Genomic DNA, 57,671 nt, shown 5'->3' on the forward strand with positions numbered 1-57,671 from the left:
TAGAGGCACAAACACGCGCAGTGAAAGTGGACGCGTTAAACTCGTGCTCTGCGTAGAGGATCAGGGAAACATTCATCACCTGCTCATGCAGGGCATTGGGTTTCTCACCGCGCAGCATATGCAGGAAGTGGCCGCCGATGCTGTCATCGTCGGTATCCGTTTCAATGCGCACGTTGTCGTGGGTGAAACGATACCAGTAGCAAATGATGGAGGGAAAAGCAGCCAGTAAGCGGTTGGCTTTTTCCAGCTGCTGCGCGAAGGACTCTTCCCCTTCCAGGTTGCCCAGCATGGAGCATCCAGTACGCATTACGTCCATCGGATGGGCATCGGCAGGAATACGCTCCAGCACTTCTTTCAGTGCTTGCGGCAAACCGCGCATACCTTTTAATAAGGCCTTGTATTCCGCCAACTGGTCGCTGGTGGGCAGCTCTCCGTAGAAAATCAGGTAGGCAACTTCTTCAAACTCGCAGTGTTGGGCCAGGTCTTTGATATCGTAACCGCGGTAAGTGAGGCCAGAGCCGGATTTACCTACCGTGGACAACGCAGTTTTACCCGCTACCTGGCCACGCAAGCCGGCGCCACTCAATGCTTTTTCTGCCATCTTCCTTATCTCCCCTTTGTAGGCACAGTTTCTGTGTTCGTCCGAAAACCGCCATGCAAGCAACCTAACCCGGCATCTCACACGGTTTATAAAGTGAATTACTTCTTGAACAGCTCATCGAGCTTCTGCTCGAATACGTGATAATTGAGGTAGTCGTAAAGCTCCTCGCGGGTCTGCATGGTATCCACTACCGCTTTCTGGTCACCATTTTGCAGAATGCTGGTATACACATTCTCCGCCGCACGGTTCATAGCTCGGAACGCCGACAGCGGATACAGTACGATATCTGCGCCGGCTTCGCCCAACTCTTTGGCGTTATAGAGCTCGGTTTTACCAAATTCGGTGATATTCGCCAGAATCGGCACGTTCAGCGCGTCTTTAAATGCGCGATAGTGCTCCAACTTGGTGACGGCTTCCGCAAAAATACCGTCTGCGCCGGCTTCGATACAGGCCTGAGCGCGCTCTACAGCGGCATCCAAACCTTCTTGAGCGAAGGCATCAGTGCGGGCCATGATAAAGAAGTCATCATCGGTGCGTGCATCCACGGCAGCTTTGATGCGATCCACCATCTCCTGCTTGGAAACAATCTCTTTATTTGGGCGGTGACCACAGCGTTTCTGTGCCACCTGATCTTCGATATGCACCGCTGCGGCACCGGCGCGAATCATTTCTTTGACAGTACGGGCGATGTTAAAAGCGCCACCCCAGCCGGTATCGATATCCACCAGCAACGGCAGCTCACTGGCTGCAGTAATACGACGCACATCCTCTAGCACATTGTCTAGGCTGGTCATACCCAGATCCGGCAGGCCGTAGGAGGCATTGGCAACACCAGCACCGGAAAGGTAAATCGCCTTGTGGCCAATACGCTCGGCCATAATGGCGGAATAGGCGTTTATGGTGCCAACCACTTGAAGCGGTTGGTTCTCGGCAAGGGCGCTGCGGAAACGCGCGCCGGCGGAAGGCTTTTGGCTCATGCTCTACCTCAGTTTATTTTCAATATTCTGCCTGGAAGCACGGATATGTCGGCGCATCAACAGCTCCGCCAATTCACCATCCCCCGCTTCTATGGCTTCGATAATGTGGCTGTGTTCGCGAAAAGCGCGCTGTGCCCTGGGGCTGGCCATGCCCAGCTGGTAGCGATACATACGAACACGGTAATACAGACGGTTGCACAGGGTGTCGATCAGCAGATCATTCTTCGAGGCCTGCACAATACGGAAATGGAAGTCGAAGTCTCCCTCCGGCTGAAAATACGCCTTACCGGCTTGCAGCTCTTCCTGCTGTTCGTGGCGCGACAACATCTGGCGCAGTTCCAACAGGTCTTCCTCGCTGCGCTGCTCGGCGGCAAGGCGGCAGGCCATACCCTCCAAAGCTTCGCGCACTTCGTAGAGTTCCAGCAGACCACGCTCACTCAGCTCCACCACACGGGCACCTATGTTTACCCGGCGCTCCAGCAAACCCAGAGACTCCAAACGCATCAGGGCTTCACGCAAACTGCCGCGACTGGCATTGAAGCGGCGGGCCAATTCCGGCTCACTAATCTTGCTGCCTGCAGGTATGCGACCTTCCACAATTTCACCGCGCAAGGTCAAAAACAGGCGCTCAGCCAGGCTCTGATGTGGCTCCCGCAAGGGGCTATTGGCTCCAGTGACACCCATATGACTTTAACATTGTCGACAATTCTTTGGGATTGCAGACCATAAATGAGTGCGACCTGGGCGTCAACTCGAATCCACATGACTAATTGTTGACAATTAATGGCGCAAAATGACTTCTATCACGGTGGTAGTTTTGCCATCACTAAGTGGGCATAATAGCGCCCGCGCCAGATACGGCATGCCCTACCACCCTGGGCGCTCTATGCTTATCTGGGGTAGGGAAAAAATCCCGACGAACGAATTTTCCAAACCCCGGTACAGCACTCATTAACAAGGCTGCCAGCACCCAGGTTTCAGATAGAGTTATGCCGAAGAGTATTATCAGGCGATGGCTGCCAAGCCCCGAAGAAATCCGAGCCAAGAATGGGCTCAAGTTTCTGGGGACTCTTCTCCACGATCCCAACCTATTTCACCTGAACCGACACTCAGTTTCAGTCGCCTTTGCCGTTGGCGTGTTCACCAGCTTCCTGCCCTTGCCAGGGCAGATGATTATTGCCGCACTGCTCGCTCTATGGCTGCGCTGCAATCTTCCACTGTCGATTATTTTGGTGTGGATCAGCAATCCGGTGACCATGCCGGCAATCTTCTATAGCACCTACAAACTGGGCGCATGGATTCTGGGCACGCCCCCGGTAGACTTTGATATCGAGCTCTCGTGGGAGTGGTTGACGGAAGAAGTAGGGAAAATCTGGATGCCGCTGTTTTTTGGCTCAGTGCTGGCGGGGGTTTTCTTTGCCACTGTTGCCTATTTTTCTATGCGCGCCCTATGGCGCTGGCATGTAGTAAAACGCTGGAAGCTACGTATTGAGCGCCGCTCTGCGGTCAGCAGCTAGCCTCACTTCCAAAACACTTGTCGACCCAACCCAAAGCCGCAGCGCCTGCTGCTATGGCCAGCAGTGCTGGCAGGGCATAATCGGTGACAGCCCCCAATGCCAGGGCTACAAAAGTACCCAGCAAAAAAGATATGGATGCAGCCTTAACCCGACTTCCTGCGGCGGTTAAGGCCACCACCCAAACCACCACCAAGGAAGAGATCATGGCACCCAGGCAGATCAACCATAGAGGTAAAACCTGCCAACCTGCGGCATAGCACACAGATCCTTCGCGCATACCATCCGGGCAGAAGGTCATTACCCGCCAGTTTTCAAATTTCAGGCTCGCCACAAGAACGAGGACCCAGGCAGTAAGTGCCGCCGGTAGCGGCAGCAGCTTGCGCAAAACATGGAAAGCCTTGCTCGGCACCAATCAAAACCGCCTATTCGTTTCGCAGCGCAGCGGCAGGCTGCACACGACTGGCCTGGAACGCAGGATAGAGCGTGGCCAGCAGACTGAGCAGGAAGCCCGCACCAACTACTAAAGCCACATCTGCCCAAGATAGTTCTGATGGCAGATAATCCACCGGATACACATCGGACTTAAGGAACTGAATGCCTAATGTGGATTCAAGGCCCGCCACCAGGTCGGTGACCGCCAGTGAAGCCAGGACCCCCAATACACCGCCAACGAGTGCGCCAACTAGTCCCACTAACGCCCCCTGACTGACAAAGGTGAGGAGAATCTGCCGCGTGCTAGCGCCCATTGTGCGCAGAATGGCGATATCCGAGTGCTTGTCGATTACCACCATCACCAAAGTCGAGACCACATTAAAAGCGGCAATGGCAATGATCAGCAGCACCAGCAACCCCACCAGATTGCGGGACATCTGGATCGCTTGGTAGAGATTACCGTGGGTGCGACTCCAATCAGTTCCGTAATAGCCATCGCGAGGCAGGTCTTTCAACAGCCGCCGCATAATCCAGTTGGCTTCCAGCATTTCGGTCATACGTAACTGGATGCCTGCGCCACCCTTTTGGCCAGCCAGGCCCTGGGCCTGCTCCCAGGAAACCAGGGCCAACGATTGATCCAGAACTGTCCCAGAATGAAAGACCTCCGCCACCTTGAAACCGGCCACACGTGCGGCGCGACGGCTACCCGAGGCCGCATCGTTATTGGGCACTATCAAAGACAGGTAATCGCCCTGCTCCACCCCCAGTTTTTCTGCGATTCCGCGCCCGAGAATTACTCCCGGCTCGGAATCATCAAGCATGGCTGAGAAAGCATTAGGGCTGAGGAAATCATTAATATTCGATACATTGACGATGGTGTCCGGATTTACGCCCTGCACCAACAGTGGTGTAACCTCACTGCCACGACGAGCCAGTGCGTTCACCTGCCAAACTTCCGCCGCGGACTCCACCTCAGCATCCGCCGCCAATTGATCGCGCAGAGCAGGCCAATCCACCGCCACAGTGGCGTTATAGATAGTCGCGTGGGGCATGATGCCAAGAATACGCTCACGCAGCTCGCGATCGAAGCCATTCATTACCGACATCACCACGATCATCAAGGCAACGCCGAGAATCAGACCAATCATCGACAGGCCGGAAATAAATGACACCAGGCCTACGGAGTCATCGCTGCGGCGCTGGGCTCCGGCATAGCGCAGGCCGATAAAGGCTGGGAGTGGCTTAAACATGATCACCTTGGTGCCAATTACTAAGAAGCTCGCCATCCACTAGGTGCAAGCACCGATCCAGGGCCGCGGCAAGGTCCGGGTCATGGGTGACAATCACAAAGCTGATACCCATCTCCTGATTGAGTCGGTCCATCAATTTGTGAATCTCCCCTGCCGTGGTTCTATCCAGGTTGCCAGTGGGCTCATCCATCAGCACACAGGCAGGGCGAGTCACCAGCGCCCTCGCAATCGCTACACGCTGGCGTTCTCCCCCGGAGAGCTGCGAAGGCTTATGATCAACCCTCTCACCCAGGCCTACCGCTTCTAGCATGGATTTGGCCTCGGTTCGGGCATTGGCCACACTGTGCTTACCGATCAGCAGTGGCATTGCCACATTTTCCAGGGCACTGAATTCATTGAGCAGGTGGTGAAACTGGTAGACAAAACCGAGACTGCTATTACGCAACCAGCCGCGCTCATTGGCATTGAGTGTCGCCAGGTTCTGAGCGGCCACCCAAACCTCTCCACTACTCGGCGTATCCAACCCGCCGAGTAAGTTGAGCAAGGTCGATTTGCCGGAGCCCGAGGCCCCCACGATGGCAAGCTTCTCACCCCGCTCTACTTGCAACTCCACACCACGCAGAACCTCAAGATCTCTGCCGCCCTGGCGATAGCTCTTGCGCAGCTGGCGGCAGGCCAGGACAGCATCACCGGGAGCCGTTGCCGGCCTCGCCTTCTCAGTGTCTATTTCCACTCGACTATTCATCAATATTTGCCGCTTCCAAATTCTGAGAAACCACTTTAGATACTGATCGTATCTATATGATTTATATGACAATTATTCGTAACGCAAAGCTTCCGCTGGCTCGATTTGGGCCGCCCGCCATGCGGGCAGCAGTGTCGCTAATAAACTCATACAGATAGCGGCGGATAAGACTACCACTGCATCGCCAACACGAAACTCCGATGGCAAATAGCTCACGAAAAATACCCGCGGATCAAAAATCTTGGCGCCCAAAAGGTTTTCCACCCAGCTCACCATCTCGGTGAGATTGAGCGCGATTAGGATGCCCAGCAAGGCGCCAGTAAATGCGCCTATCAGCCCGATCGCGCTGCCCTGCACAACGAACACTGCCATTATTTGGCGTGAAGTGAGCCCCAGGGTTCTGAGCACGGCGATATCGGAGCGCTTGTCCGCCACCATCAGCACCAGGGCCGAGACAATATTAAAAGCCGCTACGGCTACGATGATCATCAACATTAAAGTGACCACCGTCTTCTCCATCTTCACCGCCTGAAACAGGCTTCCCTGGGAATGGCTCCAATCCTCACCACTAAAACCCTCTCCGAGGGCCGCAGCGTAGGGCTCAACCCTACCCAGGGCATTATCCATATCGTCAAAACGCAGCTGTAATCCCTGCACCCTGCCGGACATGCGCATTAATCGGGCTGCATCCTCTACATTCATCAATGCCACATTTTGGTCCACCTGAGCGCCTACCGAGAAAACTCCGGCGACGGTAAAGCGTTTGGTGCGTGGGAAGATACCAGCGGGAGTTACCGCCACCTCGGGCAGGGTCAGAGTGACGGACTCGCCGGGCAGCACATTGAGCTGCTGAGCGAGAATACGGCCGAGCACTATTTGGTAACTGCGGGGCTGCAACTCATCCAGGCTACCCATCACCATATGCTCGCCAACTTCAGAGACGTCGCGTAGGGCCTTGGGGTCTACACCTTGGAACTCGACCCCGTGGCTATCGCCGTAGGCGCTCAACAGGGCAAACCCTTTTACAAAGGGACTCACCGCCTCCACATGGGGCTGCTGTTCAAGCTTCTGAGCCACGCCCTGCCACTCTTGCAAGCCGCCTTCGCGCTCGATAAAGCCGTGGGGAACCACGCTCAATATTCGTGTTTTCAACTCACGATCGAAGCCGTTCATCACAGAAGTCACGACGATCAAGGCAAGAACGCCTAACGCCATGCCAATCAGGGAGAAGCCATTAATAAAGGAAATGAACTGCTGCCTGCGGCGGGCAGCCACATATCTCAGGCCAATAAAAAGGGGGACAGGTTTTAACATAGAGCCGATTTAAACGGAAAATAGTCAAGAAATCCAAGGATTTAGACAACTTCAGCGCTTGGGAAAAATTTTTAGCTTAGCCCGCAGGCGCTGCAGCTCTGCCTCGCTCCAATCCGGAGGCTCGGTCAGGGCAATCCAGGCGAGCGTGTATCCTGCTGCCGAATAGCGGTGTCCGAAATCCCGTGGTGTGACCCCTACATTAAAGTCCGCTAACAGCTGCAACATAGTGACAACAGGGAACCAGCGAAGGTCCGGAGACACATCGGGCCCTCTGGGGCACTCCAGCCAGTCAGGTCTGCGAAACGCCCAGCGAAAGTCAAAAAAGACAATCGGATCACTAGCATGCTGCAGGAAGGCGATACGGAATCTACCCCAGGGCTTCTGCCCCAAATAACCACCGTACTGATTTCCAAAGCGCACCACCTCTCCCCCTTTAAACTGGGGGAGCCAAGCGGGGGTGCCGGGATCACGATTATCGGTAATCATTCTCCAGGACCGCATACTAAACGGAGGGCCAGCCCAAAGAGCACCATTAATGGGGCTATCAATCACATCGTAGAACTGAAAGGAGTCTTCAGAGAGCTTGGCTCCTAAACTTAGCCCGTATAGATAAAGTCTGGGGCGAGTGTTTACCGGTAGCTCCTCCCAGTAATCGTAAATCACCTTGAACAGTATGCGAGCGGATGTTCTGATCGACTGAGCATCTGTAAACAATACGATGGGGCCCGGTAAATACGAGTACTGTACGGCCACTGTAGCTACATCTCCTCGGTACAGAAATTCAAGAGAATTCACTGCCCCTGGGTCGATCCAGCCATCCCCAACCGGGGTTGCAATCAGCAAAATTTCTCGCTCAAACGCCTTTACGCGCTTCAACTCTTCAAGTGCCAATAGTGCACGCTGCTGTGGCGTGTCTGCTGAGTGCACTCCCACATAAACTCGAATGGGGTCCATGCCCTCCCCTGCAACCTCCCGAATATCCTCCGCAGATGGCCCAAGAGACAAAAATCGGCGCCCCTCATGTCCCAACCTATCCCAGGCAAGTAGCGAGTTCGCTCCACCTGACTTGCTGGGATCTTGCGGAGGCGGCAAGTTCGCAACAACAATCAGATCCAGCTTTTCATAGATAAGTGAGACTGCATAGAGGCCCGACTGCAACAACACTCCATTCAACACACTCCAATAAAGCAACAACGCGACAAGCAGCCCAGTAAGGGCTGCCACCCTTGGAGGGATGGTCTTTTCTAAACGGGCAGATACGCGCAAAACCACCCTGAGAAAGCCTTTGCCTGCCCATCTAAAGAGCAGGAATACGCAGAGCGCAACAACACCAATCGTAATTGGGGCGACGCCAGAAATTGCCGGCATGCCCATCAATGAGCGCACTGAATTCTGCCACTCCGTCCCCTGCCTAAGAAAAACTAAAATAAGGCTGACACCCAAAATAATTATCAGCCCCCTCAGTATTTGTCGCTGCCGATGGTCTAGCGGGATATCGGGAACCCCCAAATACTTCCAAACATAGCGGACCAGCACAGACAGTGAATATCCAACGGTGAATGAAAAACCGGAAAGAATACCCTGCACATAGGCATTGCGAGGAATCAGAGAAGGAGTGAGGCTCAGAGCGAAGCATATCGCGCCCAACAGTAAACCTGAAATTGAGAAAGCGGTTAATTTTTGCATTCATGCCGCCGATAAGCTTGAGCCCCAGATCAAAATGGCTTGCGCCAACTTCTCACTGAACAGCCCCATGTAACCCAATAAACAGCCAGAAATGTTTTTGATCTTGAAAGAGTACCTTCTTACGGCAGACCGCACTCAACGCACTGGATAAGTTCTGAGCTTTTCCCGTAGGCGCTTTAACTCCTCGTCACTCCAGTCGGGCGGCTCCGTTAACGCCATCCAGGCGAGGACATACCCTTCAGGTGCATAGCGGTGCCCGAACCCCAGTGGCGCAACCCCCAAGTTTAGATCTGCCAGTAGTTGCAGCATGGTCACTATAGGAAACCAGTAGAGGTCTGGAGAGACATCCGGCCCTCGTGGGCGCTCCAACCAATCCGGCATTTGAAACATCCAACGCAGATCAAAAAAGACTATTGGATCACTGGCGTGCTGCAAAAAGGCGATTCGAAAGCTTCCCCAGGGTTCCTGCCCTAAATAACCGCCATATTGATTACCAAAACGAACAACCTCTCCCCCCTTAAACTGCGGTAACCAGGCTGGGGTTCCGGGGTCGCGACTATCCGTGATGATGCGCCAGATGCCTGTGCCAAATGGCGGCCCTGCCCAGAGTACGCCATCGATAGGATCATCAATAATGTCATAAAAATCAAAGGAGGCTTCTGATAACTGAGCACCGAGACTCAAGCCAAAGAGGTACAGCCTTGGGCGAGTTTCAACTGGCAGTTCCTCCCAGTATTCGTAGATCACCTTAAACAAAGCCCTGGCGGAATCCAGCCCATATTGATTATCTGTTAATAATGCAATCGGGCTTGGCAAAAAGGAGTATTGGGTAGCAACGGTAGCCACATCCCCTCGATAAAGAAATTCCAGGGAGTTTATAGCCCCAGGATCTAACCAGCCTTCGCCAGTGGGTGTCGCAATTAGCAATATCTCTCTATCGAATGCATTGAGGCGCTTTAGTTCAGCAAGTGCCAGGAAGGCTCTTTGCAATGGAGTTTCTGCAGCCCGCAAACCCACAAAGACCCTTATCGGCTCTTTGCCTAACCCGGCAACCTCACGGATATCCTCCACAGAGGGGCCAAGGGTTAAAAAGCGACGCCCCTGATGCCCGACACTTTTCCAAGTTAATAGAGAGTCCGCACCGCCAACCTTGTTGGGGTCCTCAGGTGCCTTCAGCCCTTCTGCAATTGCCTGATCATGTTTTTCCCAAATGACTGAGACAATATGCACCCCTACCTTCAGGAGCACCCCATTTAGAATGCCCCAGTAAAGTGCCACTGCCACCAGCAACCCAATGAGCAAAGCCACCCTTTCAGGAATATGCACGGATAGATACTTGGTAACAGCATGAATGACTCGGCGAAACCCTTTACCCATCACCCAGAATGTGAGAAAGACCAGCAGGGCCACGGACCCCACGGTAAAGGGCCCGATCCCGGTAACCGGCTGCATACCCATCAAGGCCCGCACCGAGTTCTGCCAGTGCGCCCCCTGCCAAAGAAAAATAATGATCAGGCATATGCAGGCAACCAGCGCTAAGCGTTTAAGCACTCTGCGCACCCCAGGACTGAGAGGAATGTCGGGAAGCTCAAAGTAATTCCACAGCCAGTGCATAAACAAGCCGATCACATAGCCAAAAGTGAAGGAGGTTCCGGCGAGAACACCTTGCATGAGGGCAGTGCGTGGAATCAGAGAGGGCGTAAGAGAGAGAGCAAAGAGAATAGCGCCAAGCAATAGCCCCAGAACTGAGAAGGTTTTTGAGAGTCGCATCCATGCCCGCCCACAGGACTAAGCCCAATGGTCAGCCTAGCACACACATACTCTCCTTCCCCGGACCTTTTTCCCCTACAAGGCGCCTTCTTCGGTATAAAAACGTGAAGAAGTCCAAGTGTTTTGGCATTTTTTCTGTTTTAATGGCCCGGCGTATTCGAACACCTAAATCGGAGAACAATAAATGTTCAGCAGAAATCGCAACGGAGTGGCCCAGATCGCTGGTACCGTGGCACTTCTTTTGGCATTTGGCGCCCAGGCAAAAACCCTGGAGATTCCTGTGGGCTCCCAGGGCGCAGAGCTGTCCTTTGGTGAAGCTCGCGGCATGAAGAAAAACGATATCAGCACACGCCTTGGTGAGCCCCTCAGTATTATGGGCCCCGTCGGCGAGCCCGCTATCACCCGCTGGGAATACAACGACTTCTATGTCTTCTTTGAGCGAGACACAGTACTGCACACGGTGAAGAAGCCGCGCGGCTAGGCCCGTGCGATTTTGGGGCAGGTATCGAATCCAGGCCCCACTCCCTCTTTCCGCAAGCCGCCAAGCGCTTTACCCACACAATCCTGATGCTTTTCAATGGCGCCACCCAAATAGGCCCGCTCTCCCGGCAAGCTTCCAAATTGCCAAGGGACTGGATTTCCCCTCAGCAACAGGTCAATATGCCCGCCGTAACTTCACCTTGGTGGCGTGGTCAGCTTTTAGGCAAGCCGGCAGAACACCACCTTCAGGACTAGCGAGAAACCGATAGAAAATGACAGTAAAAGTCGAATCCGTAGATAGCCTATTAAAATCCACCGGCCGTGAGGGCGAAGAAGTTCGCGTACAGGGCTGGATCAGAACCCGTCGCGACTCCAAAGCCGGTCTTTCTTTCCTGGCAGTACACGACGGCAGTTGCTTTGACCCTATTCAGGTCATTGCCGAGAATCATCTGCACAATTACCAGTCTGAAGTACAGCGCCTGACCACAGGCTGTGCAGTGGATATTGTTGGAACCGTCAAGCCTTCAGAAGGCAAGGGCCAATCGATCGAATTGTTAGCTTCTGAAGTTCAAGTGGTCGGCTGGGTAGAAGACCCGGACACCTACCCAATGTCCCCCAAACGCCACACCATGGAGCACCTGCGCGAACACGCACATCTACGCGTCCGTACTAATGTCAGCGGCGCGGTGGCTCGAGTTCGCAACTGTATCGCTCAGGCGATTCATCGCTTCTACCACGAGAACGGCTTTAACTACGTACACACGCCCATTCTCACCGCCTCTGACTGTGAAGGCGCCGGCGAAATGTTCCGGGTCAGCACTCTGGATATGGAAAACCTGCCACGCAATGAGCAAGGCGCTATCGATTACAGCAAGGACTTTTTTGGCGAGGAGAGCTTCCTCACCGTATCTGGCCAGCTGAATGTTGAGAGCTACTGTCTGGCCCTATCCAAGGTTTACACCTTTGGCCCCACCTTCCGTGCGGAGAACTCCAACACCACTCGCCACCTAGCTGAGTTCTGGATGGTAGAGCCGGAAGTGGCTTTTGCCGATCTGGCCGATGTTGCTGATCTATCTGAGCAAATGCTGAAGTACATCTTCAAAGCCGTACTGGAGGAACGTGCCGACGATATGGCCTTCTTCGCCCAGCGCATCGATAAAGAGGCCATCAGCCGCCTGGAGAACATCATCGAGAATGATTTCGCTCGCATCAACTACTCCGATGCCATCGAAATCCTGGAAAACTGTAAAGAGAAGTTCGAATTCCCCGTCTCTTGGGGCATAGACTTGGCCTCTGAGCACGAACGCTACCTGGCTGAGAAACACTTCAAGAAGCCAGTGATTGTTCTGAACTATCCGAAGGATATCAAAGCCTTCTATATGCGTATGAACGATGACGGTAAAACTGTAGCCGCCATGGATGTACTGGCACCGGGTATCGGTGAAATTATCGGCGGTGCCCAGCGTGAAGAACGCCTTGAGAAGCTCGACGAACGCATGGATGAAATGAACATCCCCAAAGATCACCTCGACTGGTATCGCGACCTGCGCCGCTACGGCACAGTGCCTCACGCAGGCTTTGGTCTGGGCTTCGATCGCATCGTGTCTTACGTAACTGGCATGGGTAACATCCGCGATGTTATCCCCTTCCCGCGCACACCAAAGAACATCTCGTTCTAATTAAAAAGCCCCGCTCTGCGGGGCTTTTTCTTTATCAACCTGGGTTTAGCAAGGTCCTATCAGGCAATCTGGCCCGTTGCCGCCGCAATAATATCATCGCTAGCTTTTTCACTAATCATATACACCGGCACCACGATAAAGAAGCCCGGAATACGTGGAAATACCGAAGCATCCACCACTCGTAAATTATTGGTGCCATGTACCCGGAATTTACTATCCACTACTGCCATTGGATCACTGGCTGGCCCCATTTTATTGGAACACGAAGCGTGGTGACCCCATGCCTGATTTTTAACAAACTGGCCGATTTGCTCATCGGTCTGCACATCTCCACCGGGCAATAACTCCCTGGCTACCTGCTGGCCAACGATAGGGGCCGACATAATATCCCGGGATATTTTTACACCCTCGACTACGGCCTGTAAGTCTTTTTCATAATCACCACTACCCTCATCAAAATAGTGAAAGTTAATCTCTGGGGTGTCCTGCGGATTGGCAGAGCGCAAAGTTACCCGCCCAGCCGTATTGTTAGCATGACCTTTAAGTACGATCCAGGAGAAGCGATCTTTGTAATCCCTTAGCGCCTGAGAATAACCGGGGTAATAACCGTGGAAATCAGAGGGCGCTCCAAAAATAAACAAATCAGGATCTGGTAGGTCGGGGTGGGAGCGCTTCACCAAAGACAGTACTGGACCATTGCCACTGTAGGGGCCTTTATTCAGCCAACCGTAGCGATATCGATTCAGACAGGGGTCACCCTGCTCGCCCCAGGTACAATCCTTGAGAAGGGCCAAATCCTCGGTCATCTCACTAACAATGCCGACTTCGTAGCGATCCTGCAGGTTTTCACCTACACCCGGCAAGTCAACTATCTGATCAATTCCGTGCTGAAAAAGCTCTTGGCTTGGACCCACTCCGGATAATTTCAGCAGCTGAGGACTATTGAATGCCCCTCCCGAAAGAATCACCTCCCTACTCGCCCTCACCTGCCGCATAGTACCAATGGAGCTGGCATCATCGTGATAAGGGTCAGCCTTATAGAGGTTCGCCCCCTCCATAAACTCCACCCCAATAGCCGTTTTACCTTCAAACATCACCCTTGTTGCCAGCGCATTGGTGCGAATATGTAACAGGTTTGGATAGCGACTCTGGGTATCCAAAAGGTGCTCCCGTACGCTCTTGCGACGACTTCTGCTATCTGCAGCCATCGGGGCAATAAAAGGCCCCTCCTCTCCTGAGGCCACATCCCAGTGATTGATATCTAAGCGTAGGTTTCCAGAAATAATCTGTTCAAGGGCCCCCTCCAGTCCGTATTTCGCCAATGCTGCCTTGACGATTTTTAATATTGCCGGGTCTTCCAACAGCAAAGCCGGATTACCTCTGTTAGTAGGAAGCCATCCATCAAAACCATGGCGAGAGGGGTTCGAAAAAATTGGACGGGAAACATATTGGCATCGCTCAAGCCGCTCAAAATATCGCCGCATATTGCTGCTGCCCCAAGAACTATCTCCTGTCGCTTGAGCAATACGGTCAAAGTCATTGTTGTGGGGATAGACAGTAATCAGCGCATGGTGTGTCGTACAGCCCCCTATAGTACTAGCCCGCGGATATAAAACACCTTTACCTGGAATATACTTATCATCCAGCTGTTGTTGATTAAAATCCGCGTAATGCTTAATAAAGAAATCCCAGCTCAGCTTGCGGTCTTCTGACGCAAAAGGGTGCCAAGCGGGAATATTATGTGTGTCATCACTAGGGTCATTGGCCCCCGCCTCAAGCACCAATACCGAAAAGCCCGCCTTTGCCAGGTTTGCCGCTAATGGACCCCCTCCCGCACCAGAACCAACAATTACGTAATCATAAACATCATAAAACTGATTTGAACTACCCGAAAATGCAGAGCCAAACCCAGAAGCAACAGCACCTGCTGCCAAGCCCATTTGAAGGGCGCGCTTGGTAAAAGTTCTTCGGTCAATGCCTGCTAGATGATTTTTTTTCTCCGGCGTTTTCTTCTTATCCATATTAGTTATTCGCTCTAATGTTTTAAAGGCTGCACGACGCACGCTAAGGGATGAAACAGATACAATCTAAAAAACCAATACTAATTATTTAACTCTAAAGCTTTTCAAGCCTATCTAGAACATATTTTTAAGCAACCAGTAAAATCTCGTTTTAAAACGAGCATCGCAAAATGTCAGCACAATGAGTTATAACAAACTAAGCCTTTTCACCACCCAGAACTCCAACCCCAACCCCAACCCCAACCCCAACCCCAAGAGAACCTTCTCCAACAACGTCTCTATCAAAGCCATTACCCTCATAAACTGGAATTTTTGATTAACTTACGAGTTGAACTCCCCCGGAGTTACAAAAGGCGACAAAATGTGAACTAGTGTGAACTTTACACTCGCCAATTATCGAATTTTATAAAATATAACAGTTAAACAATCGTACTTGTTGCGCCAAACACCAAGCCACAGTTATGATTCAAGTCAAGAAGCAAAAAAATTAAAAAAAACACTTCTGCTTTCAAAAAAGTAGAGAAGATAAAAAGCTTCTGAATTAGCAACTATCAACAGCTATTGACCAATGGCCAAATTGGTTTTAAAAGGGAGAAAGAGATGTCCCTCAGAGAAATCTATATTGACTCCAATTCCTTACCAAAATTTGGTTATTCCAGAGAGCAGGATGTCAATATGCTGACATCTAATCTGGATACTACCTTTCTAAATAATATCAGCATCGTTATTGCAAACGGAAAAGGAATAAGAATCTTCGACCAAGAGAGCATTAATCAATCAACGCTCATCGGATGGGTCTGTCGCTTCCCTGCCGGAACAACCCCTCCAAACGGCCTAAGAATTACTGAACAAGGCCCTGGGCAATATTACATTTCCCCTGAAAGAAATATGACAGCAACACGTTTTATCGAACTGCTGAAAGAAATGTCTCTGAAAGCAATAACTCTTTTCAAAAGAGCCGATAAAGCCATTTAGTGCTATTAAACACAAGCAAGCAAACCAATAACAATCGAAGGTCTTTACAGCCTACAGACTTACTAAATAATACTGTAGGCAAAAATTAAAAAAGGCTTTTCCCTGAAGATTTTATTTAATCCACTCTCTTTTAATTTACCTTAACTGTAAGTAATACTAAAGAAGTGGCCACTTAAACGTTCCTTTTGAAAATAACTACGGATTTAAATCAACATCAATTCGTTTTGCCTTAAAAAACCACCTTAAAAAGAACCCAATAGAAACAACCCCCTATATTGAAGGAGAATACGCTATGCCCAATCAAGTCCGGAGTCGCACTACTGCTACCAGTTGCAATGACATGCTCGCCGATCTGAGCACCGCTCTGGGAGTACCTCAAGCCAATATGCGTTGTATAGGTGTTATGATACAAGCAGGTAAAACCCTAACGTCATTTAGTAATTTTAAGAAGACCATAGGCGGTGGACATGTATCACCATTTGTTGTGGACGCCAACGGATTACAGAGCTGGGACGAAGTCTGCGACAGCAGCTGGCAAACCTGGGCACAAAACTCTGCCACTGGTGAAACCCATGGGACTGTAAATGATGTTATGTTCTACCCAAGCTCAGCAAATGACATCACTATCTATGTACACCCTGCTACAAATACCGAAGTAGCAACTGTTGTAAATAGAGCCCAACAGCTCTTGAACGCCACCAATCTTGTTTATAACCACAACCCAACTCTTACCTCCAGCTTTCCCACAAGTGGAGACTGCGTTACCAAGAGTGCCTGGGTAATGGGGGCCTTCTCCTATTCAAAACCTATGCAAGGTGCAGTAACTCCCTGGGGACAAGCGGTAATCTATGAAGCCTACACATCACCAGTTAACTTTATGAGTAAATGGGTTAAGATTAAAAACAAGGGCTGTAAGCTTGGTGTGATGAACTAATATCTGGCTATAAGATAAATTCTTTATCAAGGCACCTGCATCTATAACCCGGCGAAGAGTTAGGCAAGTTCTGTTCTCTTTTGCCGGGCCTCTAACTGACCACATCGAAGAGAAGTGTTCGATGCTATAGTTAGTCCAGACGCCCCCTAATAACCACTGCTTGAGGAATATCTAATGGTTTACCTCTTTATGCAGGCCTCAGTGAAAGATTTTGATAAATGGCAGGGAGTCCTTATAGACTTCATGCCAATTTTAAAGCGAATGGGCAGTACAAATACATCAGTGTATCAAGAAATAGGCAGCCCCAATAATGTGACCGTGATTCATGAATTCACCTCCAAGGAGAAAGCTGAAGCATTCGTGAACAGTAACGAGTTACATGACTCCCGAAAAGAGGCTGAAGTCATAGGTACACCTAAGATTTGGTATACCGAAATGCTATAAAAAGACTAGCTTCATATACACACCAAGGTACCCTCCACTACTTAGGTTTCACCTATTTACTATGAGCAGATGATCAAAGAACTTACCTAAATTCAATGTCGTGATGCATTAGTGCATCTTCCACTGATCCTGATAAAGCCACCTTAAACCTTTTGCCAAGCCAATTGGAAAGGTTGAATAGTGATCAGCCCCGCTTACCACCTCATCATTGAGAGACATACCCTGATAATTTCGTGAACGCAAACGCCCAACAAAGGCCTTGTGACCGCCCACCATGTCATGATTCATCCCCCCGTTTTCTTTAGTCTCCAGAGCACCAGTTGCAAGGTAAATATTTGCACTTAATGATTTATTCCTTTTTGAATACGCCTCCTCAATATCAAAAATCATTTCATTTTTATACCAAAGCGATGGACTAGTGAGAATATAACTGGAAAACAGATCCGGCTTATTCAACAATACCCAGGCTCCAAATGACCCGCCTAAAGAATGACCAGCCAAGATTCTTTTTACAGGATTTGCACGATAATTTTTCTCTACAAACGGGATAACCTCTCCCTCAATAAACCTAAGATATTCTGGAGCACCGCCGGTCTTGTAGCGCCTCCAACTTTTATCAACCACCGGGGTAAGATCCCGCACTCGACTAAACTGTCCCAGCTCCCCTTGCGCAAAAGAGATACCGATTACAATCGCCTTATTCATACTTTTCAGATGTGTCACACCTGCAGCGACTTTGAAAGTATAAGGGCCATCATTTAGATAAAGGGTGGGATAAGTTCGATCACTCTGAGAATCATCATAATACCCAGCAGGCGTTTTAATGTATAAATCATATGTTCGCCCTAATATTTTTGAATGAATTGTAAAAACCTCAGAACTATCTAGCTCAAAAGCTCCAGGCTTGGGAACAACAAGCTCTTCAGCCAGCACAGGAACGGAATATAGGAATAACACGACTACAATACATTTTAACTTATACACACCCTACTCCTCAGAGTTTACTTTTATACCCCAAAAACCTTTACCTACCCAAATAGCAATCAGATCATAAAAGCATTAATTACCACAGGTATATGAGAGACATGCGGCATAGAAGCGAAAATAAGAAATTACCTGGCAACAAGTAAGGAGTTTAGATTTTTATATCCAACCGAGACCATTATCTCACTCAAAGGTAAATCTCAGGCCTCTGCTTTCCTACTCTCATTATTAATAAACGATCACTACCGGAACCAAACATGCAGTACAGCTAAGCTCAAGCTCTGCCGCCCACATAAGATAGAAAAAATGCTCTATCATTTATACTGGGCCCCTAGCTCAAACAAATAAATAATTTTTCAGCTTTTAAGTGCCTTGTAGACCCTTAAGGTTTCATCTACCGCCTCAACAAATTCATAAAAACGCTCCAAACTTTTTCCTGTTAAACGATCAGAAGTAGGAAGATCTAATCTAAGTGGATCTATTGCTTTACCATTTTTATGAATTTCATAATGTAAATGCCGCCCCTTAACCCTACCTGTAGCCCCGAGATAACCTATCACCTGCCCTTGCTTCACTTTCATACCGGCCTTGATACCCTTGGCATAACCTTTAAGGTGCGCATAAATAGTTTGAATGCCCGATTTATGGGCAATGCGAATATAATTTCCAAAGCTACCAAAGTAAGAGGCCCTTTCTATAGTGCCATCTCCAGCAGCAAGTATTGGTGTACCTGATGGAGCACCAAAATCAAGGCCATTATGCATTCTTGTATACCCCAATACTGGATGTTTACGTCTGCCGTAATATGATGATAGACGTGCATTCTTTAGCGGAGTCTTCATGAGGAAGCTTCTTGAGCTTTTTCCACTAGGATCCAAGTAATCAACAACGCCTGACTCACGATCTTGATAGCGATAAAGGGAAACGGAATCACTTTCTAGAGAAATCTTAGCAACATGTATTGCATTGAAAACTTCATCACCCTCTATATCATCCCGCAAAGTACTATAAAAGATGGAAAAGCGATCACCTGAACGAATCTCACGCTGAAAATCTATCTCGTAACTTAAAATTTCATTCAGCTTAGTCAGTATCGCATTATTCAGACCAAGCTGTAGACCAGACTTATATAAGCTACCTGCAATCTCACCTTCCACATAATGTTTTTGCAAAGTAGTTGGGTTTTTCTTCTTGAAAACGATGAGTTTTTGACTAGATTTCTTAATCTCTAGACTCTCAGCAAATGCCAATTTCACCCCAATACTTTGAAACTGTGATTGCTCATCAAAAGTTAATTGAAAAACCTTCCCCACTGGTATTGCATTGACATCAAAGTGCTCAGATAAAAGCTGTATGACTCTATATGCATCTTTATTACCAACGGAGTTTTCAATAAGCAAGGATAACAAACCCTGATTTTTAGCAAGCGATACGGACTTTATTCGGTCATATTTATTGGTAACAAGGGGTACACCACCCATTTCAGACTCATCAATTTGAGTATTTTCCACCCTCAAATAGAACCTATCCGTTTTTGCCAAATAAAATATAGACAGAACATCTTCATTAAGCTTAAAGACACTCTCTTTCTGATCAAATGACTTTGCCTGAAGTACCTTTGGGTATAGCAGTACCATCATTAGAATATAAATCAATTTAAGAGTAATTCTGCCAAAAGAAAACGGTATTCTTTCAGAATCAGCATTTCCAACTAGACACTTTTTCATATCTCAACCAAGCCACAATGCAAGCAAATGTTCCGGATCAACTCTTTCACCTTGCTCAATCAACTCAAAATGAAGATGAGGACCTGTTACTTTCCCGGTAACACCAACTGTTCCAATCTTTTGTCCGGCTTTCACATTTTCACCAACCCTCACCTCCCGAGAATCTAAATGCGAGTAAAGTGTCTGTGTATTATCTCCATGATCAACAATAATTATCTTTCCGTAATTTCTATGTTTGTACTGATCAGTTGAAACAACAACAATTCCACTAGCAACAGAAACTATTGGCGAACCCAGCGGAGCTGCGAAATCCGTACCAAGGTGAGGTTTCCTTCTGAACTCCTCTAAACCTCCAAATTGACTGCTTATACGTGCACCTTCAACCGGGGCTATCCATGTTTCTTTTTTAGAGCTAGCGATTGAAAAGCTAGAATTTACAAAAACTCCAAAAAATATTAGAAATATGGTAAAAAATACAAGTGCTCCCCTAAAGATCCCTGAAACCAATCTATTAAGCTCAGAACTTTCACAAGCAGCCTCCCTGATATTCACCACTCTCTTTTTAAAAAAAGTTAACTGATTAGCCTCTTCAAATACTGAAAAGGCAGCAACACCCTTACAGCTGGTTTGCCCAGAGCACAGCTGTAATGTTCGCAGCATTGCCTGGGCATATACTCTTCCACTTCCTATTTCGGAGGATTTTAATACTTCTCGGTCGCAGGATAGCTCAATAGCCCATAACAATTGCTCTTTAGCCCACCTAACAAATGGAATGAACCATAAAAAACTCACCAAAACATGGGCAACCATAATAAGCAAGGGGTCTCGCCTTCTTATATGGGTTAATTCGTGCTCCATAATTAATTGCCTTTCCTTGGCATCCATCGATATTAGATAACCAGGCAAAACGAGCCTCAAGTTAAGCAAACCAAAAACGAAGGGTGAGCACTGAGCCTTTGTAACAATTAGTTTTACATTATTTTTAGACAGGTAATCAGACTGCTTACTGGTTAGCAGATTACTGGCAACTTGTCGCTTGAGGTCCACCTCATTAGCAATATCCAGCATTTTAACCAATCGACTATGCCTTCTAAACATCATTATCAGGCTTAGTAATACCCCGCCAAGATACAAAATCATCCAGGAGCCCGTTAGAATGTCGATATAATTCAAAGTTAGTGTTTTATTCTCCAGCTGAGCACTTTCAATTACTGTATAACTAAAAGCCGCCTCTGGAGGCGTAAGATCATATCTAAATTCAGGCACCAAGCCCGTTGAAAAGAAACCCAATAATTGCGCAAGAAAAAATGGCAGACTAATCACACATAAAACACACACCCAAAAGCTACGCCAGCTAGTAACACGCCTAGACTTAAAACTGGCCAGAGAGGTTATTGCTCTTACAGTGATATAAATGAAGCATGCCCAAATTACGGAAAATATGGATGTAACAAAAAGATTGGGCGTAAAGAATGACAACGAGGATAGTAATTCCTGCATATAATCTCACAGCCTCCCCGATTCAGTCTGCTTCAGGCCAAGCATTCAACATTTCCTGTAGCTCTTCCAGGTCTTGGTCATCCATTAATTTACTGTTAGCAAACATAGCTATAGGAAGCGGACCATCCAGCTCAAGAACCCGCGAGGCGAAGTCTGTGGCATATTGTGCAAGTGTTTCGACCTTTTCAAGAGCTGCCTTATAGACTTGAATGCCGTGTACTTCAGACTGAATCACAAAAGACTTATCCCGCATTCTATCCAACGTTTTCCTGGTGGATGAATAGGACCAGCAGAGTTCTGATTTCACCTCTTCATGCAATTCTCTTGCACTTAGTGGACTCTGCTTCCAGAGTGCCTTTAGCAAAGTAAGCTCTGAGGGGGAGGGTTTGGCTTCTCTCATTTATTTTCTTCTCGTGACGTTAATCGCATTTTCGCTACACCTAGGGCAAGTATGCGACAAGAGTCGCACGCCGTCAAATAGTAGATGGCTCTACCGGTCTTCATCCCCCGATGATTTTTTGCTCAGCAATAAATGGTGGGAACTAAACCAAAATTGATAACAACCAAGTACGAAGATTCGTAAGCCGTCATCTAGTAATTAAGTGGAATTAGGCTAGAAAGAGTGGATAGTCTGGGAGGCCTAGCTATAAATCAAACATTAGCAAAAACGCACAGGAATTTTTGGATAAACCTTAGTTAACCACTTTGCCAGGGAGTCCGGATTCAAATTCAATCAGAAAACCGCTGCAGAACCTGCAGAGAGTGTATAGGTACTTATATTCATATTCTGCTTTCCAGCCACTCCAACGACAGCTTCACTGACAATCCAATGCATCTTCTTATCAAGCTGAATAGGTCAGCATGACTCATACCGAGACTGCTCACTACACTTCAATATGGGTTCAAGCGGTAAAAATAATAAAACTGGTCGAACGCCTAGACCCACCAAGCACAAAGTTGATTAAGAAAGCCGCATGAAAGATCATACGACTTTCTTCAAGTCTAGGATTAACTAGGCCACAACAAGTGTTTCTTTCTGATGCGAACCTGCCGTGTCTCCCTCCTCCAGGTTTTCCGTAAACCCAAAGTCCTCCAAAATTCCATAAAGCGCCGGCAGCACCAAAAGGATCAACACCGTTGAGCTACTGATTCCAAATACAATACTGGTTACCAGGGGTACCAAAACCTGGGCTTGCAAGCTTGTTTCAAACAGTAGGGGCAAAAGACCAGCGATGGTTGTAAGGGAGGTCAAGAAGATTGCGCGGAAGCGGTCGCGACTGGCTTGGCTTGCAGCACTATGAACATCCATACCCTCGCGTACACGCCGTTTTACAAATTCCACCAATAGGATGGAGTCATTCACCACAATACCGGCAAGAGAGACAAAGCCCATCATACTTGGCATAGACATATTCTGTCCCATAATTAGATGGCCCCAGATAACGCCGATCAACGCTAGTGGAATGGCGACCAATACAATTAAGGGCTCTACATAGCTGCGAAATTGTAAAGATAATATCAGGTAGATACCAATAGCACCGACCAACAAGGCGCTGCCGATGGACTTACCTGTGACTTCACTGTTCTTAATCTCTCCCTGCATATCGACACGAAGACCGGGAAATTCTTTTTTAAGTTCAGCGAGGAATTTCTCTTGGGTATCCCCAAGCACCTGGCCCGCATTAGCTTTCTCAGTGAAGACGTCGGCAAATACACTTACTACTCGTTCACCATCTATTCTCTGAATCCGTGCGTAATCGCGATTCATCTCAACATCGGCAATGGCAATCAAAGGGACGCGCTGCTTGGTAACAGGATGGATAATGACCAGTTCATCAAAACGGCTCAGGGCTCCACGGGAATCCGCATCCATACGCACTTGGATCTCATAGGTTTCTCCCCGGTACTGAATCTCATCAATCTCCATTCCTTGATAAGCCGCGCGTAACTGGTTGGCAACATTACTGGCATCCAGGCCAGATGCGTAGGCACCCTCACGCATTTTTATGTTTAATTGCGGCTTGCCTGGACGTAGGTCATCCACCACATTCACTACACCGTCGTATCCTCGCAGCCAATTCTGCAAGCGAATAGAAACCTCTTTCAGCTGATCCAGCTCCAGTCCGCTGAGGCGTATGTGAATAGCACGGCCCGCGGGACCTAAGGCTGGTTCTTTATAAAGAATCGCGATCGCACCAGGGGTTTCACCTGCAGCCTCACGCCAAGCATGGCGCAATTCATCCAAACTGGTTTTACGCCCTTCCGCAGCCAGTAAGTCGACATTAATCGTTGCCACATGGGGTCCAGTTTCAAAGGCATCACCATTGACACCAAAGGTTACACTTGCGTGATTGACGAGAGGAGCGCTTTCCCTTTCAGAAAATTCAGCGGCTACTAAATCAAGAGCATCTAACTGTTTATCGACCAGTTTTTCCATATCCTGCAAGGAGGTACCCTGAGGCATTAGGATGCGAGCTTGCAGCAAATCGCCCTCCAAAGTTGGAAACCCCTGAAACTTCACAATCCCAGCCGGCAACAAACTTACAGTCAAGAAGAATAGACCGAGCACCCCACCAACAAAGGCGTAACGGTATTTAACGGCCCAATCTGCCGCACGCCCCACACTCTCACGCCAGCCCTCAAAGCGTTTGGCAAAAGCCTTCTTCCAAGCGGGTGTTCGGCTTTTGTGTTCAAGCGCATGGCGCAAGTGTGCAGGCAAAATTAAGAAGGCTTCTAACAAGCTAACAATTAATACTGAAATCAGGACAATCGGCAGCACTTTAAGCACCTGCCCCATATCCCCTTTAATGAAGATCAGCCCACCAAATACCATCACTGTGGTTGCAAAAGAAGACAGGACTCCACGGGCAACGCGCTTGGTCCCCTTCACTACAGCCTCTAATGGGGAGCGGCCATCGCGATGTTCGCTGGCAATACTTTCTGAAAGTACTATGGCATCGTCCATCAAAATACCGATAGCTATCAGTAAACCTACCAAGCTGATCATATTGATGGATACGCCCATGGCGGTGATCAGGGCAAAGGAGCCTAGAAAGGATACCGGCAGTCCCATCACCACCCAGAATACATAGCGACCACTAAAGAAAAGATACAGCGCTAGGGCGACCAGAATCAGGCCCTGCCAGGCATTGGAGATAATCATTTGCAATCGATCGGCAACGATGGAGGCGCTGTCTTGGGTAAGGGTTAGTTTGATCCCCTCGGGCAACTTCGCACTTTCACGATCGACAAAAGCACGCACAGCTTCCAGTACACGCAGGCTATCATCCACACTGTTTTTTTCTACATTGAGCAAGGCTGCGCGATGACCATCGAAAATAATCTTGTCCTCCGCCAGCTCAAAGCCATCATAAATTTTCGCGATATCGCCAAGGCGCACTTCGGCACCATCTTCGCCTTTAAGGACTACAAGATTTTCCAACTCTTCTACGTTACGGCGCTCTTCAGTAAAACGCAGCTGATATTCACGATCAGGTGTGGATACCTTGCCGGCAGGCATATCAATGGCTTGCTGATCAATAATATTGGCCAACTCCATCACACTGAGCCCGTACTGGCGCAGGTTGTAATCGGATATTTCGATCTGCAGCTGATGATCTGAGAAGCCCGAGATACGCACTATAGGGATGGCTGGGTCACGCAGTAATTCGCGGCGATAGTGTTCCGCCAATTGATTCAATTGTGGCAATGGCAGATCGGCACTGATAGCAATACTGACAACGCCTTGAGTGCGCCCCATTTCCTTGACTACCGGGCGCTCGCTCTCTGCTGGCAGCGAATCAATGCTATCAACCGAAGACTCCACATCCGCAACAAACTGGTTCATATCTCCAGCTTCCTGCATTTTCAGGGTCATCAGCCCGAGATTATCCTTAGCTTCACACAGGCGCTCATCAATAAAGCTGATACCGTCAGTGGCCTCCTCCAAAGGAAGGCAAATACTGTCTTCGACCTCAGCAGCGGCGGCACCGGCATAGGGGACGGAAACCTGCACTTCGAATTTATCGATTTCCGGCATGGTTTCGCGCTTCATACTGGGTAGGACAAACAGTCCGCTCAACATGAGTGCAACCATTAACAGGTTCGCTGCGGTGGGGTGTGCGGCAAAAAAACGAATCACTGCAGTGTACCTCCAGTATTCACCACCACGGCCTGCTGGCCGCTGCTCACAGACACGTCCATACCATCAATCGCCGGTATCACATCGGTGACAATAACCTGCTCACCGGGCAACAGGCCTGCACGAATTACCGTAGTATCGCCCTGATGGTAATCCACCTGCACCTGCCGCAGGCGTAACTTGCCATTCTCCACCAGATACACCCTACCCTCATGCAAGGCCCGGCGGGGAATGGCTAGGGCTGGAGCGGAGGGTGCTATTAATTCAACACGAGCATACATGCCTCGAAACAGCGGCGGCTTTTTTCCGGCGAGGGCTTCGCCATAGGGATCGTCTACGGCAACCACTACTGAAAGCGTACGACTGGTACTATCGAGGGCCCCTCCCAAACGTACGACCTGGCCCTTCCACTCATTGTCTCCAGGCCCACCAACCAGAGTGATCCGCGCCTCCAAGCCCAATAGTATTTTGGGAAGCTCTTCTGGCGCTGGCACAAGGTCACTGCCTGGCCTGAGATTACGCAACAGTGGCGCCACATGAAGCATGGGAAGCTCAGCGGCAATTTCCACCTGATCCAGACCACTGGCATCGAATAAGCGCGCATTGCCTGCCACATATTGATTTTCCTCTACATGGACCTCACCAATACGCGCATCGAAGGGTAAGGTTACCTGGGTACGCTCCAGACTGTATTTACTATCCCGCACTTGAGCCTCAGAGCGCGCAATCTGGGCCTCGATTACCTTGCGGCGCGTTGGAAATAAGGAGAGCTGACTGGTTTGGTTTTGCACTTCCTGACGCAGGCGCAGCACATTTTGCTCTTCGACATCCACACTTGAGCGAGAAACCGTGCCCTTGGCCACTAACGTTTGCTTGCGCTCTAACTCTTTCTCACCCAGCTTCAACGTACGTTCGGCAATCTCCAAAGAGCGTTGGCTATTGACCTCCTCCACCTTGAGTTCCTGCAAATTAGCACGGTTAGCTGCCAAATCACTTTCAGCCCTCGCCAAGGCTAATTGGTAGCTAGTATCATCAATTTTCAATACCAGGGTGCCGGCAGGAATAATATTTCCACTCTCTAACTCCGGCGCCGTGTAGACTATCCGACCACTCACCTCAGCATTGGCTTCAAGAAAGGTGCTGGGTTTCACTTCACCGTAAGCTACTGCTTGGGCACGTAGCGGCAGCTCTTGCACCAACACAACATTTACCGGGGTGATCAGTGCATCCTGCACATCGTGGTTGGGCGGGCTCTTACTCATGACCAATGCCATTGAAAGAGAAATACCAACGGCAACAAGAATAGGAAGCGCCAGGCGGCGATTCATCAGTTTCTGTAGTTGGACCTTTTTCATCACCACCAATCTCCCAATATTCGACTGTTACTCGGCTATAGCGTTATTGGCCACTCCATGGAGCAGCAACTTAACGGTGTGGTCAATCCACTTATCGCTGGTTTCTTCATCCAACCTAAAAGAGAAAATCTCCTTGAAGGGATCCCCCGCAATAAAGGGGAATGCAACCAAACTGACAAAAGAAATCGGCATAAGATTAATATCTAAATCTGGACGTAGGTGGCCGGCGCATTGAAGCGCTTGTAAGAGCTCCCGCAACATAGGGCCCAGTACAGATGCCAGCCTATCGGTGAATAAATCGCGCATTCGACCAGGCTTGGAGGCCACCTCCCCCACAATAAAACGAGGTATCCAGGGCTCACGGATATAAAGGCGGATAATACGAGCCATTGCATCCCTTAGGGTTTCTAGACTGGGCTCCTTATCCCCCAGACTCATAGTGAGAAATGCCGGGCCACTCTGCATAAACTGACCGCGTATAACCTCGATAATCAGCCCTTCTTTACCGTCAAAGTGATAGCTGATCATGGCGGAATTTACCCCAGCACCTTGAGCGATCTCACGAATTGAGATATCACGAAACGCTTTCTCACGAAGAAGTCTATGGGCAGATTGCATCAGGGACTCGCGTACCTGCCTTTCACGCTCCGGGTCCCTGGGCCGTCCACGGCCACGACTGGGTGTGGTGTTAGTCAACTTGATATCCAATTTAATTAATCACATGATTAATTAAATTGGATATTTGCCGGGAATACAAGATGAAAAGCAGACTAATAAGTCACAAAACAAAGAGGCTCTCCGAGGCACTCACACAAACAGTACTGCCAGACTGCCCCGTCACTCCAGGAGCCCTTGGCTCATTAGAAAACTGGGGAGCAGCCTTTAGCACCTGGGTACATTTATCGCCAACGGACAGGGAAAGAAAAAGCCAGCGCGTGGTAGCAGGTCAGAACTTCAGGCAAAAACAAAAAAAGGCCCACGAAGGGCCCTCTTAGGGAGGTAAATGACTCAGCAGAAAAAACCTAAAGAAATTTCCTGAGCCATCCATTACTTACAGAGACTTAAATCTAGCCGTAAAGTGTCGCAACACTGGCGGCTCATATTCAAAGGTCAGCCCCTTCAATTCATGTGCTCGATTCTGCAGCTCTATAATCGCATCAGCAATATAGTCCATATGATCATTGGTATATACACGACGCGGAATCGTCAGGCGCATCAATTCCAAATCCGCCTTCTTCTGCTCACCGGTTTCCGGGTCACGCCCCAACAATAAGGAGCCAATTTCCACCGCACGGATACCCGCTTCCAGATACAGCGCGTTAGTTAAAACTTGTGCGGGGAATTGCTCTGGTGGGATATGCGGCAGAATCTTAGCCGCATCGACAAACACCGCATGGCCACCTGTTGGAGACTGAATGGGCACCCCACCCTCGCGCAAACGCTCACCTAAGTAGGCTACTTGGCTGATGCGGTATTGCAGAAAATTTTCATCGGCGGCCTCATAGAGACCCCGCGCCAATGCTTCCATATCACGCCCCGCCATGCCCCCGTAGGTTACAAAGCCCTCCATAGGTACGCAGCGGGTACGCACCGCCTGGAAAAGCTCCTCATGATCACGGATACAACATAGGCCACCAATATTCACCATCGGATCTTTCTTGGCAGACATGGTCAGCATATCGCCGTATTGATACATCTCGCGAATAATCTCCAGGATCGACTTGTCCTGATAACCTTCTTCGCGCTGCTTGATAAAGTAGGCGTTCTCACAGTAACGTGCCGAATCGATCACTACTGGAATATCGTATTTCGCGGCTATCTCATATACTGCGCGCATATTCGCCATGGAAACTGGCTGGCCACCCGAGCTATTGCAAGTTACCGTGGTGATAATTGCACAAATATTATTCGCCCCATGCTCCTTAATGGTCTCGACCAAAAGATCCAGGTCAAAATTACCTTTCCAGTCATAAGCCGTTAAGGTATCAAAGGCCCGCTTGTCCAACACATTAACCGCTTTGCCACCATTCAACTCAATATGGCCCGCGGTGGTATCGAAGTGATAGTTGGAGATAAAGACTGGTGTCGTACCACCACGTACCTGGCGCATACGCTCAATCAGAGCGGGAAACAGGATCTGTTCAGCACCACGGCCCTGGTGGGCGGGAACGGTTAATTTATAACCAAAAAAGTGCTCCACTGCTTGGCACAAGTTGTAATAGTTGCGGCTACCTGCGTAAGACTCATCCCCCAACATCAAACCGGCCCACTGGTTATCGCTCATGGCCCCAGTGCCAGAATCTGTTAGCAGATCAATATAGACATCATCACTGCGCAGCAAGAAAGGGTTCAAACCAGCTTCCGCCAGAGCCTTCTCTCTATCGGCCAAAGTGGTCATTTTGATCGGCTCAACCATCTTAATCCGGAATGGCTCAGGAATACGCTTCATCATTATTTTCCTTATCAATCCTGACAGCGTGAACTGAATTATTGACTCAGTCACACTGCATGCTGTTTTTAACGCGGATATAGTACAGATGAAGTGGTAAATGTGCGAATGAGAAGTGATTGGAAGTAGGATTGCCTTACCTGTGAAGGGCATAGAGGGTATCAAGATACTAGTAGCGTTGACTAACCCTACATATATGGTTTTGACGATTTTTTATAGGCATCTATACCAAACATGAAAAAGATTGCTGGTGATAGAACAGTTGCAAAGAAAAATCTTAGCTACTTACCCTGCCAAAGTAATAACGCCGCCAGTGATTTAAAAATCAACTTCTGGGTAGCCAGGTGCGCCAACTTTTAACATTCTAACTGGATCCATCTCGGCCATTTCTTCAAAGCCTCTCTGAGTAATGGAAGGTCCATCGAAACAGCGTAAACCCAAAAGCGAACCAACACGGACGGGGCTCATCGTAGCCACATTGCTAGGCCCTACCTAAACCCACTCACCGTAAAAGCATACTCACTCGCATGAATATTCATACACGTTTCTACTCTGCCAAAATAACGAAGCACATTCACTCAAGCTCATCTAATTATAATTGAACCTTAAAAGAGCAAAAGACTAACAAATATGGAATTACAGTACCAAATACAGTGCACACCTTGAAGCCAGCTTTATTTACTTATTTAAAACCGTACTGTAAGCTCACCAAAAATTATCGGATAATTTTAATCACGGAGGGATAAATTAATTCAGATATTTTGCCTCAAGCGATCAATCGCTTGAAAAAACTGAAAATTCTCACAACTTCTTTCACACTTCAAGATTTAAGGCTCTTTTTTTCAAGAGACACTATTTCAAAGTGTGACATTTAACACATCAAGTGGGCAGGCCAATAACCTCACTATTTAGACCTTCAGCATCACTTGGTGAAAAAATACAATTATTAAGCAGTAGATTGATATGTTTCCTAAATATGCCTTAGTAACAGCAGCTATTTCTGCAGCCTTCATTGCCTTTGAAGCACAAGCAAAAACCTTCAAATACGAAATTCAAGATATTACTTCATCTAATGCCTCATTACAGTATCCAGGCCTCGACTTAAATGGAGCCAACTCTGCAACACTGATCATTGATCATTGATCAAGCAGATCCTTCATCTCCCGCTGTGATAACCTCGCTAGATGTAAACTTCCCCAATGCGTCCAAATTATCCGTAAGGAATTTCAACTCCACTGATGGATTACACCGGGCCACAGTTGGCAACACCTGGGTATACCGCCAACTCAACATTGAAGTGCATGGTGTAGATTTTCAAAATTCTAGCGATCAGAATATTTACATTGACGGCTTTGTATCTGAAGCAGAGAGTTTTATCGGTGCAAATCAACCAGGAAACCAAGGACAACCATTATTTCATGTCGGAGGTCGCTTGGTTGATGTAACCCCAGGAAAAGTCACTGATATTAAAATTCTTACTCTCGACGGGAACAGGCTCAGATTATCACTAAACGACAAGATAGCGGCGAACCCAAACAACAACCATGAGAGTGTCATCGTTATTGATTCACTATGGTTTGGAAACGGGGAAGCAAAGCTATATATCCCGATCCCTATGGCTAACAATGAAGCTAAATTTGCTGCGCCATACAAACTCAACATATCTACAACTTCTGGTCCTGAAGGGGATGAACACTTCATTCATGTACTCGCAAAAGACGAGCGCGGCAACGAATTCCCCACCGCGGAATTCCCCCTCCAGCATCTGCTCGAGGAAGCTTACCGTAACCACCAATAGTTTTAGTTAAACCCTAATACTCTAAAAGTGGAAATGAGTGGCTTTGCTGGATTTATTTTACAATACTCCTTCAAAGTCACTTCCATATCTATACTCTTTATCCAGAAATGGAAAAGTCTAAAACCAACAGCTCTATAAATTTCCAATTGATCATGCTGAGCGACAACAACGTTGACAAACCTGTTGCTCCCAGCCGACTGATGATAACTACTGATAAGCTCTTCCAATGTCAGGTTGAACATCTCAGATCAGTAACATAAAGCCTTTTAGCGGGTCTTTAACCACCTAAACCAGCGCATTCACTTCCACCTTGATCCCCACCGGATCAAAAAATACCAACTGCCTTAGATTACGGCCCGGTACATCCCTTTGCTCGCTGGCAACACCCATCGAATCCAACTGTTGTTTTATCGGTTGAAGATCCTCGGTGAGGAAAGCCATATGGTCCAAATAGGGCTTTGTAGCTTGTTGCTCAGAGACTTCTCCCTCCATGAGATGGACAATCGGTTTGCCATTACCGTAAAGCCAAAATCCGTTGCTTTTAAGGTTTGGTCGCTCTCCCTCTATAAGACCAAGAACATTTGTATAGAAGTCCCGCACCTGCAGCAGTTGACTCCAAGGTGCAGTGATATTGAAATGGTCCAATTGCATAACGCTTCCCTGTGCTATTTCCTTTATAAGATATAGGCAAAAAATAAACCGTTTACGAGCCAATCACGATCTATTCACAGCATGCCTTAAGAGCCGGGCTTCCTTGCCTCCCCAGTTAAATCTGACTCAATATTGTGATTTAAGCCCAGTAAAATATGTTTGCCGGGCCCAGGTATTAACTACACGACGCCGTTGCGGCGCAGTTGGTTAATTTGCTGCTCATCTTTTCCCAGTAACTCGCGCAGTACTTCTTCGGTGTGCTCACCCAATACCGGTGGAGCCTGCTGGTAATCGAGGGCAGATTCGGAAAAGAGTACCGGGTTGCGAACAGTTTTTACTTTGCCGGCTTGCGGGTGATCCTGCTCCACCACCATACCTCGCGCTTGCACCTGTGGATCGGCAAAGACCTCTTCGAGAGTATTGATCGGTCCGCAAGGCACATGGGCTTCGCTGAGTTTTTCCAACCACCAGGCAGAGTTCTGCTTGCGGGTGGCATTCTCAATTTGAGGGATCAGCTCATCGCGGGCTATTACCCGTGAGGAATTACTGATATAAGCGGGATTTTCTGCAAGCTGTTCTATACCCGCGATCTTACAAAAACGCTTGAACTGGTCGTCGTTGCCAACGGCCAACATAAAATAGCCGTCTTGCGAGGGCACAGCTTGGTAAGGCACGATATTGGGGTGGCCTGTGCCCTGGCGCTCGGGACTTTTGCCCGAGGTGAGGTAGTTCTGGGCCTGATTAGCAAGCCAAGACACTTGGGTATCCAGCAGGGCCAGATCGATATGCTGCCCCACTCCCGTCTGCTGGCGGTGCACTACAGCAGCAAGCACCGAGGAAACCGCATACATGCCAGTCATCAGGTCGGCAACGGCCACCCCCACTTTTTGCGGCCCGGCACCTGGCTGCCCTTCGGGCACACCAGTGATACTCATCAATCCGCCCATCCCCTGAATCATGGCATCGTAGCCGGCGCGGTTTTTATAGGGGCCGGTTTGACCGAAGCCGGTAATGGAACAATAAATCACTCCAGGATTAATGGCCTTGATAGCGTCATAATCCAGGCCGTATTTTTTTAGGCCACCTACCTTGTAGTTCTCCAGAAGAATATCGCAGCGGGCAGCCAGTTGTTTAATCAAGTCCTGGCCGGCTTCAGTGGTGATATCCACCGTGACCGATTTCTTGCCGCGGTTGGCGCTCAGGTAATACGCAGCATCGGCGGTGTCATTGCCCTCGGCGTCTTTGAGGTAGGGAGGGCCCCAGTGACGAGTGTCATCACCGCGCTCAGGGCGCTCCACCTTAATCACTTCGGCGCCAAAATCGGCGAAAACCTGTCCGGCCCAGGGGCCTGCAAGAATACGACTGAGATCGAGTACTTTGAGATGCGCGAGCGGTCCTGCCATAACTTCCTCGTTTCACTAATACGGGGTGCATCCCCGAAAATTTTTGCGGCAGACTAACAGATATTCCCGATATGCGCCCAGCTTGGAAGACTATTGAATTGGCCTTACACTGCGGGAGCAATAAAAATAAGGAGGCATAGCATGGCTGCTATAGAAGCCCAAAAATTCGAATCTTTCCGCGACTTTTACCCATTCTACCTGCAAGAGCACAGCAATCTAACCTGCCGACGATTGCACTTTATTGGTACCAGCCTCGTATTTGCCACCGTGATCGCAGCGATCAGCACAGGCAATATGCTGTGGTTTGCCGCTACACCGCTGGCTGGTTATGGTTTTGCCTGGATTGGGCATTTCTTCTTTGAACACAATCGACCTGCCACCTTTAAGTACCCCTTTTATAGTTTTATGGGGGACTTTGTGATGTTTAAGGATATGCTGTTGGGGCGTATTGAACGCTGAACTCGCCTATTTTTTGTGGGCCGACAGGCCGTATTTACGCAGCTTGTTGGCCACAGCGGTATGGGAAATGCCCAACTCCTTGGCTAGCTCTCTAGTAGAGGAGCGCCCCACCAACAATTCACTGAGTAATGATCGCTCCAGCTGCTCCATCATCTCTTTGTAGCTGAGCCCCCTGCCCCATTCCCGCCAGGGTAAACTCGCCGGCACGGTTAAGTCCGGAAGGTCCTCAATATCTATTGTGCTGGCGCCACGACGTTTACAGCTGCCCAGGGCAGCTGCCAGGTAGTCACGTAAACCATTAAAGTTTTGCGGCCAGTCATGACGGCGAATCAGTTCGAGCACCTCCAACGCCAAAACAGGCGCCTCCTGATCGGGGAACTCCTGTCGCAAGAGCGTTTCAGCAAATCGTGGTAGCCCCGGTCGCATATTGCGCAAAGGAGGCAAGACCAAGGAGAGCGCACTAAAGTGCTGAGCTAGAGCCGGCACCAATGACCGAGGCTCGGAACAAGTGGCCACTAAGCGTATTGAAGGTGGCAGGCAGCGCAAACGGCGGGCGATTGTCAGCTGGGCCTCGCCATCCAGCTGATGAAGATCCTCCAAAATTAAGGTTCCAGTTGAGCGCAGATGCCTGGGGATTTCCATTTTCCCATTCTGGGGCACAATTCGGTGGCAATCTGCACGGGCAGCAGCGGGTGATAAATAATGCACCGCACAGGCAAAAGTAGTTTTACCGGTCCCCGCCTCGCCACAAACCAGCAAAGGAGAATTCAATTCAGAGAGGTCCTGCAGTTGCAGGCAAGTCTCCCGGCGTAAATCAAAATCCCACAGCGCCACAGGGCGTGGAAGTCCTGCAGCAAACTCACTTTTCTCCGCAGGTTGCATACGCAACACGGCACCGGCCAAAGAGTCCACATCACCAGTGTTATCTAAGGCTATCGGTGACCAGTCCACTCGGAAATTTTGACCCCGCACCACAACTGGGAGCCCAAAACGGGGCACCGCAAAATCTCTCAGCAGCTCGGCCACTTGCATCAACGGTAGAAAACGCTGTAACTGTAAACCCGGTACCCGATCGAGACTGACCCCGAAGGCGCGCGCAGCAGCAACGTTAGCAGCAATAACCCGGCCGGCATGGTCCACGCTGAGCACTGGATCGGTCACATGCTGTAAGAGGGTATCCAGTTCAAAATATCGCCGTTCCAAGGGTAGCAACGAGATGCGCCTGACCCTTTGGACACCGGGAACACGGTAGAGAGACTTCTCAATAGCCTGGTACTGGGTTGTGAGCATACCTGGCGCCAACAGGTAGACCTTATCTCCACTGTCCCCCCCCAGCTCCCCAGAGGTTACATTGATCCGATATTCGCCGAATATTTGCATAATTTCATGCAAAATACCGACACGATTAGCGCAGGTTATTTCGACTCTCACCAGCCCACCTGTAAAGTTTTCTTTACAAAAAGTGTAAGAGGTTTGTATTGGAGGGCGCAATACCTCCACGCTAAGCCTCCCCTAAAGGCAGGCCTCTGACTAAAAATAGAGGAGACACATAACAACAAGGATTCAGCGGCAGGGCCACTAGCCTTCAACACTTGGAGAGACTGGCAGGCCGCAGGAGACAAAATCATGAAAAAAGAAGCAGCCAAGAAGAGCACCCAGTACGTGGCCCGAGAGCCCAACGCCGAGGGCTTTATTGAGTACACCGAGCTGGAACATCAAACCTGGCAGCGCCTGATAGAGCGCCAGCTGGAGGTATTGCCCGGTCGCGCTTGTGATGAGTATATGCACGGCCTTGAGCTGCTCGACCTGCCCCGCGATCGCATCCCCCAGCTTGAGGAAATCTCCTCTGTACTGCGCCGGGAAACTGGCTGGGAAGTGGCACGTGTACCCGCTCTGATCGGCTTTGAAACCTTTTTTGGCCTGCTCGCCGATCGCAAATTCCCTGTTGCCACTTTTATTCGCACCCCTGAGGAATTCGACTACCTACAGGAACCGGATATCTTCCACGAAATTTTTGGCCACTGCGCCATGCTCACCAACCCGGCCTTCGCCAACTTTACTGAGAAATATGGCCAGTTAGGTCTAAAAGCCTCCCCTAAAGAGCGTGCTTATCTGGCGAGACTCTACTGGTTCACCGTGGAGTTCGGTCTGCTCAGCACTGAAGACGGCCTGCGTATTTACGGAGGCGGTATCCTTTCCTCTCCCAAGGAAACCCTCTATGCACTGAGTAATGAACCAGAGCGCTTCGACTTCAGCGCCATCGACGCACTGCGCACGCCTTATCGTATCGATATTGTGCAGCCGGTTTATTATGTACTGAACAATTTGCAGCAGCTGCAGGAGCTTACCGAAATTGACCTGATGGCCATGGTGCGCGAAGCCATTGAGCTTGGTTTGTTCGAGCCCCGCTTCCCGCCGAAGAATGCCGCCTAAAAGTTATCTGCCAGGCGCTCCCACAGCGCCCGGCACTCTCTCTCCCATATCCTTTCAATACCCGCATCCACTTCCTATTTGCACAAAGTGCTCTCATTGAAGTTGCACTTGGGGAAAATTCCACTACCGGCGCAATTCCCATGAGCCTATCGTTACGTCAGGTGGAAAAGGAAGAGGCAAACTACCTGCCAGCCTTCTAACCACCCAGAACATCAAACCACCGCCAGGGCAATGCCAGTGAGGGCTTCTACTTCGATACAGGGACACAAGGCCCTAGGCCAAGGGAGCGCTGTAGCACTATGTCCTCACTTGACGCGATTGATAGACACCTGCTCGCTATTCTGCAATCGGACGTCAGCCTTTCTATTGAGGAGCTGGCGGAGCGTGTGGGACTCACAAAGACCCCTTGCTGGCGCCGGGTGCAGAAGCTGGAAAAAAGCGGCATCATCCGCCGCAAGGTCGCCCTGCTCAATGCGGAAATTCTGGGCCTGCCAGTTTCGGTGTTCGCCCAGGTAAAAACCGACCAGCATACCCCGGAGTGGGCAGAAGCCTTCTCAAAGCATGTAGGACAACTACCGGAGGTGGTGGATTGTTACCGAATGGCCGGGGACTACGACTACCTGCTGCGAGTGGTAGTGAGCGATATTTCTGCCTATGACCGCTTTTACAAGGAGTTGATCAGGCACGTAGGCATCAGCGATATCATTTCGAATTTCGCCCTGGAGCAGATCAAAAGCACCACTGAGCTGCCCATTCCCTCAGAAAACCAGGAGTGATAAGGGTTTAGCTGTTCGCCCATCTGTGGATAATGATGAGACCTCGCTCACTTTCAAGGATGACTTGTGGCGGACAGCTCCCTCTTCCAATCCTTCTTTCTCATTTTTAGTGGCGCCGCGATAGTTGCCACCCTGGCACTCTTCGGCCGCCAGCCCTTATTAGTTGCCTATATCGCCCTGGGTGTACTGCTGGGACCATCTGGGCTTGCGGTCATCGATAATCTGCGCCTGCTCTCAGATATGTCCAACGTGGGCATCATTTTCCTGCTGTTCCTGCTGGGGCTGGATATGCAGCCCCAGGCATTGGTCTCGGTGCTGCGCAAAGCCACTTTTGTTGGCATTATCAGTTGCGCCATCTTCCTGGGTATTGGTTTTTCTATCGGTCAGCTGTTTGGCTTTACCACCATGGAGAGCTGGGTGATCGGTATGGCCTTGATGTTTTCCAGCACCATTATCGGTATCAAGTTATTGCCTACCACGGTACTACACCACAAGAAGCTGGGGGAGTTGATGGTGGGCCTGTTACTGTTTCAGGATTTTGTCGCCATCGTCTGCTTGATGATTCTGCTCAGTGACAGCAGTGGGGATATGCATCTGGGACAAGTAGCCCTATCTTTCGGAGCCTTGCCCTTATTAGTAGCGTTTGCTTGGGTAGTGGTGAAATACCTGTTGCTGCCACTGTTTAGCCGTTTCGACCGCTTTCACGAGTATGTGTTTTTGATGGCGCTGGGCTGGTGCATGGGCATGGCGGAACTGGCAGAAACGCTGGGACTGTCGCGGGAGATCGGCGCATTTATCGCCGGCATCACCCTCGCCGCCAGCCGGATTTCCCAGTACATAGCCCTCAACTTGAAGCCCCTGCGGGATTTCTTTTTGATCCTGTTTTTCTTCAGCCTTGGCGCCCAGTTCAAACTGTCAATGCTGCCGGAAATTCTGGTTCCTGCACTGGTAACTGCCGTGGTGGTGCTGCTAGCCAAGCCAGTGGTATTCCGCTATCTACTCGGTGGCCACAGTGAACTCAAAATATTGGCCTGGGATATCGGCTTCCGCCTGGGGCAAATCAGTGAATTCTCCCTACTGATCGCCCTACTGGCCTTTAGCCAGAACCTAATCGGCAGCGAAGCCTCGCACCTGATACAGGCCACCGCCATTCTGACCTTCCTGGTGTCCTCTTATATCGTGGTGATGAATTTTCCCAACCCTATCGCCACCAAAGACGAACTGCGCAGGGATTAAACCTGCGCTGGCCTGACTAGGGACTTAATCGCTACTTTCGCCTTCTCCAACAACAAGGGAATATCCTTTCCGAACATCAGGTAAAGGCAGGGAACCAACAAAAGAGAAATAGCCGTAGCTGCGAGAATTCCGTAGCCGAGGGAAATTGCCATAGGAATCATAAAGCGCGCCTGCACCGAGGTTTCAAAAATCATCGGCATCAGGCCGCAGAAAGTGGTAACCGTAGTCAGCACAATTGGGCGAAAACGGCGCGCCGCTGCGCGCTTAATTGCAGTTTCCAGATCAGCACCCTCATTGCGCAAGCGGTTGCTGTATTCGATCATCACCAGGGTATCGTTAATAACCACCCCGGCGAGCGCCACCATACCCAGCAGACTCACCATACTGAGGCCATAGCCCATCCCCAAATGGCCGAGCAATGCGCCGATCACACCGAAGGGAATGGCAATCATCACAATTAATGGCTGTATATAGCTCTTCAGAGGAATCGCCAGCAACAGGTAAAGCACCGCCATCGCCAGCATAAATGTCATCCCCAATGAGGCGAGTCCCTCACGCTCATCCGCCTGACGTCCCTCATAGGAGATATTAAGACCGGGAAATTCCGCTTTCAGTTGCGGCATCACACTGATATTCAGCTCGTTAATCACCAGTGCCGCCTGATCGCTGGGCTCCACATTAGCAGTAACCGTGGTCACCCTACGCCCTTCGCGACGGTTGATTTTGGCATAGGCCCGCCCCTGCTCAATTTCGACCAGGTCGAGAAGTGGCAGCCACTGGCCATTGCCGGCGCGGATCATCATATTGTGTATATCGTCCATCGTAACCCGCTCAGTTTCCGGCAGGCGCACCATCACCTTCACCTGGTCCCGTCCGCGTTGTTGACGCAAGGCTTCGGCCCCATAGAGGGAGGCACGCAGCTGGCGGCCAATTTCCTCCGCAGAAACGCCCAAGCTCTTGGCCGTTTCCGTCAGGGTCAAGTCGAGCTGGGTTTTACCAAGAGAAATACCTGCATCGATGTCGCTGACATTAGGGAATTTCTCCAGCTCACCAGCCAAGCGTAATGCGGCCTGTTCCAGTATGTCCGTATCCGTGTGGCGGAGCTCTACAGTGAGAGAGGAACCGGCACCGGGCCCACCGCGATCGGATGCAGTAATTGCGCTGAGAGAACCGGCTATCGGCCCTACCTCCCTTCGCCACTGACGTACAAACTCCCCGGTAGAAAAACTGCGCTGATCCGCCGCAACAAAATAGGTATCCACCTGAATCGCATCATCCCCGATCAGGCCACGACTACCGAGGAAAACCCGATCCCGATCGTATTGTTCGAGCACTCTATCGGCCGCATCAATAATCTGCGTCCTGGCTTTTTCCAACTGCTGTTGAGGGGTACCGGTAGGGAAAGTTACCGCGAAGCGTCCGGAATCCCGCTCCACTCGCGGCATTAAGGTAAAGCCCATACGCCCGCTGGCCGCATAGCCCGCCATTACCAACAAGATGGCAATAGCGATGGCAATGGTGCTGTAGCGGTGCGCTACACAAAGGTTCAAAAAGGGACGGAAACGCCTCTGCACAAAACGGTCCAGACCACGAGCCAACAATTTTTGTCGAGCGGCGAAGCGGCGGGCCCGCCGGCTCTTATAACCCCGACGTGAATGGGCCAGGTGCGCCGGCAAAATAAACAGCGCCTCCACCCAGGAGATGATAAATACCGAGCCCACCACGAAAGGAATTACGCCAAAAATCTTGCCCATAAAGCCGGGCAATTCCATTAAGGGAATGAAGGCGACGATATTGGTAAGGATGGCAAAGGTCAGTGGTACCGCTACCTGGCGAGCACCGGCAATAGCCGCCTCTAAATTGCTATAACCTTTCTGCCGCCATTCGTGAATATTTTCCCCGGCGATAATGGCATCATCCACCACAATACCCAGGGCGATAATAAAGGCGAACATACTCACCATACTGATGGAGATATCCAGCCCAGGCAGAAACAGCAGTGAACCGAGGAAACTGGTGGGAATACCGAGGGTCACCCAAAATGCCAGACGCAATTCCAGGAAGGCACCGAGTACCACAAATACCAGCAGCAGGCCGATAAATCCGTTCTTCAATAGCAGAGAGAGGCGCTCTTTAAAGATCTCCGAGTCGTCATCGCGAATGGTCAGCGTCACTCCTGGCGGCAGGCTGGCTCTGACCTCTTCGATCACTTCCCGCGCCGCCTCGCTGACACTCATCGGTGTCTGCTCACCTACGCGGTAAATTTTGATACTGACGGCGGGCTCCCCGTTAAACACCATATTACGCGCCTCGTCCTCGAGGGCATCGCTGATATTGGCGATATCACGCAGATACACCGGGCCGCCGCCACTGCCACGGGTGACCACCACATTGCCGAACTCCCGCGCCCAATCACGCCGCTCGGTAACCCGAACCAGGATTTCGCCGGCATTGGATTTAACACTGCCGGAGGGAATATCCACCGCCGCGTTTTTTACCACCTGGGCAACTTCTGTCAGAGTCAGGCCATAGCGCCGCAAATCGTCGCGACGTATCTCAACGGCCACTTCCAGATCTCGAACGCCCTGGGCCTCCAACTGGGTGATACCGCTGTGCGCCTCCAGTTTGTCGTACACCTGCATGGCCAGGGCGCGCAAACTGCGATCATCCAGATTGCCATGCAGGACCAGGTCCAATACATCGCGCCTGCGCTCGGCCAGACTCACCTGTGGGCGCTCAATGTCACCGGGGAACGTGGTCACCGAATCAATGGCCTGCTGAATATTCTGAAAAACCAGATTGGCATCCGCATCGCCCTCAAGTTCCAGAATCAGTGAAGCGCTACCCTCGTTGGCCGCACCGCGCATCTCTTTAATGCCGACAATACCCTGTACCGCCTGTTCGGCGGCCACCAATACACCACGCTCCACCTCTTCCGGACTGGCGCCGGGATAAGAAATGGAAACCGTCACCCTATCCAGACTGAACTCAGGAAAAACCTCTTTCTTCACCACCAGGGAGAAAACCAGCCCGCCCACAATCAGGACCAGCATTAACAGGTTGGCGGTTACATGGTTGCGCGCCATCCAGGCGATAGCGCCCTGGCGGGTATCAATAGTCGCATCACTTCTTTTGCGCTCAGTCATTGTCACCCCCAGTTTTACGGCGCCGCGCTCCGGCACCTGGGGCCTCACTGGCTGAAGCGGCAGCATCGGCGGGCAGCTCTTTGACCGAACGGGGGCCTGCGGCAATCCGCACCGGCATACCTTCAGTAACGGTGATCAGACGAGTCGTAACCAGGGTTTCGCCACCATTTAGCCCCTTATCGAGCACTGCAAAATCTCCGCTGGTATAGGCAACCTCAACCGGCTGAATACTGGTACGATTGTCGCGCACTACCCAGACCAGATTGTCATCTTGCAGAGCCGTGAGGGGGATTCGCACCAGCGCTTCCTCAGCCCGTGAGACAATTTCCACCCTGGCCAAATCATTCAGCAAAAGCTGCGGCTGAGAGGGGTCCAATACAGAGAGAGGATCTTTCAATTCCACCAGTACGCGTGCCAGCCGTCCCTGCTCCTCAAGCACTGGTATCACCCGAACAAACTCTCCATGGCGGAAACTGCCGGCGGGCCACTGACTGCCATAAATGCGGACTTCCACATCGCCACTATCCAGACGGTGTAATTGGCTAGCAGGTACCTCAACAGCAATCTGGAAGCGGCTAGCGCTGGCCAAACTGTAGAGATTAATCCCGGGGGATACTCGATCCCCCACATCCACATTACGCACCACCACCAATGCGTCAAAAGGAGCACGCACTTCGGTCAGGCGCAGATTGCGCTGCGCCAGAGCCACCTCGACCTCCGCCGACTGCACGGCTGCTTCGGCCGCAGCTTTCTGGGGTTCACGCAATACCAGTGCGCGGTCGGCTTCTCCCAGAGCAGTGCCGAGCAGCTCGTACTCTTCCTGTGCCACCTGCTGCTGCCCCAACTCCTGCTGTAACTCCGCACGCCGGCCGGCGAGGGTGCTCTGAGCGGATTTCAGGGCCAATTGGTAGGGCTCAGAATCAATACGCAGCAGCACTTTACCTTTGGGTAGAACCGCGCCCGGCCCCAGATCGTAGTCGAGCCACTCCACCTGTCCGTCTACCAAAGGCTGCAACTCCGCCAATTCGCGCGCGGTCACTTTTCCCAGGGCGCTTAAAGTCATGGGGAAACTCCCTTGCTCCGCCACCGCCACATCCACAGCCGGCGGTGGCATCTTGCGCTCACCGCGAGAGACTGTGGGTTTCTCCCGCAGCATCCAGGCGGCAATCACAGCTGCCAACACCAGTAAAGCCACAGGTATGAGCGAGCGCGGATTGAACTTCTTTAACATCAACTATTTCCCTCCAAGTACAACTCCAGGTCTGCGGGCTCCGGTTCGGGCAGGTCTTGCTGCGGCAGCCCCCCGGACAGTGCGCGATATAATGTGACTCGGTTTTGCAGCAGCTGGCGTTCGGCAGACAACACCTCACGAGCCAGGCTCTGCTGTTCGGTGGTAGCCGTCAGCAGATTGAGAAAATCGACAGCACCGCGTGTATAGGCACGGTTGCGCCGCTGCACGATCAGGTCGGATAAACGCTTTCGTTCTCGCAGGTGTTCGAGTTCCCGATTCAAGGCACCTTCACGAATCAGGGCCTGCTCGACTTCTGACAGTGCCTGGTTCACGGTTTCTCGATATAGCGCCCAACGTTCCTGCAAAGCCGCATCCTGTTGCTGCCGTGCGGAACTGAGCGCACCGCCATCGAAGATCACCCCTTCCAGGGAGGCGGCGATAGCCAACAGCCAGTTCTCGGTAATATCACTGATGAGGCTGGTACCGTTACTGGCCACAGCGGATAGACTCAGTACGGGCAGCCTATCCGCCCAGGCCTGATCCGCCAGGTGGTAATCCTGCACCAGCTTGCGCTGGGCTTCCCGTACATCTGGGCGCCGTAGCAACAGTTGTGATGGGATGCCCGTATCAGGCAGGGCCGGCAAAAACGGTAGGCTCGCCTCTTTGTGGATATATCCAGTCAACTGATCCAGATTGATGCCCAGTAAAGTGGCCAGTTGCACCTTGAGCACTTCAATATCGGCGCCTGTCTGTTCCAGCTCCTGCTCAGAGCGCTGCACCAACTGGCGCTGCTGCAGCACATCGGCGGCATCGCTGACCCCGCGTGCAAAACGCGACTCCAGCACCCTGAGAGACTTCCGATTAATTTCCAGCTGCTGCAGCAGTAAGTTGTGCTGACCCCACTGTTCGCACAGCTGCAACCAGGTTGAGGAGACTTCCGCCGCGAGGCTCAGAGCGGCGGTCTGTAGATTTTGCTGCTGGGCCTGAAGCCCTGCCTCAGCCGCGCTGGCTCCTGCGCGCACGCGTCCCCAGAGATCCAGCTCATAACTGGCAGCGATACGGGTACTCCAGCTGTTACCCTCGTTGGAAGGGTCGGTAAATTCCCCAGAGGAGTAGCGCTGCTCGGTATTTTCTATCTGGGCAGTCACTCGGGGGAACAGCCCTGAACGGGCTCCACGGGCCGCCGCCACAGCTTGGCGCAGGCGCCAATAGCTGGCCTGCAAGCTGGGATTATCCCGCAGAGACAGCTCTACCAACTGGTCGAGCTGTGGGTCTTCAAACCCTCGCCACCACCGGACATCGGCCGCCTCAGTACCCGAGGCGCTGAATGTCTGCGGCAGAGACAAAATATCCTGCGGCTCGACAGTCTCAAGGGGCTGAGAGGAACAGCTGGCCAGCAGTGGAACACAAATTGCCAAAACACGGTAAAAGCCCAAGAAAAATCACCGGAAAAGTATTTAAAAACAGGAAAAACAGAGAATTATTGCGCCCATTATCTTCCGACAAAAATAGCTCGCAAGGCGTTTTACCCTTGTTTACACAGCCATGCTCAAACCAGTCTAAATTTTGCTGCCGTTAGGAGTGCCCCATCGCAGCTACTTAGGTATGATGCGCCACAATAAACTGAATGGTCACTGGGTTTTGCCGCGGGATGCTTGCCAATGTCCCTTTCAAGATTCGGCAACTTTTGTCGGATTGGCGACAAACCCCGGTGCCGATTAATAACGGAAGAAGTAGAAGAGACTAGCCATGAGTAAACATCAGCCACTCGCCCACTGGGACGACATCCTGCTGCTGGACCAGCAGTTGACCGACGAAGAACGCATGGTGCGCGATGCCGCACGCGAATACTGTCAGAACAAGCTGATGCCGAGGGTCTTGGAGGCCAACCGCCACGAGATTTTCGACCGTGAAATCATGAGCGAAATGGGCGAGCTGGGCCTGCTGGGCTCCACTATCGAAGGCTACGGCTGTGCCGGTCTCAACTACGTTTCCTACGGCCTGGTAGCCCGCGAAGTCGAGCGGGTGGACTCTGGCTACCGCTCCGCAATGAGCGTGCAATCCAGCTTGGTAATGCACCCGATCTACGCCTACGGCAGCGAAGAGCAGAAGCAGAAGTACCTGCCCAAACTGGCCAGCGGTGAGTGGGTTGGCTGTTTTGGTCTGACCGAGCCGGATGCAGGTTCCGATCCCGGCGGTATGAAAACCCGCGCCAAAAAAGTAGACGGCGGCTACCGTATCAGCGGCGCCAAGATGTGGATCACCAACAGCCCCATTGCCGATGTATTCGTGGTTTGGGCCAAAGATGACGAAGACATCATTCGCGGTTTCGTACTAGAGAAGGGTATGGAAGGCCTGAGCGCGCCGAAGATTGAGGGCAAGTTCTCCCTGCGCGCCTCCATCACCGGCGAGATCGTGATGGACAATGTCTTCGTACCCGAAGAAAACAAGTTCCCCGAAATTGGCGGACTGCGCGGCCCCTTCGGCTGTCTGAATCGCGCCCGCTACGGTATTTCCTGGGGCGCCATGGGTGCCGGTGAGTTCTGCTGGCACGCAGCGCGCCAGTACGGCCTGGACCGCAAGCAGTTCAACCGCCCACTGGCTCAAACCCAGCTGTTCCAGAAGAAGCTGGCCGACATGCAAACCGAAATCACCCTGGGTCTGCAGGCTTCCCTGCGCGTTGGCCGCATCATGGATGAGAACAAGCAGTTCGACCCCACCATGATCTCCCTAGTGAAACGCAATAACTGCGGCAAGGCCCTGGATATCGCCCGCATTTCCCGCGATATGCACGGCGGCAATGGTATCTCCGACGAGTTCCACGTGATTCGCCATGTGATGAACCTGGAAGCGGTAAATACCTACGAGGGCACCCACGATGTTCACGCTCTGATTCTGGGCCGTGCCCAAACCGGCCTACAGGCGTTCGTCTAACGCCTCACCGGGCGCCACCCGTGGCATACGCGGGTGGCGCGCTCACAGTAAACTTTTCTCCCTTTTAGCGCACTGCTATTGCCTGGCCTGTGCCTCTATCGCCTGCACATTAATCACACAAAAAGCAATTCCGATAAATACCAATAGAGATGCACCCCACTCCATGGCATCCATCGATTCGCCTAAAATCACCCAGGATCCCATCAAACCAAATACCGGTACCAGCAGCCCAAAAGGGGCAACAAATGCAGCGGAATAACGCCTAATCAAGTCTCCCCACCAAACATAAGCGAGCAACGTAAGGAATAAGCTTTGATAGAGGATCGCACCCCAGGCTATTGGCGAGGCCTCCAGTAAATGCTGAACGGGCTTTCGAGTTTCCAAGAAATAGGACAATACGAATAGAGGAATTGGCGGCACCAGCGATGCCCAGACCATCAGATGGAATAAATTTACTCCCCGCATTCTTTTCAAAGCCAGATTAGCAATGGCCCAAGCCATACCCGAGCCCATCAAGAGCAAAAATCCTTTCTGTGTTGTGGCCCCTCCCTTATCGGCATCAATGAAAAACAATGTAAAGCCAGCAGCTGCTATCAACAGACCCACAAGCTGCTGCCAACTTATTTTTTCCGCAAAAAAGCAGATACTGAAAATTAAGGTGAAAATCACTTGTGACTGCACCAGCAGCGAGGCAATTCCTGCCTGCGCATCAGTGCGCATCGCCAAGTAAACCAGTCCCGTAGTGAGAAGCTGTAAAAATACGCCGATCAGGACAACATTCCATACTGAGGTTTTTGGAAAAGGGAAAAACCAAACAAATGGAATAGACGCCAAGGCATATCTCATCGCCGTGAGCATCAAAGGGGGAATATCACTGAGAGCCAACTTAACAATCGGATAGGCCATACCAATGATGAATACACAAGCCAGTGCTTTTAAAATGCTATGAATTGGCATGTTAAGAGTTATCCATCCTGTGCTTCTGCCCGTTTCGCTGCCACTTCAGCAGGCTCTCTTTTTAGCGTTTATGGGGGGGTAAAAATTTTTGGAGCGGAAGAAAACAACTCCCCGCTTTGCCAAACATAGCAACCGCTAACGGAATTGCTCTAATGCCTCACTCTGCACGACCTCACACTTCTCTCCAGCGGCAAAGTAGACGATTCCCTTTGCTTAAATAGAAGTGCTATTCTCCCCTGCCCGCCAATTCCAGGATGTAATGATGATATGGATGAGCTGCTGCATTGGTTCGATATGATCGGTATCGCAGTCTTTGCCTTTAGTGGCGTACTCGCTGCAGGTCACAAGCAGATGGATTTATTTGGCGCAGTAGTACTCGCCTGTGTTACCTCTACGGGAGGGGGCACCATCCGGGACATCATCCTCAATATCCCCGTATTTTGGCTGCAGGACACCTACTATTTGTGGATTGCTGTCGCGACCGGTGTAATTAGTTTTTACCTGATACGCTATCTACAGGTACCCATGCGCCTGCTGATGGTGGCAGACGCTATCGGCCTCTCGGTGTTTGTAGTAATCGGCACGCAGAAAGGTTTAGAACTTGGCTATTCCGCCACTATTGCGATCGTAATGGGCATGATGACCGCCACCTTCGGAGGAGTAATTCGCGATGTACTTTCCGGCGATATCCCATTGCTCTTGCGCCGGGAGATCTATGCCACAGCAGCTCTTACCGGCGCCGCTGTATTAGTTGCCTTGGATGCCAGTGGCAAGTTGCCGGGGGATCTGGTGATTGCCATCGCTGTAGTGGTGACCTTGTCAATTCGCTTAGCGGCCTTGCGATGGAATCTATCCGCTCCCATTGCCCGATTTGGCAATCATTGAGCGACTCAATTTACAAAACCCAGAACTTTTTCGGCCCACAGGAATACTCTTAGTGCGAAACTTCCGCCCACTGACCGCCTCCATCATTTTGATCGGCCTGCTGATGAGTGCCTGTGATCGGTCTGAACAGGGGACAACTTCCCCCGCAGCGAAAAAGCCCAGAAGTTATACCCACCTATACCCCAGATCCTGCTGGTTCAAAACAGACGACAGCTGGCCCGCCACTCAGTGCTTCATGATGGAAGTACCGGAGGATTACGCCCATCCAGAAAGGCGCAAAATCCGCTTCCCGGTTATACGCTTTCGCGCCAAGAATCCAGCGCCAAACAAGGCCCCGCTGCTGCATCTCGGGGCGGGTGGCCCCGGTGCCAGCATGGGCCTGGAACCAGAAAACGCCAGCGATTGGCTGTGGCTGAATTACGCCGCCATGACTGTAGAGGATGGGCGCGACCTGATTGTGATAGACCCGCGCGGCACCGGCATGGCAAGGCCGCGCCTTACCTGCAGCGAATTTATTGAAGATGCGCAGACAGCTTTCCAACGCAACCTCTCCCCGGAAGAAGAAGCGCGAGTCTTCGCCTTCAGTATGGAGCGCTGCTATAGCCGCCTGAGCAAGGGCGCAGATATGGCGCAATACAACAGCTCGGTGATTGCGCGGGATGTAGATGAACTACGCAAGCGGTTAAAAATCGATAAACTCGACCTCTACGGCGTTTCCTACTCCTCTCGCTATGCCCTCACCTATGCGCGGGATTTTCCCGATTCAACCCGCGCCTTGGTACTCAACAGCGCCGTCTTTCCTAATATTGTCTACACCCAACAGTTGGCACAAGATTCACTGGCAGCTTACGAGCGCGGCCTCAAGCACTGTATTGAAGATGCGAAATGCAACAGCCGCTACCCAGACTTGCGCCGCCGCCTGGAAAATCTGGTGCAAACCCTGGATGAAGAACCGCGCACGATCTCCATCAAACACCGCTATTCCAACCAGCCCTATCCCTTTGTACTCACTGGCCAACGCTTGCTACGGGTACTGTTCCAAGCCCTATACAACGAGAACTTTTACAGTGAATTGCCAAAACTCATTGAGGGCCTGGAAAACAGTGGCGATGAAGGTCTGAAGCCCGCGCAAAAGGCCATAGGGCACTTTATGGAGATCGTATTGGACCCATACTTCGGCGATGCCGCCGGAGTCAGCCATTTCTGCTATGAGGAAGCCCCCTTTGTCGATTTCGACGAGGCCCGCGAAAGCGCCGAGGACACCGGCATTCTCGGTGGCGCCGTGCGCTCAGACCTGAAGCTGCTGCAACTACAATGCCGAATCTGGGCGATCCCCGCCGCACCACTGCTGGAATCACAACCCATCGCCACTCCCGCGCCGGTTATGGTGTTACACGGCGGCCTAGATCCTGTTTTATCAGCCGAAGATGTAGATGTAGCGCGCAAGGCACTACCCAATCACCAGTGGCTGCTCTTCCCTCAATTAGCTCACGATATTATTTCCGCCAGCAGCTGTGCCGAAAAAGCGGCAGCACGCTTTCTCGATAACCCGACAAGCGACCAGACCGAGCCCACCAAAACCTGCCGCCAGCAGGAGCTGGCCGATCAGATCCAGGAAGAACAGCAGGGGCAGAACCAAGATGAACAGACAGAGGCTCCTTCCAGCGGAGTACAGGCCCCAGAAAGCAGCCCTTAATCAATTGGTGTCTTTGAACGACAGCAGGAAACAGCATGGACAGAGTTCGCAGCGCTTCGCTTATTGAGGTGGAAGACTTACAGGAATTAATCGCTAACAAAACCGTAGGGATTCTGGATTGTCGCTATGACCTCGCCGATAAGGAGAGTGGCGCCCTGGCGTATGCAGCGGGGCATATTCCCGGAGCCCACTATGCCAGCCTGCATAGGGACTTATCGGCCCCTACCCATCAATTAGGTGGGCGCCATCCTATGCCCAGCAACGCCCAGTTCCAACAGTTCGCCCGCAAACTGGGGATCAACGCCGATACGCCAGTCGTTGTCTACGATGATAATCGCCTGGGCTTTGCCGCACGGGCTTGGTTCCTGTTTTTCTTCTTTGGCCACACCAATATTAAGGTTCTTAATGGGGGCCTGCGGGCTTGGCTCGATGCCGGCCTATCGCTAGAGACCCGTGAACCCGCCACCACACCAGAGGGTAATTTCAAAGCAAACCCCAAAGATAACCTGCTGGTGCACTACGAAACCCTCAAGGCCTCCCTGGGCAATGCACCCTGGCAGCTGATCGATGCCCGCGATGAGGATCGCTTCGCCGGAAAACACGAACCCATAGACCCTATTGCCGGCCATATTCCCAGTGCGATTAACCAACCCTGGCGCGAAATGACCGATGATGCAGGTAAAGTGAAGTCAACTGCAGCACTCCAAGCACTATGGGACGCTCGCTCCGATGGACGCCCGATTCTGAATTACTGCGGCTCCGGGGTGACAGCTTGTGTGAACTATTTTGCCCAACAACTTGCCGGACGCCGGGACTCCCTGCTCTATCCCGGCAGCTGGAGTGACTGGTGCGCGCATCAGCGACAAGGGAAATAAAGCGGAAAGCAGCACCCTCAATAAACGCACCATGAGCTGACATGACAGGCCATGAAAAAGCTGAGTAAGAAATAAAATGAGATTACTGGGCAGGCAGGATTAAGGGGCGGTGGTTACCGCCCCTCTGGCCAAACGGATCTGACTCAATCGTACATGGGGTTGCGTAATATTGGACAGATAGCCTCTTTATTTTTCGCCATATACTGCTGGTGATATTCCTCGGCGTAATAAAATGGCTGGGCCATGCTGATTTCGGTAGTAATCTCACCGCGCTGCTTTTCGTTCAAGGCTGCTTGCACCGCTTCTTTACTCGCTTCCGCTTCTTTCTTTTGCCCCTCGTGAGTGCAGAAAATACAGGAGCGGTATTGGGAACCGATATCATTGCCCTGGCGCATTCCCTGGGTGGGATCATGCATATCCCAAAAAGTTTTTAGTAATTCCGAGTAGCTGACCTTGTTGGGGTCAAACACTACCTTAACGACTTCGGCATGCCCGGTACGTCCACTACATACCTCATCGTAATTTGGATTCTCGGTGGCACCATCCGAGTAACCCACCGCAGTGGCATAGACACCGTCAATGTCCCAAAACTGTTTCTCCGCACCCCAGAAACACCCCATGCCAAAGATTGCGACTTCCATGCCTTCGGGGAATGGTTCCTGGATTGAGTTGCCGTTGACATGATGGATACCGGTGATTTCCATCGGCTGTGGTCGGCCGGGCAAAATCTGATCCGCATCCGGGATCTGGAATTTGTCGTATTGCATACTGTTATCTCAAGTGCTGAAATTTTCTTCAAACAGGATAGCCACAAGCCCTCATTCCGCCCAGAGATTGGAAAGGCTTGAGGCGAGCCATGTTAACCTGACAATCCATGGGATCGAAAAGATATTTAAGCCCTGGGCACAAACTTGGCAAGTGCAGAACCTAAGGAGCCGCCATTGGCACGTTTAATTCTTCTAATACTGATCTTACTCGGCATCTGGTATGCCTGGCAAAAAATCAAGTCCAGCTCTAAAGGCGATAGGCGCAAACAGATTTTCTTTATCACCCTACTGGGTGCAGCAGTCATCGTAGTGTTACTAGCCGTCAGCGGAAGGCTGCACTGGGTCGGTGCCATGGTTCTGCTGATCCTACCGGTGCTGGGCCGCCTGCTCAATCAACTCACTCGTTTAATGCCCTGGCTGGCCCCCTTGTTCGAGCGTTATGCGCGCAATCGACAAAATCAAAGCCAACAACAAGAACAGGAACCCCATCAGGAACAAAAAGCCGCCCAGGCCGACCAAGGGCCGCCTCTGAGTGAACACGAAGCGCGACGAATTCTAGGGGTTGGCGCCAATGCCGGACGCGATGAAATTATCGGCGCTCACCGCAAGCTTATTCAAAAACTACACCCGGATCGTGGCGGCAACGACTATCTAGCTTCAAGAGTAAATGCCGCCAAAGAACTGCTGCTGAATACGCTCTGATCGCGACTATTTATCAGGGCTAGGTTATTCTGGTACACGACACAAGAGGTGAACATAGCGCGCCAACTGGCGATAAGGGTCGGTCTGAGAATACTCCAATTCTTTTTGTACAATTGCCGCAGCGGGTAACTTGTCACGAATAGCAGGCGTCATAAAATCGTGAAAGCAACGAATACCGCTGTAGCAGGTCACCTCAAAACCGGCCTCCTGCAGCCAATCACTCACCCACTCCAATAGCAGTGGGTTTTGTGGTGTCAGGCTCCCCGGGTGCCCACCCCAATAGTCTTCATCGATATTGCGCTCCAGCTGGCGAAAACTGCCACGCTGCAACAAGCGAAACTCTAGCGCGCGCCGGTTGTAAAAAGTGAGGGACAAATGGCCACCCGGCTTGAGCAAACGGTGTAGCTGCTGTAAGGCCAAGCGTGGCTCCTCCAGCCATTCAAGCACTGCATGGCAAATCACAAGGTCCGCGCCCTGCAACGCTTTCATCTGTGCCAACGCCTGTAGGGGCTTATGCAAAAGGGTTACCCGCTTTTGTAAATGTCTCGCCTCAACTTCAGCGGCAGCGTGCTCCAGCATTTGCGCCGAAATATCTGCCAAGTACACCTGATGCCCCGCAGCCGCCAGGTCCATGGCAAAGTGCCCCTGGCCACCACCTGCATCCACGATTTTTAAGGTGCGCGATTCCCGGCTGACGATCGCTGCTAAATCCCGATTCAGCACCGCCAGACGGATATCCCCCTTGAGGCCGCCATAAATACGATCGCGAAATCGATGCGCCAGGTCGTCAAAGTTCCTGTCGCTGAAACCTGCCTCACTCATGGAGCCCCACCATTTACAACTTCTCTCGCTCGGCGCTCATTTTCCGCAATCTTATCGCGCAGCGCTAAATCCATATTCACCCCCAGCACCTCTGCCAACTTACACAAGTACATTTGGATATCCGCCAGCTCTGCAGCAACTTCTCTAGCATTCTCACTCTGCATCAGCGAATGAATATCCGCGTCTTCGCACCATTGAAAATGCCGATTCAACTCGGCCACCTCTACCGAAAGTGCCACCCCCAGATTCTTTGCAGTGTGTAGGTGCTCCCAGCCCCGCAGCTTGGCTACCTTGTCAAAAGCCGCCACAATTTCACTATTTTCCACTGAACTTCTTCCTCTGCTGTCGCTCCAGGCCGCCCTCCCGCGCCGCCAAAATCGAGTTGAGTGCGCGGGACATAAATTCCCGCCGATACAAGACACAAACCACAAAAAGGTAACCGGCAATAAACAGCAGCGGATGGATAAACCAGCCCAGCACCGACATGGAAAAGTAATAGGAGCGCAGGCCGTAGTTATAACTGTGCCCGGCGTGGTCGATCACCTTAGCGGTGCTGATAGCAAAACGAAGGCGCTCATCCTCCGACAGTTCACCCGCTTCCGGCGGAGGTGCGGCTCCAATCAACACATTGGCAAACGAGTATTGACGCAAAGACCAGGTGAAATTGAAAAAGGCGAAAATAAAAATCAGGATAAGCAGCATCACTTTTAGTTCGAACTGCTCAACCGTGGTGGGCTCGGCAAAAGGCAAGCTGGTGAGTACTTCGATGGCAGCTTTGTTAGCCGTCAAGGCCGTCACCAGGCCCGCCAAAATTAGAATACTAGTGGAGGCAAAAAAACCAATCACCCGCTCAAGGTTACTGAGGATTGCGGTATCTGCCATGCGCATATCCCGATCGAGCATGCGCAGCATCCACTCCACTCGGTACCACTGTAATGATGATGTGAGACACCAAGTCTCTTTGGCTTTCTTGCGTGCAAAGACGGTGTAACCGACCCATGTGATTAAAAAGCCAGTGACGCTGGCAATATCCAACCAGGACAACCTCTATCTCCCTGTTCGTCTACATTTATGCCGGGGCTTCGGTAGGTGAAGTCTTCGCCTTGCTGACATCCTTGTCAACACTGTCTTTCCGGTGTGTGCAAGCGGTAGAATAGCGCCCTTTCGCCGGCAGCAGAGGTCGGCCAGAAAATTTTCTATAACTCCAGGGAGCTGTCTTTTGAACAACTCACATCCTGCATTTGAACTGGTTACCAGCGCAGATATCGATTCCCTCGGCGTGCGTGTCGAGGAATACCGCCACACCACCACCGGTGCCCAACACCTGCACATTGCCGCAGACAACGCGGAAAATGTTTTCCTGGTGGCACTGCGCACTGTGCCCCACGATTCCACCGGTGTGGCCCATATTCTCGAGCACACCGCACTGTGCGGCAGTGACAAATACCCGGTGCGCGACCCTTTCTTTATGATGATTCGGCGTTCACTCAACACCTTTATGAATGCCTTCACCAGCTCAGACTGGACCGCCTACCCCTTTGCCAGCCAGAACCGCAAGGATTTCAATAACCTTCTCGATGTCTACCTGGATGCGGTATTTTTCGCCACACTGGACCCGCTGGATTTTGCCCAGGAAGGACACCGCCTGGAATTTGCCGAAACCGAAAACACCAGCAGTGAGCTGGTTTACAAAGGCGTGGTGTTCAATGAGATGAAGGGCGCCATGAGCTCGGTCAGCTCGCAGCTTTGGCACACCCTGAGTAAATATCTGTTCCCCACCACGACTTACCACTTCAACTCCGGTGGCGAGCCTACAGATATCCCCAAACTCAGTTATGAAGAATTGGTAGATTTCTACCGCAGTCACTACCACCCCAGCAACGCCATTTTTATGACTTTTGGCGATATTTCCGCCGCCGAACACCAGGCAGCTTTCGAAGAAAAAGCGCTGCACAAATTTGAGAAGCTGGACAAGACGATCGAAGTGGGCCGTGAAGACCGCTATCACGCCCCGCTCAAGGTGGAAGAGCACTACCCGCTTAGTGGTGAAGCACTGGAAGAAAAAACCCATATCGTTCTGAGCTGGCTACTCGGCGACGTTACCGATCTGGAAGAGGCCCTCACTGCACACCTGCTCGCCGGCGTGCTGCTGGATAACAGCGCCTCCCCACTGATGAAACTGCTCGAGACTACTGACCTCGGCACCTCCCCCTCCCCCCTTATCGGGCTGGACGATTCCCAGCGGGAGCTGGTATTTGTCTGTGGCATTGAAGGCAGCGAGCGCGAGCGCGCCGACGAGCTGGAAAAACAAGTGCTCGCCGTATTGGAAGATGTTGCCGAGAAAGGCATCCCCTACGAGCAAGTAGCTGCCAGTCTGCATCAGTTGGAACTGCAGCAGCGCGAAATTGGAGGCGATGGCTACCCCTATGGCCTGCAGCTGATCCTTACCGCACTCACCGGCGCCACTCACCGCGGTGATGCGGTTGGCCTACTGAATATCGACACTACCCTGGAAAAATTGCGCGATCAGATCAAGGACCCAATGTTTATCGCCAATAAAGCGCGCGAACTATTACTGGAAAACCAGCACCGCGTGCGCCTGGTGATGAGCCCGGACGATAAACTGGCCGGGCGCAAAGAACAGGCAGAAAAGGAACAGCTGGCACAGATCAAAGCAAACCTCAGCGAGCAGAAAAAAGCGCAAATAGTCGAAACTGCCAAGGCCCTCACGGACCGCCAGAATCGCGAAGACGATGCCTCCATCCTGCCTAAAGTGGGGGTAGAAGATATTCCCGCAGAAATGCCCGATGTCGAGGGTGAAATCACTGAGATCGGCGAACAAAAACTCACCCGCTACAGCGCTGGCACCAATGGTCTGGTTTACCAACAAATGGTGTGCGCCCTGCCCGAATTTAGCGAAGAAGAAAAGGCGCTACTGCCCTACTACTGCCAGGTATTGAGTGAGGTTGGCCTCGCCGATAAAGACTACCTGGAAGTCCAGCAGTGGCAGACCCGTGTCGCTGGTGCTCTGCACGGTTTCACCAGCAGCCGCACCGCCATCGACAACCTCGATCACTTGTCTGGCCACTTTATTCTCTCCGGCAAGGCACTCTCTCGAAACCAGAGTGAACTGACCGAACTGATGCAGGCCACTATGGCACAGGTGCGCTTCGATGAGCACGCCCGTATCAAAGAGTTATTGCAACAGACCCTGGCGCGCCGCGAACAGGGTGTTGTCGGCAACGGCCATGCTCTCGCCATGGCGGCGGCAAGTGCCGGTTACAATCGCGCAGCCTGGGAGAGCCACGCCAGCGGCGGACTGCTCGGCCTGCGCAACCTGAGAACCATGGTCAAAGGGCTCGATGAGAAAGATGGCCTGCAGCAACTTTCTGCGCACTTCCAGGCAATCCACAACAAAATCCTCGCCGCCCCGCGCCAGTTCTTGCTCATTGGCGAAGAGGAAAAACTCAGTGACTTCAGCCAAGCACTGGCACCACTTATCTCTTCATCCAGCACGGCTGCGGCCAATCCGGACGCGCCTTTCGAGCGCAGACGGGTACAGGAACTCTGGGTGGCTAACAGCCAGGTGAATTTCTGCTCCAAAGCCTACGCCACCGTACCCATGTCGCACCCGGATGCCGCGCCGCTGTCCGTATTGAGCGGTTTCCTGCGCAATGGCTTCCTGCACCGCACGATTCGCGAACAGGGCGGGGCCTACGGTGGTGGTGCCGGGCACGACAGTAATATCGGGGTGTTCCGCTTTTACTCTTATCGCGATCCGCGTATGGGAGAAACCCTAGAGGACTTCGATGCCTCTCTGCAGTGGTTGGCCGAAGGCAAGCACAAAGAAGAGCAAGTAGAGGAATCGATCCTCGGTGTAATCGGCGGCCTGGATAAACCCGGCTCCCCCGCCGGTGAAGCCAAAAAGAATTTCCACTCAGGCCTCTATGGACGCAGCCACGAAGTTCGTCAACAGTTCCGCAAGCGGGTAACCGAAGTTACTTTGCAAGACCTGCAACGCGTTGGTGCCACTTACCTGGAACCGTCCAAAGCCAGCACCGCGATTGTCACCGGCCCCCAGGGCAGTGAAGCGGCTGCGAAGCTCAACCTGCAAGAAGAAAAACTGTAAGTGAGGCAGGCCCCCGGCAGTATTAGCTGCCGGGGCGCCGGTTTTACCCGTTTGCAGACAAATAGTACTCGGCAGAAATCATTCCTCCTGGATCCATGCCGTGATCCCTAAGCGAAGTCCCGATGAGCAAACAAGATAATATCTACGCAAACCCACTGGGCCAGGTGGCCGGCTTTGAATTTGATCAGCAGGTGGTGCAAGTCTTCCCAGACATGATCAAGCGCTCCGTGCCCGGCTACACCACCATCGTGGCCATGATCGGCACCCTCGCGGAGCGCTATGCCCAGGCGGGCAGCCGTTGTTATGACCTGGGCAGCTCACTGTGTGCCGCCACCCTGGCCATGCGCCACCGTATTCCCGCAGCAGACTGCGAAATTATTGCCGTAGATAATTCCGAAGCGATGGTATCCCAGGCGCGCACGGTACTCGAAGCGGATAGCGGTGAAGTACCCGTGCAACTCATTTGCGACAACCTGCAAAACGTGGCGATTGAAAACGCCTCCGTTGTGGTACTGAATTTCACACTGCAATTTATTCCGGTTGAGGAGCGCGAGGAAATCCTGCGCAAAATTCAGCAGGGACTGCGCCCCGGCGGCATCCTGATTATTTCCGAGAAAGTGGACTTCGCCGATAGAGACCACAATGAACTGATGATTGAGTTACACCACTCTTTCAAGGCCGCCAATGGCTACAGCGCACTGGAAATTGCACAGAAACGTTCCGCTTTAGAAAATGTGCTGATTCCAGAGACCTTAGACACCCACCGCTCTCGCCTTAAGAGCGTCGGCTTCACTAGCGTCGATGTCTGGTTCCAATGTTTTAACTTTGCCTCCCTGATCGCCATCAAAGGCAGCCCCGATAAGTAACTACCCGTGATTGACTACACCCAACTCTACCAAGGCTTACAACATATCCCAGAGCTGCGCAGCTGGCTGGCCCAGCTTCCTAAACAGGTAGCCGAAAACCTGAGCCCGCATCGCTGGGGCGACCTGCCCGACTGGCGCGCAGCTGTCGAAGCCCTACCGAATATCGCTCCCTCCAGCATCGAGCTCAGCAATAGCGTGCGTATCGGCAAGGCCAGCGACGCCTCGCCTCAGCAATTGCAGCGACTAGAACAGGAACTGAGAAAACTACACCCCTGGCGCAAAGGCCCCTGGGAAATATTCGGCCTGCCTATCGATACCGAGTGGCGCTCCGATTGGAAGTGGGACCGGGTGCTGCCGCACCTCGCGCCTATGAAAAACAGACTGGTACTGGATGTTGGCTGCGGCAACGGCTACCACTGTTGGCGCGCCTATGGCGCTGGGGCCCGGCGGGTGATCGGCATCGACCCCTCGGCAAAATTCGTCGCGCAGTTTTACGCCCTGAAAAAATATCTCGGCGACGAACAGCCGGTAGACCTGCTGCCACTCGGCATCGAAGCCCTGCCCGCAAATCTGCGCGCCTTCGATACCACCTTTTCAATGGGTGTGCTCTACCACCGCCGCTCGCCGATGGACCACCTGCGCGAGTTGCGTGAGACCCTGCGCTCTGGTGGACAACTGGTGCTGGAGACCTTAGTGATTGATGGCGGGCTCGGGGATTGCCTGGTACCAGAGGGCCGCTACGCTAAAATGCGCAATGTATGGTTCTTTCCCAGCTGCGCCACCCTGGAAAGTTGGCTACGAAAATGCGGTTTTCGCAATCCTAGGACAGTAGACTTGAATATCACCAGCCTGGAGGAACAGCGGCGCACCGACTGGATGCACTTTGAATCACTGGCCGACTTTCTCGATCCGCAATCACCGGAC

The 57,671-nt window shown here is 51.4% G+C and carries 49 protein-coding genes (2 of these 49 cut by a window edge); 20 read left to right on the forward strand and 29 right to left on the reverse strand.

Annotation, left to right across the window (positions count from 1 at the left end):
* The 3 genes from prpC to ACJJI0_RS05805 all read right to left on the reverse strand — a co-directional run.
* Positions 1-601, reverse strand: the 5' portion of a protein-coding gene (gene prpC / locus ACJJI0_RS05795; RefSeq protein ID WP_444885078.1) for a bifunctional 2-methylcitrate synthase/citrate synthase. The gene continues 527 nt to the left of window position 1, outside the view; only the first 601 of its 1,128 coding nucleotides appear in the window; the start codon lies at positions 599-601; the stop codon falls past the left edge of the window.
* 98 nt (positions 602-699) lie between these two features.
* The gene (prpB, locus tag ACJJI0_RS05800; RefSeq protein ID WP_252085778.1) at positions 700-1,578 is read right to left on the reverse strand and encodes a methylisocitrate lyase; all 879 of its coding nucleotides are present in this window, start codon (positions 1,576-1,578) and stop codon (positions 700-702) included.
* Positions 1,579-1,581: 3 nt separating this feature from the next.
* Positions 1,582-2,235: a GntR family transcriptional regulator gene (locus tag ACJJI0_RS05805; protein WP_252085777.1), complete on the reverse strand. Its 654-nt coding sequence runs from the start codon at positions 2,233-2,235 to the stop codon at positions 1,582-1,584.
* A gap of 332 nt (positions 2,236-2,567) precedes the next feature.
* Here ACJJI0_RS05805 and ACJJI0_RS05810 point away from each other — a divergent pair, with 332 nt between their 5' ends.
* Positions 2,568-3,095, forward strand: a complete 528-nt coding sequence (locus ACJJI0_RS05810; protein WP_444885079.1) for a DUF2062 domain-containing protein — start codon at positions 2,568-2,570, stop codon at positions 3,093-3,095.
* Here ACJJI0_RS05810 and ACJJI0_RS05815 read toward each other — a convergent pair.
* The 6 genes from ACJJI0_RS05815 to ACJJI0_RS05840 all read right to left on the reverse strand — a co-directional run bounded on the left by ACJJI0_RS05815 (position 3,085) and on the right by ACJJI0_RS05840 (position 10,292).
* Positions 3,085-3,507, reverse strand: coding sequence for a hypothetical protein (locus tag ACJJI0_RS05815; RefSeq protein ID WP_444885080.1), 423 nt, complete (start codon positions 3,505-3,507; stop codon positions 3,085-3,087). The two genes, ACJJI0_RS05810 and ACJJI0_RS05815, sit on opposite strands and share 11 nt — an antisense overlap.
* A gap of 10 nt (positions 3,508-3,517) precedes the next feature.
* A complete protein-coding gene (locus tag ACJJI0_RS05820; RefSeq protein WP_444885081.1) occupies positions 3,518-4,777 on the reverse strand; it encodes a lipoprotein-releasing ABC transporter permease subunit in 1,260 nt (419 codons plus the stop codon).
* Entirely contained in the window at positions 4,770-5,522 is a 753-nt protein-coding gene (gene lolD / locus ACJJI0_RS05825; protein ID WP_444885082.1) for a lipoprotein-releasing ABC transporter ATP-binding protein LolD, read from the reverse strand. The genes ACJJI0_RS05820 and lolD overlap by 8 nt, the downstream gene beginning before the upstream one ends.
* Positions 5,523-5,594: 72 nt before the next feature.
* A complete protein-coding gene (locus ACJJI0_RS05830; protein ID WP_444885083.1) occupies positions 5,595-6,836 on the reverse strand; it encodes a lipoprotein-releasing ABC transporter permease subunit in 1,242 nt (413 codons plus the stop codon).
* 51 nt (positions 6,837-6,887) lie between these two features.
* Positions 6,888-8,522, reverse strand: coding sequence for an alpha/beta hydrolase (locus tag ACJJI0_RS05835; RefSeq protein WP_444885084.1), 1,635 nt, complete (start codon positions 8,520-8,522; stop codon positions 6,888-6,890).
* 135 nt (positions 8,523-8,657) lie between these two features.
* Positions 8,658-10,292 carry an alpha/beta hydrolase gene (locus tag ACJJI0_RS05840; RefSeq protein ID WP_444885085.1) on the reverse strand — a complete coding sequence of 545 codons (1,635 nt, stop codon included), beginning with the start codon at positions 10,290-10,292 and terminating at the stop codon, positions 8,658-8,660.
* A 184-nt stretch (positions 10,293-10,476) separates the two neighbouring features.
* Here ACJJI0_RS05840 and ACJJI0_RS05845 point away from each other — a divergent pair, with 184 nt between their 5' ends.
* Both ACJJI0_RS05845 and asnS read left to right on the forward strand, forming a co-directional pair.
* Complete coding sequence (locus ACJJI0_RS05845) at positions 10,477-10,773, forward strand: hypothetical protein (RefSeq protein WP_252085769.1); 297 nt, start codon at positions 10,477-10,479, stop codon at positions 10,771-10,773.
* 271 nt (positions 10,774-11,044) lie between these two features.
* A complete protein-coding gene (asnS, locus tag ACJJI0_RS05850) occupies positions 11,045-12,451 on the forward strand; it encodes an asparagine--tRNA ligase (protein WP_444885086.1) in 1,407 nt (468 codons plus the stop codon).
* A gap of 59 nt (positions 12,452-12,510) precedes the next feature.
* Here the strand turns inward: asnS and ACJJI0_RS05855 are convergent, their stop codons facing one another.
* Entirely contained in the window at positions 12,511-14,472 is a 1,962-nt protein-coding gene (locus ACJJI0_RS05855) for a GMC family oxidoreductase (RefSeq protein WP_444885087.1), read from the reverse strand.
* 600 nt (positions 14,473-15,072) lie between these two features.
* Here ACJJI0_RS05855 and ACJJI0_RS05860 point away from each other — a divergent pair.
* The 3 genes from ACJJI0_RS05860 (at position 15,073) to ACJJI0_RS05870 (ending at position 16,825) form a co-directional block, all read left to right on the forward strand.
* A complete protein-coding gene (locus ACJJI0_RS05860; RefSeq protein WP_444885088.1) occupies positions 15,073-15,447 on the forward strand; it encodes a hypothetical protein in 375 nt (124 codons plus the stop codon).
* Positions 15,448-15,739: 292 nt separating this feature from the next.
* Complete coding sequence (locus ACJJI0_RS05865; protein ID WP_252085765.1) at positions 15,740-16,381, forward strand: hypothetical protein; 642 nt, start codon at positions 15,740-15,742, stop codon at positions 16,379-16,381.
* Between the two features lie 174 nt (positions 16,382-16,555).
* Positions 16,556-16,825, forward strand: coding sequence for a hypothetical protein (locus ACJJI0_RS05870; protein WP_444885089.1), 270 nt, complete (start codon positions 16,556-16,558; stop codon positions 16,823-16,825).
* A 108-nt stretch (positions 16,826-16,933) separates the two neighbouring features.
* Here ACJJI0_RS05870 and ACJJI0_RS05875 read toward each other — a convergent pair whose 3' ends face one another.
* The 8 genes from ACJJI0_RS05875 to ACJJI0_RS05910 form a co-directional block, all read right to left on the reverse strand.
* Entirely contained in the window at positions 16,934-17,809 is an 876-nt protein-coding gene (locus ACJJI0_RS05875; protein WP_444885090.1) for an alpha/beta hydrolase, read from the reverse strand.
* Between the two features lie 356 nt (positions 17,810-18,165).
* Positions 18,166-19,536: a M23 family metallopeptidase gene (locus ACJJI0_RS05880; RefSeq protein WP_444885091.1), complete on the reverse strand. Its 1,371-nt coding sequence runs from the start codon at positions 19,534-19,536 to the stop codon at positions 18,166-18,168.
* Positions 19,537-19,539: 3 nt separating this feature from the next.
* Positions 19,540-21,036, reverse strand: coding sequence for a peptidoglycan DD-metalloendopeptidase family protein (locus ACJJI0_RS05885; RefSeq protein WP_444885092.1), 1,497 nt, complete (start codon positions 21,034-21,036; stop codon positions 19,540-19,542).
* A gap of 22 nt (positions 21,037-21,058) precedes the next feature.
* Entirely contained in the window at positions 21,059-21,436 is a 378-nt protein-coding gene (locus ACJJI0_RS05890) for a BlaI/MecI/CopY family transcriptional regulator (protein ID WP_444885093.1), read from the reverse strand.
* Positions 21,437-22,048: 612 nt separating this feature from the next.
* Positions 22,049-25,177 carry an efflux RND transporter permease subunit gene (locus ACJJI0_RS05895; protein WP_444885094.1) on the reverse strand — a complete coding sequence of 1,043 codons (3,129 nt, stop codon included), beginning with the start codon at positions 25,175-25,177 and terminating at the stop codon, positions 22,049-22,051.
* Positions 25,174-26,532 carry an efflux RND transporter periplasmic adaptor subunit gene (locus ACJJI0_RS05900; protein ID WP_444885095.1) on the reverse strand — a complete coding sequence of 453 codons (1,359 nt, stop codon included), beginning with the start codon at positions 26,530-26,532 and terminating at the stop codon, positions 25,174-25,176. The genes ACJJI0_RS05895 and ACJJI0_RS05900 overlap by 4 nt, the downstream gene beginning before the upstream one ends.
* Positions 26,533-26,559: 27 nt before the next feature.
* Positions 26,560-27,228 (reverse strand): TetR/AcrR family transcriptional regulator, encoded by a 669-nt coding sequence (locus ACJJI0_RS05905; protein ID WP_444885096.1) that lies wholly within the window; start codon positions 27,226-27,228, stop codon positions 26,560-26,562.
* Between the two features lie 355 nt (positions 27,229-27,583).
* Complete coding sequence (locus tag ACJJI0_RS05910) at positions 27,584-28,981, reverse strand: tryptophanase (protein WP_252085756.1); 1,398 nt, start codon at positions 28,979-28,981, stop codon at positions 27,584-27,586.
* A 963-nt stretch (positions 28,982-29,944) separates the two neighbouring features.
* Between ACJJI0_RS05910 and ACJJI0_RS05915 the strand changes: the two genes are divergently transcribed.
* Positions 29,945-30,124, forward strand: a complete 180-nt coding sequence (locus ACJJI0_RS05915) for a hypothetical protein (RefSeq protein ID WP_444885097.1) — start codon at positions 29,945-29,947, stop codon at positions 30,122-30,124.
* Positions 30,114-30,779: a hypothetical protein gene (locus tag ACJJI0_RS05920; protein ID WP_444885098.1), complete on the forward strand. Its 666-nt coding sequence runs from the start codon at positions 30,114-30,116 to the stop codon at positions 30,777-30,779. Before ACJJI0_RS05915 ends, ACJJI0_RS05920 begins: the two co-directional genes overlap by 11 nt.
* Positions 30,780-31,064: 285 nt before the next feature.
* Here ACJJI0_RS05920 and ACJJI0_RS05925 read toward each other — a convergent pair whose 3' ends face one another.
* Together ACJJI0_RS05925 and ACJJI0_RS05930 are read right to left on the reverse strand one after the other, a co-directional pair.
* Positions 31,065-31,430 carry a VOC family protein gene (locus ACJJI0_RS05925; protein ID WP_444885099.1) on the reverse strand — a complete coding sequence of 122 codons (366 nt, stop codon included), beginning with the start codon at positions 31,428-31,430 and terminating at the stop codon, positions 31,065-31,067.
* A 179-nt stretch (positions 31,431-31,609) separates the two neighbouring features.
* Positions 31,610-32,833, reverse strand: coding sequence for a CaiB/BaiF CoA transferase family protein (locus ACJJI0_RS05930; RefSeq protein WP_444885100.1), 1,224 nt, complete (start codon positions 32,831-32,833; stop codon positions 31,610-31,612).
* 141 nt (positions 32,834-32,974) lie between these two features.
* Here ACJJI0_RS05930 and ACJJI0_RS05935 point away from each other — a divergent pair, with 141 nt between their 5' ends.
* Positions 32,975-33,292 (forward strand): Mpo1-like protein, encoded by a 318-nt coding sequence (locus ACJJI0_RS05935; RefSeq protein WP_252085752.1) that lies wholly within the window; start codon positions 32,975-32,977, stop codon positions 33,290-33,292.
* 6 nt (positions 33,293-33,298) lie between these two features.
* On the opposite strand, the gene ACJJI0_RS05940 is transcribed toward ACJJI0_RS05935, so the two are convergent.
* On the reverse strand, positions 33,299-34,723 hold the full coding sequence (locus ACJJI0_RS05940; RefSeq protein WP_444885101.1) for a TyrR/PhhR family helix-turn-helix DNA-binding protein: 1,425 nt from the start codon (positions 34,721-34,723) through the stop codon (positions 33,299-33,301).
* Between the two features lie 195 nt (positions 34,724-34,918).
* Between ACJJI0_RS05940 and phhA the strand changes: the two genes are divergently transcribed.
* The 3 genes from phhA to ACJJI0_RS05955 all read left to right on the forward strand — a co-directional run bounded on the left by phhA (position 34,919) and on the right by ACJJI0_RS05955 (position 37,737).
* Positions 34,919-35,725, forward strand: a complete 807-nt coding sequence (gene phhA, locus ACJJI0_RS05945) for a phenylalanine 4-monooxygenase (protein WP_252085750.1) — start codon at positions 34,919-34,921, stop codon at positions 35,723-35,725.
* Between the two features lie 299 nt (positions 35,726-36,024).
* Complete coding sequence (locus tag ACJJI0_RS05950) at positions 36,025-36,501, forward strand: Lrp/AsnC family transcriptional regulator (RefSeq protein ID WP_252085749.1); 477 nt, start codon at positions 36,025-36,027, stop codon at positions 36,499-36,501.
* Between the two features lie 66 nt (positions 36,502-36,567).
* Positions 36,568-37,737 carry a cation:proton antiporter domain-containing protein gene (locus ACJJI0_RS05955; protein ID WP_252085748.1) on the forward strand — a complete coding sequence of 390 codons (1,170 nt, stop codon included), beginning with the start codon at positions 36,568-36,570 and terminating at the stop codon, positions 37,735-37,737.
* Here the strand turns inward: ACJJI0_RS05955 and ACJJI0_RS05960 are convergent.
* Genes ACJJI0_RS05960 through ACJJI0_RS05970 form a run of 3 tightly spaced genes read right to left on the reverse strand, consistent with a single transcriptional unit; the run spans position 37,734 to position 43,550 of the window.
* The gene (locus tag ACJJI0_RS05960; protein ID WP_444885102.1) at positions 37,734-40,883 is read right to left on the reverse strand and encodes an efflux RND transporter permease subunit; all 3,150 of its coding nucleotides are present in this window, start codon (positions 40,881-40,883) and stop codon (positions 37,734-37,736) included. The genes ACJJI0_RS05955 and ACJJI0_RS05960 overlap by 4 nt on opposite strands.
* Complete coding sequence (locus ACJJI0_RS05965) at positions 40,876-42,114, reverse strand: efflux RND transporter periplasmic adaptor subunit (protein WP_444885103.1); 1,239 nt, start codon at positions 42,112-42,114, stop codon at positions 40,876-40,878. The genes ACJJI0_RS05960 and ACJJI0_RS05965 overlap by 8 nt, the downstream gene beginning before the upstream one ends.
* Entirely contained in the window at positions 42,114-43,550 is a 1,437-nt protein-coding gene (locus ACJJI0_RS05970; protein ID WP_444885104.1) for an efflux transporter outer membrane subunit, read from the reverse strand. Before ACJJI0_RS05970 ends, ACJJI0_RS05965 begins: the two co-directional genes overlap by 1 nt.
* A 313-nt stretch (positions 43,551-43,863) precedes the next feature.
* On the opposite strand from ACJJI0_RS05970, the gene ACJJI0_RS05975 reads away from it, so the two are divergent.
* On the forward strand, positions 43,864-45,048 hold the full coding sequence (locus tag ACJJI0_RS05975; RefSeq protein WP_444885105.1) for an acyl-CoA dehydrogenase: 1,185 nt from the start codon (positions 43,864-43,866) through the stop codon (positions 45,046-45,048).
* A gap of 75 nt (positions 45,049-45,123) precedes the next feature.
* Here the strand turns inward: ACJJI0_RS05975 and ACJJI0_RS05980 are convergent, their stop codons facing one another.
* Entirely contained in the window at positions 45,124-46,005 is an 882-nt protein-coding gene (locus tag ACJJI0_RS05980; RefSeq protein WP_444885106.1) for a DMT family transporter, read from the reverse strand.
* Between the two features lie 267 nt (positions 46,006-46,272).
* On the opposite strand from ACJJI0_RS05980, the gene ACJJI0_RS05985 reads away from it, so the two are divergent.
* The 3 genes from ACJJI0_RS05985 to ACJJI0_RS05995 are packed head-to-tail and all read left to right on the forward strand — an operon-like array spanning position 46,273 to position 49,461.
* Positions 46,273-46,890 carry a trimeric intracellular cation channel family protein gene (locus tag ACJJI0_RS05985; RefSeq protein ID WP_252085742.1) on the forward strand — a complete coding sequence of 206 codons (618 nt, stop codon included), beginning with the start codon at positions 46,273-46,275 and terminating at the stop codon, positions 46,888-46,890.
* Between the two features lie 52 nt (positions 46,891-46,942).
* Positions 46,943-48,586 carry an alpha/beta fold hydrolase gene (locus tag ACJJI0_RS05990; RefSeq protein WP_444885107.1) on the forward strand — a complete coding sequence of 548 codons (1,644 nt, stop codon included), beginning with the start codon at positions 46,943-46,945 and terminating at the stop codon, positions 48,584-48,586.
* A gap of 35 nt (positions 48,587-48,621) precedes the next feature.
* Positions 48,622-49,461 (forward strand): sulfurtransferase, encoded by an 840-nt coding sequence (locus tag ACJJI0_RS05995; protein ID WP_444885108.1) that lies wholly within the window; start codon positions 48,622-48,624, stop codon positions 49,459-49,461.
* 143 nt (positions 49,462-49,604) lie between these two features.
* On the opposite strand, the gene msrA is transcribed toward ACJJI0_RS05995, so the two are convergent.
* Positions 49,605-50,228 carry a peptide-methionine (S)-S-oxide reductase MsrA gene (msrA, locus tag ACJJI0_RS06000; RefSeq protein ID WP_444885109.1) on the reverse strand — a complete coding sequence of 208 codons (624 nt, stop codon included), beginning with the start codon at positions 50,226-50,228 and terminating at the stop codon, positions 49,605-49,607.
* Positions 50,229-50,402: 174 nt separating this feature from the next.
* Between msrA and ACJJI0_RS06005 the strand changes: the two genes are divergently transcribed.
* Positions 50,403-50,930: a J domain-containing protein gene (locus tag ACJJI0_RS06005; protein WP_444885110.1), complete on the forward strand. Its 528-nt coding sequence runs from the start codon at positions 50,403-50,405 to the stop codon at positions 50,928-50,930.
* A gap of 24 nt (positions 50,931-50,954) precedes the next feature.
* Here the strand turns inward: ACJJI0_RS06005 and ACJJI0_RS06010 are convergent, their stop codons facing one another.
* The 3 genes from ACJJI0_RS06010 to ACJJI0_RS06020 are packed head-to-tail and all read right to left on the reverse strand — an operon-like array spanning position 50,955 to position 52,796.
* On the reverse strand, positions 50,955-51,752 hold the full coding sequence (locus ACJJI0_RS06010) for a methyltransferase (protein WP_444885111.1): 798 nt from the start codon (positions 51,750-51,752) through the stop codon (positions 50,955-50,957).
* Entirely contained in the window at positions 51,749-52,078 is a 330-nt protein-coding gene (locus ACJJI0_RS06015; protein WP_444885112.1) for a MazG-like family protein, read from the reverse strand. Before ACJJI0_RS06015 ends, ACJJI0_RS06010 begins: the two co-directional genes overlap by 4 nt.
* Positions 52,068-52,796 (reverse strand): DUF599 domain-containing protein, encoded by a 729-nt coding sequence (locus tag ACJJI0_RS06020; RefSeq protein WP_252085735.1) that lies wholly within the window; start codon positions 52,794-52,796, stop codon positions 52,068-52,070. Before ACJJI0_RS06020 ends, ACJJI0_RS06015 begins: the two co-directional genes overlap by 11 nt.
* 175 nt (positions 52,797-52,971) lie before the next feature.
* Here ACJJI0_RS06020 and ACJJI0_RS06025 point away from each other — a divergent pair, with 175 nt between their 5' ends.
* The 3 genes from ACJJI0_RS06025 to cmoB all read left to right on the forward strand — a co-directional run.
* Positions 52,972-55,881 (forward strand): insulinase family protein, encoded by a 2,910-nt coding sequence (locus ACJJI0_RS06025; RefSeq protein WP_444885113.1) that lies wholly within the window; start codon positions 52,972-52,974, stop codon positions 55,879-55,881.
* 122 nt (positions 55,882-56,003) lie between these two features.
* Positions 56,004-56,747 (forward strand): carboxy-S-adenosyl-L-methionine synthase CmoA, encoded by a 744-nt coding sequence (cmoA, locus tag ACJJI0_RS06030; RefSeq protein ID WP_444885114.1) that lies wholly within the window; start codon positions 56,004-56,006, stop codon positions 56,745-56,747.
* A gap of 6 nt (positions 56,748-56,753) precedes the next feature.
* Positions 56,754-57,671: the 5' portion of a tRNA 5-methoxyuridine(34)/uridine 5-oxyacetic acid(34) synthase CmoB gene (gene cmoB / locus ACJJI0_RS06035; RefSeq protein WP_444885115.1), read on the forward strand. The gene runs 60 nt beyond the window's last position; the window shows 918 of its 978 coding nt (coding positions 1-918); it begins with the start codon at positions 56,754-56,756; its stop codon lies beyond the right edge, outside the window.

It is taken from the genome of Microbulbifer mixtoriginis (SeqCode) (genome assembly GCF_052466695.1).

Excerpts from the sequence above, each read along its gene's own strand:
- ACJJI0_RS05860 (WP_444885088.1), top strand. The coding sequence starts at position 15,073 with ATGTCCCTCAGAGAAATCTATATTGACTCCAATTCCTTACCAAAATTT.
- ACJJI0_RS05890 (WP_444885093.1), bottom strand. The coding sequence starts at position 21,436 with ATGAGAGAAGCCAAACCCTCCCCCTCAGAGCTTACTTTGCTAAAGGCA.
- msrA (WP_444885109.1), bottom strand. The coding sequence starts at position 50,228 with ATGCAATACGACAAATTCCAGATCCCGGATGCGGATCAGATTTTGCCC.
- ACJJI0_RS05810 (WP_444885079.1), top strand. The coding sequence starts at position 2,568 with ATGCCGAAGAGTATTATCAGGCGATGGCTGCCAAGCCCCGAAGAAATC.
- ACJJI0_RS05900 (WP_444885095.1), bottom strand. The coding sequence starts at position 26,532 with ATGAAAAAGGTCCAACTACAGAAACTGATGAATCGCCGCCTGGCGCTT.
- ACJJI0_RS05865 (WP_252085765.1), top strand. The coding sequence starts at position 15,740 with ATGCCCAATCAAGTCCGGAGTCGCACTACTGCTACCAGTTGCAATGAC.
- prpB (WP_252085778.1), bottom strand. The coding sequence starts at position 1,578 with ATGAGCCAAAAGCCTTCCGCCGGCGCGCGTTTCCGCAGCGCCCTTGCC.
- ACJJI0_RS05880 (WP_444885091.1), bottom strand. The coding sequence starts at position 19,536 with ATGAAAAAGTGTCTAGTTGGAAATGCTGATTCTGAAAGAATACCGTTT.
- ACJJI0_RS05980 (WP_444885106.1), bottom strand. The coding sequence starts at position 46,005 with ATGCCAATTCATAGCATTTTAAAAGCACTGGCTTGTGTATTCATCATT.
- ACJJI0_RS05830 (WP_444885083.1), bottom strand. The coding sequence starts at position 6,836 with ATGTTAAAACCTGTCCCCCTTTTTATTGGCCTGAGATATGTGGCTGCC.
- ACJJI0_RS05985 (WP_252085742.1), top strand. The coding sequence starts at position 46,273 with ATGGATGAGCTGCTGCATTGGTTCGATATGATCGGTATCGCAGTCTTT.
- cmoA (WP_444885114.1), top strand. The coding sequence starts at position 56,004 with ATGAGCAAACAAGATAATATCTACGCAAACCCACTGGGCCAGGTGGCC.
- ACJJI0_RS05910 (WP_252085756.1), bottom strand. The coding sequence starts at position 28,981 with ATGAAGCGTATTCCTGAGCCATTCCGGATTAAGATGGTTGAGCCGATC.
- ACJJI0_RS05930 (WP_444885100.1), bottom strand. The coding sequence starts at position 32,833 with ATGGCAGGACCGCTCGCGCATCTCAAAGTACTCGATCTCAGTCGTATT.
- phhA (WP_252085750.1), top strand. The coding sequence starts at position 34,919 with ATGAAAAAAGAAGCAGCCAAGAAGAGCACCCAGTACGTGGCCCGAGAG.
- ACJJI0_RS05915 (WP_444885097.1), top strand. The coding sequence starts at position 29,945 with ATGTTTCCTAAATATGCCTTAGTAACAGCAGCTATTTCTGCAGCCTTC.
- ACJJI0_RS05870 (WP_444885089.1), top strand. The coding sequence starts at position 16,556 with ATGGTTTACCTCTTTATGCAGGCCTCAGTGAAAGATTTTGATAAATGG.
- ACJJI0_RS05840 (WP_444885085.1), bottom strand. The coding sequence starts at position 10,292 with ATGCGACTCTCAAAAACCTTCTCAGTTCTGGGGCTATTGCTTGGCGCT.
- asnS (WP_444885086.1), top strand. The coding sequence starts at position 11,045 with ATGACAGTAAAAGTCGAATCCGTAGATAGCCTATTAAAATCCACCGGC.
- ACJJI0_RS05925 (WP_444885099.1), bottom strand. The coding sequence starts at position 31,430 with ATGCAATTGGACCATTTCAATATCACTGCACCTTGGAGTCAACTGCTG.
- ACJJI0_RS05820 (WP_444885081.1), bottom strand. The coding sequence starts at position 4,777 with ATGTTTAAGCCACTCCCAGCCTTTATCGGCCTGCGCTATGCCGGAGCC.
- ACJJI0_RS05835 (WP_444885084.1), bottom strand. The coding sequence starts at position 8,522 with ATGCAAAAATTAACCGCTTTCTCAATTTCAGGTTTACTGTTGGGCGCG.
- ACJJI0_RS06010 (WP_444885111.1), bottom strand. The coding sequence starts at position 51,752 with ATGAGTGAGGCAGGTTTCAGCGACAGGAACTTTGACGACCTGGCGCAT.
- ACJJI0_RS05935 (WP_252085752.1), top strand. The coding sequence starts at position 32,975 with ATGGCTGCTATAGAAGCCCAAAAATTCGAATCTTTCCGCGACTTTTAC.
- ACJJI0_RS05885 (WP_444885092.1), bottom strand. The coding sequence starts at position 21,036 with ATGCAGGAATTACTATCCTCGTTGTCATTCTTTACGCCCAATCTTTTT.
- ACJJI0_RS05995 (WP_444885108.1), top strand. The coding sequence starts at position 48,622 with ATGGACAGAGTTCGCAGCGCTTCGCTTATTGAGGTGGAAGACTTACAG.
- ACJJI0_RS05855 (WP_444885087.1), bottom strand. The coding sequence starts at position 14,472 with ATGGATAAGAAGAAAACGCCGGAGAAAAAAAATCATCTAGCAGGCATT.
- ACJJI0_RS05975 (WP_444885105.1), top strand. The coding sequence starts at position 43,864 with ATGAGTAAACATCAGCCACTCGCCCACTGGGACGACATCCTGCTGCTG.
- ACJJI0_RS05845 (WP_252085769.1), top strand. The coding sequence starts at position 10,477 with ATGTTCAGCAGAAATCGCAACGGAGTGGCCCAGATCGCTGGTACCGTG.
- ACJJI0_RS05960 (WP_444885102.1), bottom strand. The coding sequence starts at position 40,883 with ATGACTGAGCGCAAAAGAAGTGATGCGACTATTGATACCCGCCAGGGC.
- lolD (WP_444885082.1), bottom strand. The coding sequence starts at position 5,522 with ATGAATAGTCGAGTGGAAATAGACACTGAGAAGGCGAGGCCGGCAACG.
- ACJJI0_RS05965 (WP_444885103.1), bottom strand. The coding sequence starts at position 42,114 with ATGTTAAAGAAGTTCAATCCGCGCTCGCTCATACCTGTGGCTTTACTG.
- ACJJI0_RS05950 (WP_252085749.1), top strand. The coding sequence starts at position 36,025 with ATGTCCTCACTTGACGCGATTGATAGACACCTGCTCGCTATTCTGCAA.